A 45,445-nucleotide genomic window follows, 5' to 3' on the forward strand; every position below is an offset into this window, starting at 1 on the left:
GGTCTGAAGAAGGCTCGTAAGGCTTCACAATTCTCCAAGCGTTAATATTTTGCCTTCGTGGCTTAATATCAACACTTTTGAGATTTGGTGCGATTGCAGGCGGTTAACTAATCATTTGCGATCCAAAAAATCAAGCATCAGCATCCAGCTGGTGCTTTTTTTATATTTTTGCAAATTTATCGTTTCGCGGTTTTTTTAATGATTTTAGTCTGGTAAAATGCAGAATAGAACTTTAAAAATACGAGATAAAAATAGGGGGAATCATCTGTGGCAAAGAAACGCCGCGCTAAGACTCGGCACTCCAAAAAGCTTTATCAGCATCGCTGGCTGATTGGTATTCTAACGATCATGGTCGTCTTTTTGGGCGTCTATGTCGGCCATCATTTCTACCAACGTTATCAGCAACAGCAAATCATTGAGCAACAGCAAAATGCCAAGCGTCTCTTTATCAAGCAGGTTGCACCCGAAGCCCAGGCTATGCAAAAGAAATACAACGTTCCGGCATCGATTACGATTGCCCAGGCCATTCTTGAGTCAGACTGGGGCAGCAGCAAGCTGGCAGCCAAGTATCATAATCTGTTTGGCATTAAAGGAACGGGCAAGGACTCACAGGTTTTGACGACTAAGGAATATGTCAATGGCAAGTGGATTACCACTAAGGGACGCTTTAAGGTCTATTCCAGCTGGAGCGAGTCAATTAAGGATCATACCAAGCTGATGATCAACGGAACGGACTACAACAGTCAAAACTATCAGGCAGTTACCCAGGCCACAGACTACAAAGAGGCAGCCAAGGCGCTCCAAGAAGCTCATTATGCAACAGATCCGGATTATGCACAGAAATTAATCTCAGTAATTCAGACCTACAAGTTGTACAATTATGATAAATAAGCTGTTAAGGAGAATCTCATGAAAGAACTTCAGGAAAAAATTGAGGAATATGGTACGGTTCTGCCCGGTAACGTCTTAAAGGTGGATGCTTTCTTGAATCATCAAGTTGACCCGGTTCTGATGAAGCACATGGGTGAAGAATTTGCCAAGCTTTTTGCCGATGCAGGTATCACCAAGATCTGGACGGTAGAGTCATCAGGCATCGCCCCAGCCGTTATGACGGGGCTGGCAATGAACGTACCGGTGATTTTTGCGCGCAAACATAAGAGTCTGACCTTAAAAGACGACCTGTACACGGCTAGCGTTTATTCTTACACCAAGCAGACTACCAATCAGATTTCAATCTCTAAAAAATACGTCAGTCCTGATGACAAGGTTTTGTTGATTGACGACTTTTTAGCAAATGGTCAGGCACTGGAAGGCATGCTGCAGATTGCACAAGCAGCCGGTGTTGATGTTGCTGGTGCCGGAATCGTGATTGAAAAGACCTTCCAGCCGGGTGGCCAAAAGCTTCGTGAACAGGGCCTTAGAATCGAATCATTGGCCAAGGTCAGCTCGTTGGCCAATGGCAAGGCTGAATTTGAAGATTAAATACTAATGGGGGTGGGCTGATGAGCAGTACAAATACTTTATATCCAGGATCAACGCTGGGCATTATCGGCTTGAACCGCAACGGCAGCACCCTGATTACTGCTGCCAAGCGGGCTGGCTTCAATGTTGGCGTCTATGTCGATCGTTCAAAGCCAAGTTTGACCAAACAGGCAGATTTTACTATCAGTGGGGCCTACAATAATCAAGAAAAGCTGACAATGTTTGCTCAGACTTGTGATGCTGTCATCTATGCCAACGACTTGATCGACTCTAGCGTGCTGCGCTATCTGAGTCGCAGTGTTTATCTGCCACAAGGGATCAACGCTTTAGAAATCGTCCAGGATCGTTTGATGGAGCGGGCCTTCTTGGATCAGATCAATGTTAATGTGGCACCATACGTTACGGTAATCAGTCTGGATGATGTCTATCAAGCAATTGATTCAATTGGCTATCCAGCGATTTTAAAGCCGATCCAGCGCGGCATTGGCGAGCATTCAATGAAAATCACCAAGCAGTCCGATATTACGCGGGCAGCTGACTTTATCAATGCCGGAACCTATCTTTTGGAATCATGGATTGATCACACGGCTGAATACACAATGCTGGCAGCCACTAATGGTCAAGACACTCAAGTATTTCCTGCGGTTGAATTGATGCTCAACGCTGATGAAAAATTAATGGGTGTTAAGGCCCCAGCCAATCTGAATGCTGACATTTCCCAGGAAATGGAACGCATCGTTACCAGTGTGGCCGAAAATCTCCAGTATCGTGGCGTCTTTAGAGTTGATTTCTATGTTACGGCAACCGGTAATCTGTACGTGCATGGCATTGAGCCGGGTTTGTCGATTTATGGCAACGCCTTTGATTATGGCGCCAATGTTTCGCAATCTGAGCAGCTTTTGCGGGCAATTGCGGGTATGCCTTTGTTTGATGTCCAGATGCTGCAGCCGGCAGTCATGATGTTGGCGCGGGTTGCTCAGCGTCCTGCACTACAGCGACAATGGCTGTTAAAAGCCAATTGGCATTACCAGTTCTTCAGTGAGGTAAAAGATGATCCTCAAGCCATAGCCGGATTTGTCTGGGTGGTTGGCAAGCCAAGTCTGGAAGAGCTGCAGCATCAGATTGAAGATACCGAGGTCTGGAAAAATAAGCAGCCGGTTAATGCGGATCTAACGTCTGATCAGCAATAGATTTTCTGCGAGCAGCGTCGAGTGGTCGTTGCTCGTTTTTTATTTACCAAACGAAATTTGCTATAATGGAGTCCGCGATAATTTTAAGAGAGGATGGAAATAAGGCGTGACAAGTCAATTACTGCAAGGAATGAATGATAAGCAGGCAGAGGCCGTCTTGACTACGGAAGGGCCGCTTTTGGTCATGGCTGGGGCTGGTTCGGGTAAAACTCGGGTGCTGACGCATCGAGTGGCGTACTTGATTGAAGAACAGGGGGTCAACCCTTGGAATATTCTAGCCATTACCTTTACCAACAAAGCCGCACGTGAAATGCAAGAGCGGGTCGGTAAATTGTTGGGAGAAAGTGCTCGCGACATTTGGGTATCAACTTTCCACGCGCTGTGTGTCCGTATTCTGCGTCGTGACATCGACAAGCTGGGTTACAACCGAGCCTTTACGATTGCCGATACCAGTGAGCAGCGTACTTTGATGAAGCGCATCTGCAACGAATTGAACGTGGACACCAAAAAGTATGATCCACGGGCGATTTTAAGTGCCATCTCAAATGCTAAAAATGCAATGCAGACGGCCGAAGACTATGCTGAGCTCAACAGTCATGCCAATAATCCGCTCAATCAGATCGTCGCCAAGGCTTACGTGCTTTATCAAAAAGAGCTTGAAAACAGCCAGGCCTTAGACTTTGACGATCTGATCATGAAGACCATCGAGCTGTTTAAAAAAGATTCGGAGACTCTGGAATACTACCAAAACAAGTTCCACTACATTCACGTTGATGAGTATCAAGATACCAACGATGCTCAGTATCAGCTGGTCACGCTTTTAGCTGCTAAATATAAGAATCTCTGTGTGGTTGGCGATGCTGATCAGTCAATCTATGGCTGGCGAGGCGCCAATATGAACAATATTCTTAATTTTGAGCGTGACTATCCAGAAGCACATACAGTCATGCTGGAGCAAAATTACCGCTCGACACAGACAATTTTAAAGGCGGCTAACGAAGTAATCGCCAATAACCTTGTGCGTAAAGAAAAGAACCTGTGGACCGAAAACGGTACTGGTGAAAAGATTTCTTATTACCGAGCACAAAACGAGCATGATGAGTCACAGTTTGTTGTCAGCAAGATCCAGGCCGAGATGCGCGAACATGGCTATCATTATAATGACTTTGCCGTTTTGTATCGAACCAATGCGCAGTCACGGATGATCGAAGAAACGTTTATGAAGTCGACCGTACCATATACGATGGTCGGTGGCCATAAATTCTATGATCGCAAGGAGATTCGTGATATTCTGGCCTATCTTACTTTGATCGTCAATCCACGAGATGCGATGAGCTTTGAACGTGTCGTTAATACGCCAAAACGCGGCATCGGCCCGGGCAGTGTCGACAAGCTGCGGCAGTTTGCCAATGAAAACGGCTGGTCGCTTTTGGAAGCAGCTCAAAACGTTACGCTGGCTAATGCAATCAGTGCACGAATTCGAGCTAAGATTGAAGACTTTGGTCGCTTGATGGCTGATCTGACCAAAGAGGCCGACTATCTGACCATCACTGAGCTGACTGATGAGATTTTGACCAAGAGCGGTTATCTCCAGATGCTGCAAGCCGAAAACGATCTGCAGGCGCAGTCACGTCAGGAAAACCTTGAAGAGTTCAAATCGGTAACCCAAGAATACGATCAAAAGCATGCTGAAGATGACGTTGACAATCGACAAAAACTCATGAACTTCCTGTCTGATCTGGCACTGGTTTCCGATCAGGATGACGTTGATGAAGAAGCGCCTAAGGTAACCTTGATGACCCTGCATGCTGCCAAGGGTCTGGAATTTCCGGTGATCTTTTTGGTTGGGATGGAAGAAGGAATCTTCCCGCTTTATCGCTCCTTGAGTAATGAAAAGGAACTGGAAGAAGAGCGACGGCTAGCCTATGTCGGTATCACGCGGGCCAAGCGCAAACTGTATCTGACTAATGCCTATTCACGGATGCTCTATGGCCGCGTTCAGCGCAATCAGCCTTCCCAATTCGTCGATGAGATTAATGACGATCTAATCAAATTTGAAAATGCGGACGGCTCCGGTAAGGCCAAGGCAATGAATACGCCATTTGCCAAAGCTGCCTCTCAGGCCACCACGTTTGCTTCACAAAGACGTGCTCATGGTCTGACCCACTCGGCTAAGCAGGAGAGCACGGGAACTGGTGCTGATAAGCAGTCCTGGAAAGTCGGCGATAAGGTTCAGCATAAGAAGTGGGGGCAAGGCATGGTCGTTTCCGTCAATGGTTCAGGTAACGATATGGAATTGGACATTGCCTTTCCAAATGAGGGCGTCAAACGGCTGTTGGCCCAGTTTGCCCCAATCACCAAGGTTAATTAAAAGCGAGGCCTGTGATGACAGAACAAAAATCGGTTAATAATCTGACCCAAGAAGAAGCTACCAAAGAGATTGGTCCGCTAAAAGAGCGCTTGATCAAGTGGGGAAAAGAATACTACGAGCAAGATGCTCCCAGCGTTGAAGACTATGTGTATGACCGTGAGTATCAGCGCCTGGTCGAGATTGAGCAACGCTTCCCTGAACTGGTAACGCCAGATTCACCCACCCAAAGAGTCGGTGGCGAAACGGAAATGAATCTGACCAAAGTTGAACATGATATTCCAATGCTTTCGATGGGGGATGTTTTTTCGGTTGAAGAGCTGATGGACTTTAATGCTCGCCAACAAGACAATCCTAATTTTACCGGTGATGTTGAATATAATCTGGAATTAAAGATTGATGGCCTCTCGTTGTCGCTGGTCTATGAAAATGGTCGCTTGATTCAAGGATCAACGCGGGGTAACGGTACGATTGGCGAGGACGTCACTGAAAACGTCAAGACCATCAAGTCGATTCCCCAAAAACTTGCCGAGCCACTGTCATTGGAATTTCGCGGTGAGTGCTTCATGCCTAAAGCCGCGTTTGCCAAATTAAATGAAGAACGCGAAGCCAATGGCCTGCCAACGTTTGCCAACCCAAGAAACGCGGCGGCCGGCAGTTTGCGGCAGCTGGATGCCAAAGTCACGGCTAAACGAGAATTGGATACTTTTATGTATTACATTCCAGAATATGAAAAGCTGGGCGTTAAGACTCAGGACCAGGCTTTGGACAAAATGCGGCAGTTAGGATTTCATGTCAATGAATTCAATCGCGTCGTGCATAATGAAGCAGAAATCAAAGCCTATATTGATGAATACACGACCAAGCGTGATGATTTGCCATATGGGATCGACGGCATCGTAGAAAAGGTTAATGCATTGGACGTTGAAGCAGCCTTGGGGGCGACGGTCAAGGTCCCACGCTGGGAAATTGCCTACAAGTTTCCACCTGAAGAGCAGGCAACCGTAGTCAGAGACATCGAGTGGACGGTTGGTCGAACCGGCAATGTTACGCCGACTGCGGTCATGGATCCGGTTCAATTGGCCGGGACCACGGTTAGCCGAGCTTCGCTGCATAATCCTGACTATCTAAAAGACAAGGATATTCGCCTAGGTGACACGGTATTGCTGCACAAGGCCGGCGACATTATTCCCGAGATTTCACGCGTGATCTTGGATAAGCGCCCTACTGACAGCAAGCCTTATGAAATTCCTCAGAATTGTCCGGTTTGCCAGGCCAAGCTGGTACATTTGGATGATGAGGTAGCACTGCGCTGCATCAATCCAATGTGTCCGGCCCAGGTTAAAGAGGGGCTGGTTCACTTTGCCTCGCGCAATGCCATGAACATTGATCATTTAGGACCAAGAGTGATTGAGCAGCTCTGGGATCGTCATTTGGTTCATGATGTTGCCGATTTGTATCGTCTGACTTACGATCAATTATTAACATTAGATAAATTTGGACCTAAATCAGCATCCAACCTATTGACATCGATTGACAACAGTCGCAATAATTCTGTTGAGCGTCTTTTGTTTGGCCTGGGCATTCGTCATGTCGGAGCCAAGGCAGCCCGGATTCTGGCACAGCATTTTGGTTCAATGGCGGCTTTGATGGCTGCTGATGAGGAGTCAATTGCTCAAATCAATACGATTGGACCAACGATTGCTGACAGCCTAAAGAACTACTTTGCCAATGATCAAGTCCAAGAATTGATCAAAGAACTGGAAACTGCTGGTGTCAACATGGCATATCATGGTCCGGCACCGATTGATCAAAACAGCGCAGCCGCTAAGGAATGGCAAAATAAGCGCGTGGTTTTGACTGGCAAGCTCAATGAGATGACGCGCGATCAGGCCAAACAATGGCTGGAAGAACGCGGTGCCAGCGTAACTGGCAGCGTGTCTAAAAAAACAGATTTGGTCATCGCCGGAGAAAAGGCTGGCTCTAAACTCACCAAGGCCCAGGATCTGGGAATTGAGGTTTGGAATGAGAGTCGGTTTGCTCAAGCGATGAAGGAGGACTAAAGTGAAACTACAGAAGCTAAAAAAGCTGACGTTGACGACAGTCGTGCTGCTGAGTACGGTGCTGTTGGCATCATGCAGCATTGGTAAGAAATCTTCTTCGTCATCCAGCAAGATTACGACGACAGGAACCTCCAGTGGTCAGTACCAAGGGGTCATTCAAAATGGTCACTACAAGGTCAGCAAGGCGCGCGGGGTCAATATTAATCAAAATGACAACAGTTATAATCTGAAGAGTTTTGAAACCGGCCTGACGGAAGTCTCCAAAAAGGTTTTCTCGACCAAGAACTATATCTTCCAAGAAGGTCAGTATCTGAGTACCGATACGATTGAAAACTGGCTGGGCCGCAAAACCAAAAGCAATCCAACCGGCTTGAATGCCGCACAAGGCAAGAAAAGCAATCCAAATCCTGAATACATTCAGCAGATTGAAGAACAGGACTTCATGGTACAAAACGGCAATTCTCTGACCTTAAAGGGAATGACGATTGGGATCGGGATTAATTCAGTCTACTACTACCAAAAGACAACGGATGGTCCAACCTACCAAAAGAAGCTTTCGGATGCTGAAATTCAGCGTCAAGGCAAGATCGCAGCCCAAAAGATTCTCAAGCGGCTGCGCAAAAAGTCCGCGCTGAAAGATATTCCAATCGTGATTGCTCTGTACAAACAGGCACCAAACGACAGCCTGGTTGGGGGCAGCTTCTTTGCTTACTCCAAGAGCAGCGGCAGCACGATCGGCAGCTGGAAGAAGCTGAACTACTCAACCAAGGTATTGCCAAAGGCCAGTGACGCTACTTCAACCAACAGCGATAACGAAACCGACAATACCAGCTTTACCAACTTCAAGAGTCAGATTCAAAGCTTCTTCCCGAACCTTAGTGGAGTTACGGCTCAGGCTCAATACAAGAACGGTACGCTGTCAGGGATGCACATCACCGTGACGACGCAGTTCTACAGTCAGTCTGAGGTGCAAAGCTTTACGCAATATATTGCACGCGCGGCCAAGAAGTATCTGCCAAATGGAATTCCAATCGACATTAAGATTCAATCGTCTTCAGAGATGCAGGCGGTTGTCTACCGTGATTCGGGATCCGATACTTTCCGAACGCACGTATTTGAGTCGTATTAATAAAAAATTGAACGTCATCGCGCTTGCGGTGGCGTTTTTGCTAAAAACGACGGGTTTTGTGTGATAAAATAGATGAACGTATGTAATACCTAATTAAAGGAAAAGAGGAGAAAGAATGGCTAGTCAGATCGATCAGCAGCAGGTTAAGCACGTTGCCGAATTGGCCAAACTGGAATTCAATGATGCCGAACTCGCCAAGTTTACCCCACAACTGGGCAGCATCATCGACATGTTTGAGGAACTGCAAGAGCAGAATACCGATGGCGTAGACCCAATGTACTCGCCAACGGATCGTGTCAACGTGATGCGCGAAGACGTTGCAGTCAAAAGCAACGAGCGAGAAGCCCTGCTTAAGAATGCTCCAGACACGGAAGGCGGCTTGATTAAGGTGCCAGCAATCATGGATGATGAAAGTGAGGACGGCGAATAATGAAGTTCAATGATACCGACTTGACTCAGCTGCATGCAGACTTGCAGGCCAAAAAGGTCAGTGCCAAGGAATTGACGCAGGCTGCCTTTGATCGCATCAAGGCAACCGATTCAGACGTCAAGGCCTTTATCACGCTGAATGAGGATGCGGCCTTGATGCGCGCTGAAGAAATCGACAATGCGGGCATTGCAGCTGATAAACTGTTGGCTGGTGTACCATTGGCAATTAAGGACAACATCGTAACCAAGGGGCTTAAGACAACTGCGGCCTCCAAGATGCTGGAAAACTTTACGCCAATTTATGATGCTACGGTTATCGAAAAGCTGAATGACCAAGACTTCATTAACGTTGGTAAGACCAACCTGGATGAGTTTGCCATGGGTGGCTCAACGGAAAACTCGGCCTTCTTTACGACCCATAACCCTTGGGATCTGACGCGCGTTCCCGGCGGTTCTTCTGGTGGCTCGGCAGCAGCCGTGGCAGCCGGTGACGTGATTGGTGCGCTTGGTACCGATACGGGTGGCTCAATTCGAATGCCATCATCATACAACAACGTGGTCGGCTTAAAGCCAACTTACGGCCGGGTATCGCGTTGGGGGGCAATTGCATTTGGCTCCAGCTTTGATCAAATTGGTTGGATCACTAACAGCGTTAAGAACAATGCCTTGCTGACCCAAATCATCAGCGGTCAAGACGATCACGACATGACGTCTTCTGATCGTCAGGTACCAGACTGGGCCGCCAATCTGAATGAAAACACGAGCGTTAAGGGCTTGAAGATTGCCGTACCAAAGGAATACCTGGATGAAGGAATTCAACCTGGCGTGCGGACTGTCATCAACAAGGCCTTGAAGCACTTTGAAGAACTGGGTGCCATCATTGATACGGACGTTTCGATGCCTCATACCAAGTATGGCGTACCAGCCTACTACATTCTGGCCTCATCAGAAGCGTCATCCAATCTGCAGCGCTACGATGGAATTCGCTATGGCTTCCGGGCACCTGATGCTAAGACGCTGGAAGAAGTCTACGTCAAGTCACGGACGCAGGGCTTTGGTGATGAAGTTAAGCGCCGGATCATGCTGGGAACGTTCTCGCTTTCGGCTGGTTTTTACGATGCCTACTTCAACAAAGCTGCCAAGATTCGGACGCTGATTGCCCAAGACTTTGCCAACGTCTTAAAAGACCACGACTTGATCATGGGACCTACTGGCGCCAACCCAGCTTTTGAAATCGGTTCTGAGATTGCAGATCCAAAGACGATGTACATGAACGACATTCTGACCGTTCCCGTTAACATGGCTGGTCTGCCGGCAATGTCGCTGCCAGCTGGCTTTGACAATGGCCTGCCAGTTGGTCTGCACATTATCGGTAAGGCCTTTGATGAACAAACGATCTACAATGCCGGTTATGTTTTTGAACAGACGACCGACTTCCACAAACAAACGCCAAAGTTAGGGGGTCAAGACTAAGATGAACTTTGAAACGACCATTGGGCTTGAAGTCCACGTAGAATTGAAGACCCACTCCAAGATCTACAGTCCAACGCCAGTAGAATTCGGTGATGAACCAAACGCCAACACCAACGTAATTGACTGGGCCTACCCAGGCACCTTGCCAACGCTTAACAAGGGCGTGGTTCGTGATGGGATTATGGCCGGTTTGGCATTGCACGCGCAGATTTCAAAGCACATGCACTTTGACCGGAAAAACTATTTCTATCCTGACAACCCTAAGGCCTATCAGGTAACTCAATCTGAAACGCCAATCGCGCATGACGGCTGGATTGAAATTGAAGTTGATGGCAAAAAGAAGAAGATCGGGATCAAGGAGATGCACATTGAAGAAGATGCCGGTAAAAACACGCACACGAGCAACTACTCCTACGTGGACTTGAACCGGCAAGGCACGCCTTTGATCGAAATTGTCTCCAAGCCAGACATTGCCTCGCCAGAAGAAGCCGTGGCCTACCTGGAAGCCTTGCGTCAACGGATCCAGTTTACCGGGATCTCCGACGTTAAGATGGAAGAAGGTTCAATGCGGGTTGACACCAACATCTCTATTCGTCCAATCGGTTCTGATAAGTTTGGTACCAAGACCGAAATGAAGAACATCAACAGTTTCAATTTCGTGCGCAAGGCATTGAACTTTGAGCAGCAGCGGCATGAAAAGGTGATTATGTCTGGTGGCACGATTGCCCAAGAAACGCGGCGCTTTGACGAGGCAACCGGCGAAACCATCTCCATGCGGACCAAAGAAGGCAGCGATGACTACCGTTACTTCCCAGAACCAGATATTCCACCTTTGGAAGTCAGCGATGAATGGATTCAAGAAATTCAAGACGCCATGCCAGAAATGCCTGGTGAGCGGCGTGCTCGCTACACTAACGATCTGGGTCTGAGTGCATACGACGCTATGGTTTTGACGCAGACCAAGGAAATGTCTGATTTCTTTGAGGCTACGATTGCTTTGGGGGCTGATCCAAAGAAGGCTGCCAACTATCTGATGAACGACGTCAACAGCTACTTAAACGACAAGCAGGTTGATTTACAGGATACCAAGCTGACGCCAGCCAACTTAGCCGGGATGATCAAGCTGATCGATGACGGCACGATCTCATCTAAGATGGCCAAGAAGGTCTTCAAGGGAATTCTGGATGGTGAAGACCCAGCTGCCTATGCTGAAAAGAACGGTCTGGTTCAGTTGTCTGATCCAGCCAAGCTGCAGCCAATCGTTGATGATGTTTTGGCCAACAACGAACAATCCATCGAAGACTACAAGAACGGTAAGGACCGGGCAGTAGGCTTCCTGGTTGGTCAAATCATGAAGCAGACGCGTGGTAAGGCCAACCCTGGTGTGGTCAACAAGCTTTTGATGAAGGCCTTGAACGAAAAGTAAACTGATTTGATGGCGGAGGAAACTATGCGAAAACGAGCACGGATTATTTATAACCCGACGTCGGGGCGTGAAGCCATGCGCAATGACCTGGTCGACATTTTGGCAGTCTATGAAAAGGCCGGCTACGAGACCAGTGCGTTCGCAACGACGCCGGCACCTAATTCGGCTAAGAACGAGGCAACGCGGGCAGCCAAGGAAGGCTTTGATCTGATCGTTGCCGCGGGTGGTGATGGTACGCTCAGCGAGGTTGTCAACGGAATTGCCGGACTGGAGAAACGGCCAGCTTTGGCAATCATTCCAGCGGGGACAACCAATGACTATGCGCGTGCCCTGCGGATTCCGCGTGATGATCCGATCGCAGCGGCCAAGCTGATCTTGCGCAAAAACAAGAAGTTCAAGATCGATATTGGTCAAGCCGGTGACAATTACTTTATGAACATCGCAGCCGGGGGGACCTTGACGGAGCTGACTTATGAGGTGCCTTCTCAGATGAAGTCGCTGTTTGGCTATCTGGCCTACCTGGCAAAAGGGGCTGAACTGCTTCCTAGAATCAAGCCGGTTGAAATGGACATCAAATACGATGGTCATGAATATCGTGGGCAGGCTTCAACGATTCTGATTGCCTTGACCAATTCGGTGGGCGGTTTTGAACAGATCGTACCAGATGCTGCGCTTGATGATGGCAAGTTTACCATGATCATCGTTAAGGAAAGCAATTTAATCGGCATGATGCGATTGATGGCCAAGGCTTTGCAAGGTAAGCACATTGGCGATCCTGGTATCATCTACGCCAAGGCCAGCGAGATTGACGTTACGCCCGTTGATCCAAAAGATCGCGTGATGATCAATCTGGATGGCGAGTATGGTGGCGATGCGCCGATGCATTTCCGCAATCTCAAGCAGCACTTGGAAGTCGTCGCCAACCTAGATGAGATTCCAGATGATGCAATCACTATGTCACCAGATATGAAGCGGGTAGAAGACGACTTTGTACGCGAAGTCGACAATATCCACGACGACGATTCATCACAAAAATAATAGAAACCAAACAGGGGCTGCGGGCAATCTTGTCAGCAGTCCCTGTGTTTGCTAAAGGAGAGAAACATGGCAAAAATCAATGTACCGGTTCATAAAGGCGAGGTACTGACGGCAACGGTGGCGGACCTGACTTATGAAGGCAACGGCGTCATTAAGGTTGAAGGTTACCCGATCTTTGTTCCATACGTCTTGCCAGGTGAGCAGGTCGAAATCAAGGTAGTTAAGGTGACGACCAAGTTTGCCTGGGGCGAGCTGCAAGAATTAAAGACCAAGAGTCCCGACCGTGTGGAAATTAAGGACGCTCGCTACTTAAAGACGGGGATCGCACCATTGGGGATTTTAAGTTATCCGGCGCAGCTGAAATTCAAGCAGCATCAGATTGAAGAACTGCTCAAAAAAGCTCATTTGGATGAAATAAAAGTCATGCCAACGATGGGGATGGATCACCCATACCAGTACCGCAATAAGGCTCAGGTACCGGTTAAGTACATGAAAGGTCAGCTGCAGACTGGCTTTTATAAACGAGGCAGTCATGATTTGGTACCAATTGAAGATTTCTACATTCAAGATCCTAAAATCGACGCTGCTATTTTGGTGGTACGTGATCTGCTACGTAAATACAACATTCGTGCCTATGATGAAAGAACTGGTCGTGGCTGCATTCGAACGGTCATGGTCCGCCGCGGCTACTATAGTCATGAGATCATGGTGGTTCTGGTTACCAATACCAAACAGCTGCCGCATGCCGAAGAAATCGCAGCCGGGATCGTCAGCGGGGTGCCAGAGGTTAAGAGCATCGTGCAAAACATCAACACCAAGCGGACGAACAAACTTTTAGGCTTGGAAAATCATACGCTTTGGGGCAGTGATACGATTCATGATCAGCTCCTTGGTATTGACTTTACGATTTCACCGCTGTCGTTTTACCAGGTCAACCCCCAGCAGACCGAAAAGCTGTATCAAACGGCAATTGAAGCAGCCGGACTGGATGGTACGCAGACCGTGATCGATGCTTATTGTGGCATTGGCACGATTTCTTTGGCGGTGGCCAAGCATGCCAAGAAGGTCTATGGGGTTGAGATCGTCCCAGCCGCGATTGAAGATGCCAAGCAAAATGCCAAGGTCAACCAGATCGAGAATGCCGAGTTTGTAGTGGGCAAGGCCGAAGAACAGATGGCAAAATGGCAAAAAGAAGGGTTGAAGCCCGATGTCTTGATCGTTGACCCGCCGCGTAAAGGTCTTGATGAAACCTTGATCGATGCTGCCGGCAAGATGGCGCCAGCTAAGATTATCTATATCAGCTGCAACCAAGCAACGCTGGTTCGTGACCTCCAACGTTTTGATCAGGCAGGCTATCATGTAGCTAAGCCAATCCAGCCAGTAGACCAGTTTCCTCAGACACCGCATGTTGAGTCTGTTACTGTCCTGGAACGTACAGAAAAATAGCTGATAACCGCCGGTGTAACGGCATTTACGGATGATTAAAAGTGTACTTTTTTCTTTCAGAATGATTGGAATTAGTACACTTTTTCTATTTGAAGCTGGCGGGTCGAGTGTTCTATGTCCTATTTCGATAGTCGAGTAGACAAAGGTCCAGTTTGGCAGGTCGTGTCGATTAGGGTAGTGAAAGTAGAGGTGAGCGTTGATATGATGGTGTTGAGAAGAAATGCAATTATGGTCGAATTATAATTGAATGTTGAGTTGACAAAGTTACTGAAGCAAAACTCAGAACTTATCATATTGGACAGCTATAATTCAGGAGAATTGTACACTCAACTATGTTCAGATAAAAAAGCATGATCATCACTAAATGACAATCATGCAGTGTATTAATGACCACGATGTTTTTTGCGACGCTTTGCTACTCTCTTTTGATAACGAAATTTGTTTGTCAGTCGTTTTTTAGCAGAGCGCTCGGCCTTTCGTAATTTTTTCTTTTATTCAAATTGTTTTTGCAAGGTACTTTGAGCTTTAGTGCTAATACCTTGATGCTTCATTACCTTGTTAGCCAATCGTTGGGCACGTTTGGGATTAACATGCTTAGAAATCTTTATTGTTTTATCTGTTACGTGGTGAAAGTGGAACCGCTGATAATCGTTATTAACTAGCTTTAGAATTAGTGATGTCTTTGGTTCAGAGCTACCAAGTATAACAGATGCTACTGAGTAATCTTTGCCATTGTGACACTCCAAAATCGCCTTATAAAAGCTACCATCAAAAACAATTGCTAGACAAGATCGAATAACCATCATGTCCCCTCCTTAAGTTAAATTACGAAAGAGGGACATCCCGGAGGGGAAGGATACTGATCAACGTGTGCTGACGTCCGGACTACCAACCGAACTGTGTTTTTACTTTCTAAGATTAATAGTATCATAATTCTGTATAATATTAGGTTTAAGATCACCGCAAATTTTTAAGGAGATGCACATCTTGAAAATCCCTCATACTTTATCTGGATTTACCCAAACTTATTACTATAGAGTTAATCTAACTCGCTTAATATTCCTTGATATTTCACGATCTAGTATAATTAAGGATGAGGAATAAGGGGGACGGTCACAATGGAACCTAGTAAAAATATTAAGCGTTGCTGTCTTTTACAAGTGATGATATTAGTTGGAATTCAGGTCATCAACCTTTTTACCCGACCGGCGAAATTTGCTATGGGTATCGTTTCAATAATTATTTTGGGAGCATATTTAGCTGGTGAATATCTCAGTCTGCCAGAAACAATTCGGAAAGTGAATACAATTGTTCAAATACTATTCCAGCCATTTGCTTTTTCGTATACGGCGGGAACTTTATTGACACTTGTCACTCCTTTTAAGTTTGCGCCACTAGTTGCTTTCTGTATTTTAATTTGGTATGCGGTCTCATTTTTGCTATATGTTCAGCAATTTATTGCCCCAATTACAAATAACTGGTTAAGACTATTTTGGTTGATTTACTTTTTCCAGATAGCAATTGCACCGTCAGCTTATTTTGGAATAATTGCTTCAACCAATCCCTGGTTTGGGGCATTCTTTTCAACCGGTTTGATTGGAGCAGTTGCGTATACAATCAGTTTGATAAGAGCAATGCGAGTATGGCACTTTGGTGATCCAATTTCATTAATTAAAAGTCATTCCAAGGGCAATGTTTTAGTGGACTCAGTATTTGCCATACTGGTTGTCTTGTTCATATACAGCAATCTAATGAATACCACCAGTTGGGGAAAATTGAGTTTTTTGCGCTTTTGGCGGTTGCTATTGGGAGCAATGGAAGCAGGGATTGGGGAAGAAGTGCTGTGCCGCTTTGGCATTCTAACCTTGTTATTGTCTTTTGCTAAGAAGCTAAGGCTAAGAATACCGATTGCCATTATTTGCAGCTCACTTCTTTTTGGTCTGTTTCATTTCCTCAATCTGACAGAACAAAGCTTGCCTTTAACAATCTATCAATTCTGTTTCACTGCAGTATCAGGGATTTTCTTTTCGTTGCTGTTCTTATATTCGGGCCACTTAGAACTTGTTGTCTTCATTCATTTTGTAATGGACTTGCTTTCGTATAGTGCTACTGGAAACTCGTCATTGAGTGGGAACATTACCTTAGGTGATTACCAGTCAGTAATTAACTTAGCCGTTTTAATGTTAGCGCTCCTCGTCTGGATGATGTTTGGCAAGAAACGCCAAGTAATGGAAAATCATGTTGATTTATTAGTATCTAAAGGAAATATTAAAAAATGACACCCAGCCAAAATGACCGAGTGCCGTATATCCTGAATATTTACAACTTAACTTTAACCACTTCACCATCTTTGAACGTGAACCCCATGTAGCGTTGAAAGATGGTGATTTTTTCGATTAGGCGGCGAACTAGTTGTTCATCAAAATCTACCAAGCCATATTTGTGGAATTCGATCAGTTTATTGATTTCATCAGTGCTGTGTAGTTTTGCTTGCTGGTTAGTTTCCCTGCTTTGCACCTTTGCTCTTTGCTTTCGTAAGTCCATGATTTGCTGGGTGAGGGCATCGCAATTTTGATGCTGGTTGGCGGCCTGGATGAGCTGCATTTGGACCTCTTCCAGTTGCTTATCGAGCTGATCAAGGGTAGGTCCTTTAGAGTTTTTTATGACCTTCATAATGTTAGCCTTGATCTGTTTGCCAGCTAACTCGTGTCCTTCAATGAGCTGGTTAAAGGCTTCTACGGTGGCTTCCTTTAGCAGTGGTTCTTTGACATTTCTAATCATGCATCGCCTTCCGGTTTTGCTTCGCTTTATTCGACTAGCACAACGCCAGACTGCTACCTTTTCTGGTCGGTACCACATATTCCGTTGAAAAATGTCGCCGCATTTTCCACAAAAGACTATTTGGGAGAAACAATATTTGCCGTTAAGTCGCCGGTGCTTACCATTCTTAGTAGTGATCCCGTTTTGTCGTTGTTTGATGAGCTGCTGGACTTGCATGAATACCGGCTTGGGAATAATCGCGGGATGGTCGTTTTCTACATAGTATTGAGGCATGATACCGTTATTCTTGACGCGTTTCTTGCTCAGAAAATCAACAGTGTAAGTCTTTTGCAATAGAGCATCACCCATGTATTTCTCATTCTTTAGAATTTTTGAAACACCGCTGGATTGCCAGTTCTTTGTTTTACCACCAGTTAAAATACCATCAGCTTTGAGTGAGTCCGCGATTTGCTTCATACTCATCCCGTTTAGATAACTATAGAAGATCCGTTTGATGACTTTAGCTTCTTCCGGTTCAATTACCAGATTACCCTGAGCGTCCTTGGTATAGCCGAGAAAATGATTATGGTTGACGAAGACCTTACCTTGTTGGTAGCGGTACTGGATTCCCATTTTAACGTTTTGCGATAGGGATTCACTTTCTTGTTGGGCAAGAGAAGCCATGATGGTAATCAGCACCTCCCCTTTGGCATCCATGGTGTTGATGTTCTCTTTTTCAAAGAAGATGGCCACATTGATGGCTTTTAAGTCTCGGATATACTTCAAACAATCAATGGTATTTCGAGCAAACCGGCTAATTGATTTAGTGACGATCAGGTCAATTTTACCGGCTTTGCAGTCTGCAATCATCTGATTAAATTGTTCCCGCTTCTTAGTGTTAGTCCCTGAGATTCCATCATCGGCGTAGATACCTGCAAACTCCCAGGTTGGTTCTTTTTGAATTAATTCTTTATAGTGAGCCACCTGAGTTTCATATGAACTGGCTTGTTCATCATAATCAGTCGAAACCCGGCAGTAGGCGGCCACTCGGAGCTGTTCAAATGGTAGTCTATTTTTTTGCGGTTGAACGCTATTGCCTTTTTGCTGATGAGCGGGGATAATCCTCACTTTACCCAATTAAATCACCTTCACTTTCGATAATACTGTACAAATATTCTGTTTGTTTGATTGGATCGTTGTAACGTTGTTTGATGATGTCACGATAAAAGTGTCCATCGATAGTGGCATTTTTGTTTAGCTTTTCAGGTAGCTTTAATCCACATTTCAAGATGAACGTTGCTTTGTTTGAACTGTTAACCACAATCTGTTGAACAAATTCTTGAAATACACCTTCATCAAACTCAGTAAGCTGTTTCCCTTGATGGCACCAACGTAATAAGGTACGAACATCCTCAAAGTCATTTGCTGAATCAGTATTTTGGCCATTAAGCTGTTTAATCTTTTCCTGACATTGGTAAGTGTCTTGCTCGAGTCTAGCGGTTTGGTTGACGTAGATCGCTTTATCTAATAAACCGGCATGCATCAATTCGGTGAGCGTTTCAGCTTTGTGGTCATTTGCTTTGATTTGCTTAGTTAAAGAAATCAGTTGACCATCGCTGTTGACATTAGCTTCTTCTTTCAGGCCTTCTAACAATGGCTGAAGTAAGAACTTCTTACTGTAAACTAGCTTATTTATCATATTGCAGAAGGCAGCTTTCAGACTGGCTTCAGACACTGCCTTAGTTGGACATTGCTGAGCAGATCTTAAATGTTGCTGGCAGGCCCAGTAGATTTTATGTGGCCGCGTTTGTCGTTTGAAAATCGTCCCACATTGACCACAGATGATTTTGCTAGAAAATAGGTAGTGCTGTTGATACTTATGGCTGCCAGTTTCGATATGGCGTTTTTTGACGGCTTCTTTAAGCAGAACTTGCACTCTGTTAAAGTTTTCATGGTTAATCAAACTAGGGTGATGATCTTCAATTAGATATTGAGCGAGTTCACCTTGGTTAAAATGACGATGATATTGATCGTCACGGTAGGTTTTCTGGCAGAGCATATCACCGGTGTAATTACTGTTTCGCAAGATATTAATTACAGTGTTACTACGCCATTGGCCACCACGTTTTGTTGATACCTGCTTTTGATTTAATTCTTTAGCAATTTGACTGGCTGATGTTCCACTTAGAAATCGTTGAAAGATTTGTCGTACAGTCTTTGCTTCAGTATGGTTGATAACTAAGTTGCCATCCTCAATTGAATATCCATAGGGTGCTGAGGATACATGGAATTTGCCACTAGCAAAACGTTTCCTGATTGCCCAGCGTAGATTTCCGGCAGTTGAGTGGGATTCATCCTGGGCAATACTGCTAAGAATCGATAGAAATAACTCACTGGCCATTGCTCCAGTATTGATATGCTCTTTCTCAAAGATAATTGGAATATTCAATTGCTGTAATTCCCGGACAATCTGCAAACAATCAGTTGTATTTCGTGACAAACGGCTAATTGATTTGGTCACCACGAGGTCAATCCGGTGATTATGACAATCAGTTAGTAATTCTTTTAAGGCGTTCCGCTTGGTCATCTTGGTGCCTGAGATTCCTTCATCATAGTAGATCTTAGCCAGCTCCCAATTAGGGTGGTTGTTAATGTACTTTTGATAATGGGCACGTTGATTTTCAAGACTTTCTAGTTGTTCAAAATTATCGGTTGAAACTCGACAGTAGGCTGCCACACGGAGTTGCTTGACATCATGTTGGCAACCTTGAATTTTGGTAATGGTTGACATGACAAACCTCCTTTCGTCAGTGTGGTATGTTAGCTCTAGAACCTTGATGTATCAACACTTCCTGGTCCTAATAAGGGCGGAAATGATTGTTTATTTAAGTCATCAATTTCCTTAAATTCAGTGGTTGAGATTAGACCCTTGTTGAGTAGAACTTGAATGATTTGTTTTGATTGTTGATAATGCAAATCATTCAATAATTGTTCTGAACTAATATTATTCTTTATTGATTGCAGTGGTTGATGAGTTACCGCTTGAACTTTCTTTATCATTTTTAATTACCTCCACTAATAAGCCAGCGGAAGTAGAAAAGTAAACCCTCAAATCAACTTGCTAATTGAAACAGATTCTTTAATATATAGTAAGAGGGCGAGGTCGCTACTCTGACCCTCAAGCGTGATCTGAGATACGTGTTTTATTTGAGAAGAAGTCTTGTTTGACTCCAACCACAGTTTAGGAAGAGCTAACCATCTTATATGGTTGGCTTTTTGTTATGGTAAAAGAAAAAAGCCTGCAGACCGGAGTCCACAGGCAAAAGTTACAATAATTGATTAACTCGTTTTTGAATTTGGGTGGGGTCATAGCCGGCTTGCTTCAAGCGGTTGATTCGTTCATTACCATTTCCCCAGAATCCTCGGATAACTTCGCGTGCAATTTGGTCAACTGACTTACGGTTCAAGAGACGGTTAACCTTTTCTTGGACCACCGCATAGTCATAACCAGCAGCGGTTAAGAGCTGTTGACGATCGGTACCATTACCCCATTGACCATTTAAGACTTCAACAGCTAGCTCATCAGGGTTCTTCCTGGTAACTGGCTGCTTTTTGTTAATGACAGCTGCATAGTCAATGTAGGCATAATCTAGATCACAGTTGCCATTGACACCTGGAACAGAACCAGTAGAGGAATGTTGCCAGATTCCGTAATTACCATTGTAGTTACAACACGGACCATATTCAGCCACCCAGACAGCATAGCGTTGAGCGACGGAAGGTGAAATGTAATTTTGCAGTGGTGATCGCGAAATATACAGTCCGGCATAGCAACCGTTTTGTTCCAAAACACTACAAAAGCTTTTCACTAAGCTATCACAGAAGTTACGACCATTGGCAAACTGCCACTTTTCTTCTAAGTCAAAGTAGATTGGAAAATCAAAATGACGATTACCAAGGACGGTTAAACAGGCCCGGGCTTCATTGGCTGCATCAGCGGGAGAAACGGCATAGGAATACCAGTAGGCACCCACTTGTAAACCAGCTGCTTTGGCTTGGGTATAATGTTCTGCAAAGTAACGGTCTTCTTGGCTTGCTGACCGACCATAACCAGCTCGGATTAGAACGAATTTAACACCACTTGCTTTGACTGCATTGAAATCCACATGGCCTTGCCATTCAGAAACATCAATTCCAGAAATCATTGATGATCACCATCCTTATCATGTAATTGTTGGAGGACACTCTTTAACTTATCGGGCACAGGTAGACCTAAGCGACTGGTATTTTCTAGTAATGAAATGCCCTCATTAGAGATATAGAAGAAAATCGTAGCAGTACGGATCGCTGAACCATTCTTTAATAGGTAAATATCAAGGCAATGTGCAATACCGACCAATAATAGAATTAACACTTTGCGCGTAAGCCCACGAAAGCCAATTTCACTGGAGAGTTTATGTTCGTTAATGGCACAAAGCACTCCGGTGATATAGTCCACTACCATGAAAATGAGTAGAACATATAGAAAACCATCCAGTCCGCCTAAGAACCAGCCGAGGAAAGCCCCAATTGCACCAAAGCATGAATTAATTACTGTTAAACTAGTTGTCTTCATTCGGATCATCAACTCCTCTCGAATATTCAGCCTTAATTTCCAGATACTCATGGTTGTACTTAACGTCATCAATAAAGCCAATATTGTAGCCACGACCTTCAAACCAAATGTTGGTTTCTTCGTCAACATCATCACGGTATCGGATGATGAATGACAGTTGTTTTTCCAATTTCACCGTGACCGCTGTGTAGTATTCCTGACCGTGTAGGGCAGAAACTTTTGCCCACACATCGCCTAAGCGAACATCCTTGTACATCGACATTCCGGTATTAGGATTTTCGCCGACATATTTCTTTTTCATCAGCGTAATGCGGCGATCTAGTTCACCAATATCAGCAATCTTACTGACCCGTTTATTTTGCTGTTGCATTAAAATTCCTCCTTCCGGTAAGGGGACAAGATAGCCCGAAGAAACTTGATCATGGCATCAAAATCAGCCGTTTCCCGATATTCGTAAAGGTAAGCTACGGTATAGAGAATCGCGGTATGAATATCATCAGGGAGAGAATCAAATGCTGATAGAGGCTGACGAAGGACATTTTCGACGGTAGCAGTCGCCGATCCAATCAACTTTGTGATGAGGTCATCTTCAACAGTGTTATCAACTCTTAGGTAGGCTTTTGCTTCGGCCAAAGTAATAGCAGCCACATTTCATCAGTCCTTTCTACTTAGCAGCCATGGCAAGAGTTTTAATGGCTTCTGGGAGGATGACTTTGCCATCTACTCGTTGCGAGCCCAAGAAACCGACTTGACCAGTTACAGCATAAAGTTCATTAAGTCGTTTAAAGGTTCGACCTTGACGATCAGCAATCCAATAGTAATTGAAATCACCAAAGAGCACTGGTTTATTAGATGCGGCCATGGATGGCATGAACGGACTAGTATAAACTGGGCAATTGAGGATTCGATCTGGTTGGCCAGCTTGAACAGAAGGCTGCCAGATATATTGACCATTGTTATCCTTCATTTTGCGAATGGTTTTCACGGTATCATCATTCATTAAGAAAACAGCATTTTGACGATATGGTGCTCTTAAGGAATAGAAAAGTTCGATCAAATCATCAAAAGTCAATGTATCGGCCTTAGCAGCTGTGGATCCCGCAGACGCACCATTAGTGTCGGTTAAGATACCAGTTGGTTGGCCAGTGCCGGTACCCGTTAGGAAGGCTTGTTCTTCAGCATTACCAAGTCGACGACCAAATTCATCAGATAAATAGGACATCAAGTCGAAGGCGGAGTCATTCAGTAGTTCTTCCGATACCTTGATCAGAGTCCCCAATTTGTGAGCACTGAGGGATACTTGACTAAATTGAGTATTAGATTCTGTGTAGGCTGCTTCTTCCTCGAGCCAAGCAGCTGTTCCTTCGCTCGCGACAACCGGAATCTTATGTTCACCGCTATTGGTTTGAATGACATGGCTGATGGTTCGCAGGACGTTTGCTTCTTGAAGCTTTTGAATCAGTTGATTTTCAAACTCATTTGGCACTAGGAAGCCACCATCTGGATCCGTACCTTCTTTTAGTGCATCAACGACCGCATGACCACGCATCATTTGCCAAAAGTTCTGCGCATAAGCATCCTGACCCTTTGGTAATTCTCCAGCAGTCGGGGTATTAGTAAGGGCTTTAGTTGTGGGCTGATTGAGTTCTGCTTCAATTTGGGCTTGCTTATGGAGCCGATCGATTTCCTTACCCAAGTTGACGACGTCTTGTTCCATCTTTTCGTAGGTAGCGTTGTCCTCAGCAGAAAGTACATCAGCTTCTTTTTGTTTAGTGTCTAGGAAATACTTTGCTTGCTTCCAAATACGGGCACGCTTTTCTTGTAATTCAGTAATCTTGTTCATTGGTAAGTTCCTCCTAAATTAGTGTGATAACAAAGAAAGCCGCTTTTGCAGCGACTTTACAGAAATAGTAGATTTTGCTTTAGGCTTGAGTTTATTCAATAACACCAGGTCAGATTGCTTATCGGAATACGAGTAACAATCTGTGACATTCTTATTGTCACCCAGCATGGCATCAGCAAAGCCTAATTCGATAGCTTTATTGACGTTCATCCAAGTTTCGTTATCCATCATTGTTGAAATCTTTTCACGGGGCAGGTTGGTTTTCAGCTCATAGGCATTGATGATCGACTCCTTGGTTTCAGCTAGCATTTGCGCAGCGTGGTCGAGATCTCTTTCTTGACCGCCGACAATAGTCAGTGGATTGTGGATCATTAGCATAGCCGCAGGAGCCATTGAAACAGTAGTTCCAGCCATCGCAATTACCGAAGCAGCAGATGCCGCAATACCTGAGATTTTGACATTGACTTCATTCGGGTAATTCATCAGCATGGTATAAATTTGACTGGCAGCGGTACAATCACCACCAGGGGAGTTCAGCCAGAGATCGATTGGATCCTGACTTTCATTAAGTTCGTCTTGGAATACCTGTGGTGAAACATCGTCATGCACCCAGCTATCAGGAGCAATTACCCCAGAGATAGCTAGTTGCCGCTGATCACCATTTTGTTTCCAGTTCCAGAAACGTTTCATTCTTTTGGTTCCTCACTTTCTTTGGTTGTTTGCGTGTTATAGAAATTACCGGCTTGGTTAAGTGGCAGCATGTTACCGTTAACCAAGTACTGATCACCACCTTCATCAGCAGGGATACGGTTGAGATCCTCTAACTCACGAATGTCATTAGCAGATAACCAGCCATTTTGTCGACCAATGGCATACCCATTCATCCGGCTTTCGTAATCACCACGTAGTAGTCCATCAACATTGAATTTAACGAAAAACTTTCGTTGATCATCAGCGGAAAGTAGCTGTTGATTCATAGCTTGTTCCCAGCGAATACACCAAGGGTTCAGGGTGTACTTTACAAATTCGAGTGATTGTTGCTCGATATTTGAGAAAGTCGAACGATCTAGGTCACCAACCATATGCGGTGGTACACGAAAAATTCTGGCAATTTCGTCGAGTTGGAATTTTCGAGTATCAAGAAATTGCGCTTGGTCGGGTGGAATGGAAAGCTGGTGAAAAGTCATTCCTTCTTCCAAGACAGCAATGCTGTGATTATTAGATCCCGAAAATTGTGACTGCCAACTTTTCCGAAGCCGTTCAGGGTCTTTGACTACATTAGGGTGCTCTAGAACACCACCAGGCGTGGCATCATTTTTGAAGAAAGTGGCTCCGTATTGTTCGGCAGCCATGGATAATCCAATCGCATTCTTAGCCATAGCAATGGGACTGTAACCAATCAAACCATCAAAACCCAATCCGGCGATATGAAGGACTTCATCGGACAAGAGAATTACTTGTTTCGATTTATTTTTTGCCTGGTAATCATCGTAGTTGCGAGTATAGGTATAGTAGATTTCACCGTTGGCAGCTCTGTTAACGTCCATTCGATCAGGCATCAAAGGATAGAGTCCGGTGATCTTGCCTTGACCGTTTCGAATGATTTGTGCATAGGCATTACCCCACAGTAATAAATGGTTCATCATGGTTTCACGAAAGATAAAACTGGTCATTTCTGGATTTGGCGCATCATGAAGCAAAAAATAAAGCGGGTGGTTAATTGCCCGCTGTTTACCACCATCGCTGGTGTATTGATAAATATGAAGTGGTAGTTCAGCTAATCCTTCAGCCAAGACTCGAACACAAGCATAAACTGCAGTATTTTGCATTGCAGTACGTTCGGTCACATTTTGGCCAGCCATCGAACTGCCGAAGAAAAATGACATGGTGCTAGACAAGGTGTTTTTAGGTGAAGCTTTATTGGTATGGAATAATTTATTAAATAAACCCATGGCATCAAATCCTTTCAGTCCTACGCAATTACAACATCAATAGGCCTCGACCATCATAAACAGAATCACCATTATCCTCATTTCGGATAGCACGATCCAGTCCCATAATGGTGGCCACTACGCCATCAATTTTTTCGGTTGACTTAGCCTTATCCGGTTTAATATTTCCGGCTGGGTCAGTGCGGATGTAGATGTTATCCATCATCCAGCGTAAGACCGGATGACCACCATGAGCGATCTTCTTTTCCAGAGTTAATCGCATTAGTTCTTTAGTTGGAGGCGTCATGTCCTTAAATCCCTGGCCAAACGGGACCACGGTGAATCCCATACCTTCAAGATTTTGAACCATTTCGACAGCTCCCCACCGGTCGAAGGCAATTTCACGGATGTGATATTTCTTTCCCAGATCATCAATAAAGTGTTCGATGAATCCGTAGTGAACTACATTACCTTCTGTTGTTTGCAGATAACCTTGTTGTTTCCAAATATCGTATGGAACATGATCACGCCGAACTCGTAAGTCAACATTATCTTCGGGAATCCAGAAATAGGGTAGAAGGGTATAACCTTCAGAATCATCCCTTGGTGGAAACACTAGAACAAAAGCAGTGATATCAGTAGTCGACGACAGGTCGAGTCCACCGTAACAATCTCGTCCCCGTAGTTCATTAGGATCAACTGGGAAAGCACAAGCATCCCATTTATCCATCGGCATCCATCGGACATCTTGTTTAACCCACTGATTTAAACGGAGTTGACGGAAGGTGTTTTCTTCAGCAGGATTTTCTTTGGCTGAATTATAGGCATCTTTTACTTTCTCCATTTTGACTGTAATTCCTAAAGAAGGATTAGCTTTTTTCCAGACTTCGGGGCTCGACCAATCTTCATCCCGACCAGCACCATAAATTACCGGATAAAAGCGGGGATCATGTTTGCGACCTTTCATGATATCAATTGCTTTTTGATGGACTTGATAACAGATTGAATTTTCATCATTACCAGCAGTGGTTATTAGAAAGTAAAGAGGTTGTGTTCTGGCATCCCCTGATCCCTTCGTCATAACGTCATAGAGTTTCCGGTTCGGTTGGGTATGCAGTTCGTCAAAGATAACTCCGGACACATTGAACCCATGTTTAGAATAAGCGTCAGCAGATAGAACCTGATAGAAACTATTAGTGGGTTCATAGATCAGCCGTTTTTGTGAAGCGAGAATTTTGCATCGTTTCTTCAAAGCCGGGTTCATTCGTACCATATCAGCGGCCACGTCGAAAACAATCGCTGCTTGTTGCCGATCAGCGGCACAACCATACACTTCGGCTCGTTCCTCACCATCTGCACAACAAAGCAAAAGAGCGACTGCTGCCGCTAGTTCTGATTTTCCTTGTTTCTTTGGAATCTCAACATAAGCAGTATTGAATTGGCGGTAGCCATCAGGCTTCAGAATACCGAAGATGTCACGAATAATCTTTTCTTGCCAATCAATCAAGTCAAAGGGTTTTCCTGCCCAAGTTCCCTTAGTATGGCAGAGACATTCAATGAAAGAAACTGCAAAATCAGCTGCATCTTTGCTGTAAGTGGAATCCTTAGCCATAAAACGAGTTGGTTTATAATCTTTTAACTTTCTCAAGAAAACATCACTTCCTTTCATTAGTACTAAAAAAGCACTGAGAATGAACTCAATGCTTAATGATTAATTGAATTTACCAGTTAAAATCAAATTGACATAGCCGGCCCGTTCAGTAGTCAGGTAATCGATCAAATCGTGGCAGTTGTAATAGTAGGCCAGTCGTTTAACATTCTCGATATCAAACATGTTTACTTCGCCAGTATTGCGAATTTGTAAGACCTGCTGGCGAATTCGGTCACGTCTAGCTAGTTCATCTTTGATTCCGCTCATGATTAGGCCTCCTGATTCTTAAAAGCAGCTGATCCGGCTAAATTTCGTAACAGTACTTTCCGTTGTGTTTTGTATTCGGGACCGATAAAACCCAGGCGTAGTAGAAAACAACGAAAAGCATATTTCTCATTGCTTTCTTCATGAGGTTCTGACACAATCCGTTGATGATCTTTTGCATATTGCACAAGTTTGTCGATAAATTGTTGATAAGCTGTGGCATCATCAAGCTTTACCTTGTTGAACCAGTTAAATGTCACCTGTTGATCATCAACGTCTAGTTTTAGCGAATCGAGCTGACAAGCATCTTTGATTAGTTGTCCCTTGGCCCAAATTAGGTGACGCAGGTTTTCTAAGGCTTGATCGGTAAAGTCGTCTCGACGGTAAGCAAGATGCAATTTGATAATGTTAGCGGGCCGGAAACCAAGTTCTTTAAGTTTGTCGATTAGGTTGGATGGAATCTCATCAGGGGATGAAAGGTTCCCATCTTTACTGACAGTGTATTTGCCAATCTGGTATGCGTAGGTTGGTGTGTACTGATATTCAGCTTTTTGTTGAGTATAGTTAGCAATCTGTTCGACTAGCTTTTTACGCTGTTGACCATGAACATTAAAATTAATTTCCATATTCTGTACCTCCTTGTTTGATCACTGTATACATCACTCTAAAAGGCACAGATAGCAAGGCTTTCCCGCGCTTTAGGCCGGCTTCTTTAGATTACTGTAAGGAATTATATGACCATCTCTTTCCACACTGATATCTTGATCCGAATCGACTTGTTTGATGTAGCGATTAACAATCACATCACAGTATTTAGGATCCAGTTCCATCATGTAGCAAATCCGGTTGGTTTGCTCACAAGCAATGAGGGTAGATCCAGAGCCACCAAAGGGATCAAGAACCGTACAGTTAGACATTGTCGAATTCATAATTGGGTAAGCAAGTAATGGAATAGGCTTCATTGTTGGATGTTCCTTACTTTGTTTTGGTCGATCAAATTCCCAGATGGTGGATTCCTTGCGACCGGTATACCATTCGTGCTTTCCATCGTGCTTCCAGCCGTAGAGCACGGGTTCATGTTGCCATTGATAAGGGGAGCGACCGAGTACCAGTGATTGCTTTTTCCAGATACAACAACCGGATAGATAAAAACCAGCATCTTGAAAGGCTCGCCGGAAGTTCAGTCCTTCCGTATCGGCATGGAAAACATAGATGCTGGCGTCGTTAGCCATTGCAGTATTCATGTTTTGGAAAGCAGCTAATAAAAATTTATAGAACTTATCATTATCCTGATGATCGTTCTTAATCTTGCCGGCTTTACTTTGGTAATCAACGTTGTATGGTGGATCAGTAAGAACTAAGTTAACCTTATTATCGCTGAGTAATTTATGGAAACTTTCCTTTTTTGTAGCATCACCACATAGCAATGTGTGCTTTCCTAGGTGCCAAAGATCTCCTGCTTTAGAGAAGGTTGGTTTATTCAATTCACTATCAACGTCAAAGTCATCATCATGCGTGTCGTCAGCCGTGCCAAGAAGGTCGGAGATCTCATTCTCGTCAAAGCCCGTTAATGAAACATCTAAATCACTGGCTTGTAAGTCAGTCATTAGGAGGGCTAACTTATCCTTATCCCAATCACCACTGATCTTGTTGAGCGCAATGTTCAGTGTCTTTTCTTTCTCATCATCCAGACTAACGACCACACATTCGGCTTCCTGGATTCCTTCATCTTGGAGGATTTTTAACCGTTGGTGGCCACCAACCACGTGACCAGTTTGTTGGTTCCAAATAATTGGATCGACATAGCCAAATTCATGCATCGAGCGTTTTAATTTTTCATAATCAGGATCACCAGGCTTGAGATCCTTCCTTGGATTGTAATCGGCAGGGATTAAATCGGTAATTTTCTTTTTAACAAATTTCATTAGTTCATTCCTTTCCGGCTTCTTAAGAGCCGTTCCATGACATCATCTTGTGGTGTTGATCCTTGATAAGTTGTGGCGTTATTTTCCTTAACCACTTGAAAAATTTGAAACCATAATTGGCTGGACTGTTTCATATAGTCGCGGCTCATGGAAACATATGGTGAAGCAATTGCGTTACCAGTCGTAGGGTGGCGAGCGAGGAAACCAAACTTAGAGATACATTCTTCACACTGAATCCACCGGCTGACGCTAACGGCATATTGTTCAATCAATTGAGTGTTGACTAGTTTTTCACAACCACGCTCGACCAACCATTCCCAGGTTTCTTTGAAAATATCAGCGGCGTCAAATTCTAAACCATTCTTCTGTTTGGCCTTGAGGTACTTCTTGACTGGCGGCATCACGTGACCTTCCAGATTAGCTGGTTCTGGCAAATCGATGACGGTTGCTTCCTGGCCAGCTTCGAGCTTATCGTGAAGTGATTTAGATTTTCTGCCAGCCCCAACCCGAGCGCCACCACGATTTGTACCATCTTTAGCCAACTCTCTCCCTCCTTCCGGCAGGGGTTAATACCCTGTTTGATTTCGATTTTTTGTACACGAAGGCCCAGGCCCGCTCCCGCGCGAAAAATTTTTAAGGATTTGATGGCCCCCTCCGTGGTTTAGTAATGATATCGACGTGGCTTTTTATGCCAGCGATCATCCATCTGGGCGGTGATGCGGGAGTGGCATGGCTTACATAATGCCATCAGGTTCTTGAACTCGTTGGTGCCGCCGTGTTCCAGAGGCAGAACGTGATGGACCTCGGTGGCTTGGGTATACCTTCCTTGGCTCAGGCACATCTCACAGAAGGGATGGTGGAGCAAGTAGCGTTGACGGATCTTTGGCCAGCCACGATGATAGCGCGGACGACTACGTTTTGGTCGTTGGTAACGATTGTAGTGAGAACTGACTTGCTTAGCATGGACGTCACAATAAGTGTTGTGGGTTAGTCGCGGGCAGCCAGGGTAACGACAGGGTTTCTTGGGTGAGTAGGGCATGACACTCCTCCTTTCTGAGGGTATAAGAAAAGCCCAGCAGTTTTGCACCGCTAGGCTTCAATGTTATAAAGCAAATGCCTTTATCCTAATTTTCTACACTACCATCGTAACATAGATAAGCCGATTGTTTGTTCTGCGTTTTACCTTTCTAATGATGGGATCCATAAAGTAAGAGCGTGAGGTGATCGAGTGCTTTGTTCTTTCGATTGTAAGCAGTGGTTTTCGCAATGAAGTACTTGTCCATCACGATGGTTAGTCCCTCGTTCATTAACTGGTTTGGAGTGCGATAGCAGACATCTAAAACAAAGCGCTCGTCTTCAGATAACTCTTGCCAGGCTGGCTCGAACCACTTGAAGTAAAGTTGGGCTTGTTGGTAGCGTTCATTCAGCTTGGTTGTCTCATCGATGCCATGCAGCAGGCGATGCTCAGTTGGGTTATCTTTTTTACTGCTGCCAGGTACGAAACCGTAGCGTGGCGAACTGACACCAATCATTTGTTCCTTGGCTAGCTTCAGGTCGTCTTGGTAAGAGTCAATGATGAACTTCATACCATCGTAATCTTTCAAGGCTGCGACGGTCGCTCGCCGTTTGTCTAAGTAGTTCCACATGATACTCATGCCATAACACTTCCTTTCAGGTTGGCTTTCACTGCGTTAATTAAAGCTAACTGGGTTTTGTCTTTGCGTTTCAGGGCCGCCAGAATGTTTTCGTCAATGGTGCCTTCAGTGATGATGTGGTGGATAACTACTGGTTGACGTTGCCCTTGCCGCCAGAGCCGAGCGTTAGTTTGCTGGTAGAGTTCCAGACTCCAAGTTAATCCATACCAGATTAAGGTAGCACCACCAGCCTGCAGGTTAAGACCATGACCAGCAGAAGCGGGATGGATCAAAGCTAAAGGAATCTTACCGGCATTCCAGTCCTGAATGTCACGGGGTGTTTTGATCTCACGAACCTTGAAACGACTTTTAATCTGGATTAGATCATGTTTGAACCAGTAAGCTACCAAGACAGGTTTACCATTAGCAGCTTCAACCAAATCTTCAAGGGCATCAAGTTTTCGCTGGTGAATTTGAATAATCTGCTGCTGGTCGTCGTAGACACAACCATTTGCCATCTGGCAAAGTTTATTCGATAGACTGGCTGCGTTGAGGGCATCGATTTGTTTACCCTGGGCTGAAACTACTAGCTGGGCATTAAGCTCATCATAGATTGCCTGCTCACTATTACTCATTTTTACCGGAACGGTGTTCATAGTTAACGGTGGCAGACTCAAGTAATCCTTAGACTTCATAGAAATGGTGATGTCATCAATGGCGCGGTAGATACTTTGTTCAGCACCGGGCTTAGGTTTGTAGGTAAACACTTGATACATGTTTCGCTTGTCAGGGTCAAAGTAGTTCATTCGGTAAGATGAGATAAAACGGCCGAGTCGTTGGCCCATGTCTAGTACGCGGAACTCTGCCCACAAATCCATCAAGCCATTAGACGACGGTGTGCCTGTTAAGCCAACCACGCGCTTAATCAGTGGTCGCACTCGTTTGAGGGCTTTGAAGCGTTGTGAGCGGTAAGACTTAAAACTAGAGAGTTCATCGATCACCAACATGTCGTAGTCAAAGGAATTACCAGAGGATTCAATTAGCCATTTCAAGTTTTCCCGATTAATGATATAAATGTCGACATCTTGCTGCAGTGCTTTGATCCTTTGAAGCTTAGAACCAGTGACGACTGAATAGTTAAGGCCTTTTAAGTGGTCCCATTTTTCAATTTCTTCTGGCCAGGTTTGTTTAGCCACGCGTAGTGGAGCGACAACTAATACCCGTTGAACTTTGCCCTGCTGAATAAGTTGTTTAATAGCAGTTAGGGTAATGACGCTTTTACCTAGTCCCATATCAAGCAAGATGGCTGCTACGGGATGGTCCAAAATAAACCGAGTTGCATATTGTTGATATTCATGCGGTTTGTATTGCATCTAGCATTCCTCCAATCTGTCCAAATTGGTCACAAACAAAGACCTGGTAGCCAAGTTGTTTTAATTGGCTTAGCCTTTGCACTTGGAGTGGTCGGGGGCGTTTACCAGGAGCTTTCATCTCTACAAAGCCCATGTGACCATCAGGCAGGAGGACCAATCGATCAGGTACTCCGGCCATAGATGGCGAGATGAACTTTAGGCAAAGACCTCCACGTTGGTGGGTAGCTTTGACAAAAGCAGTTTCGATTTGTTTTTCTAACATTTGTAAAATCCTTCCTAAACGTTGATATATCGGTGATTTGTCAGGGTTAATGACGGTCGTGACAGTTGTTTTACTACTCTTCTCTATACTCTTTTTTTCTATTTTTATTCCTATATACAAGTAATGTAAAAGAGTGTCACGACTGTCATTAGGGTTGGTAAACACTGATGTATCAAGCTTTTAGAGTTTTAAAGTGTGACAGTCGATGACAGTCAACTGAGGAATTCATCAGCCTCAACTTTTAATCGCAGTCCCTTGATGAAACGACCGTTTTGTTTGTGTTGACGTTGAAAGCCAGCATTTTTGAGGGCCGTGTAAAAGTCAGTTGTGCTGCGGATATATTCACCGATACCTTGGCAGTATTCACGGTACTTTTGATAGAGGTCACCGGACTTTTGCTCATAACTGGGGTCAAGTTCACAATTCTCATTAAGAAAATGTCCGAGCCAATCATTGTCAGCATGGTAAGCATTGACCGCTTTTTCGACTGCCGCCGGAGTAGTTAATCGGTAATTTTGCTGAATGGTTCGCTGTGCGCCTTCAATGATCCACTGCAGGACAGCCGGACCAGCCTTTTCAGTTAGGCGCTGGGCGTAATTCTTAATATCATTGCGTTTGGCAATCTTGGCTTTAAAGGGAATCACAATTAATCGCCGCCAGATTCCTTCATCGTTGCCACCTACGTGGGGCAGGTAGTTGGTATACAGCACGATGGTGTGACTGGGCGTAAAGGAAAAGGGCTTCATGTATTTCTTTTCGGCATAGATTTCATCTGTTGAACAGAGTTGCTTGACGATGGAAGTGTTCAGTCGCTTACCTTCTTCTAGTTCAGCGGAGATGATTAGCCGCTTGCCTTTGACTTCGGCCATCTCTGGTTTGACGTTTCGCCGGACACCAGTGGTCAAGGCATCAGCTGAGAGGTGACCGGTATAAGTGCCGAGTACATTAGCAATGGTGTTCCAGAAGGTTGACTTACCATTCCTCCCGCTGCCGTAAGCAATAATCAGAGCTTCCAGGTACACCTGACCGATCGACACCAGTCCCACAATTTCTTGGACGTAATTAATCAACGCTTGGTCACCACAAAAGAATGTAGTGAGTGCTTCTTGCCAGAGTGAAGCTCCTTGATTACCAGGAACACAGGATGTGGATTTAGTGATTAATTCATCAGCTTGAATTTCCTGTTGACCGTGCATCCCTTTCTTTAAATTGAAAGCTCCGTTGGGCGTGTTCAACAAAAACGGATCAGCATCAAAATCATTAATCTCTTTGACGAGCTTTGGTCGAGAATTAGTTAAGATCCCGTTAATACCACGGGTGCTGCGTTCCTTGAGAATGAAGGCTTCGTAAGCTTTAGCATTTTCGTAATTCTTGAACGCTGCCTGTTGTTCATCGTTAAAAGTCCGACTAGCTTTAGTTTTACCCATTGCTTGCAAAGCGGATGTCACACCATTTTGCTGAATCTTCTTATAACTATTAGTGACACGAAGCTGAGCATCAGTTAATTGTTTATCGGTAAAACGTTGGACTTCGCCGAGAGCTAAAGGTTCCGATTCTTGCCAGACCTTACCGTCGAACCACATAAAACCTGATTGATTGGTGTAGCAGACCCGCTCTTTACAGTTGTTTACAAAGACATAAGATTCCCCAGTGTCCGAGTAGTCAGCTGGCTGTAAGTCATCATTGGGCTGATTGTATTTTTCGGGCGGAATATAATCTTTTTGATTAGCCATGCGTTGACCAAATTTGGTGGCACTATGCCAGATGTTTTTTAATTCCTGCTTGCTTAGTGGTGGATCACATTTAGCAGCTTCTTCCTGAAATGCCTGACGAGCTTCAGCAGTATTGCCAAGACGCATAATGATGCGACCGGCAAAATGCGAAAGGGTAGCATTACGTTTGCCTTCATGGATTGATCCGATGTTTTGCTGAGCAAAGTAACGTTGCACCATCATAAATTTGTCTACGGTTTGTGATCCTTCATGCCAGATGGCTTTAGTACTAGGCACACCAAAGACAAAACGGGCCGCATCAAGCGCATTATCATCAAAATAGGGAAAGTATTCTTGAATTTCGTGTTTTAGTTCAGCATAGGTTTTAGCATCCGTAATCTCAGTAATCGGAAAGTAGACATGAAACTTAGGCCGGGGTACTTTATGATGCTTGGCTTTCATGTTGTTGCGTGACAAGGTAATGGCGTAGGAAACATCATCGAAATAGTTAGCAATGTTTGCGGGCTTGATCCAAGTAGTCGGATCATCAGAATGATCATTATCACAATCCATAATTAGGCAGTCGGCTTTAATGAAGTTGGCAATGGTGCGTTGGTTATTTTTAAATTGACCACAGACATGGTCATAGTGGACAGCCTGTTCTAATTCCTGTGCGTTAGTGATAGTTCGTTGATGAGGATAGATAGTGTTGCTAGCCTGACCGGAATTAACTGCCGTCGATAAAGTAAAATGCATCTTTAGTTGGCCTCCATTTCGTTATTAAAGTAGCGGATATTTTTATTTTTACGTTTGGCTAAGCGGATGAAGTAGCGCATATCATGTGTTGGCTTACCAAATGACCAGGCTTCGGCGCATTTAGTTAGTAGCACAATGTTAATAAAGGCGGCTACTTGAAATTCTCGCGAATGGTGCAGGTTAATAAATTGAGGTAGGTAAAGCTGTGGACAAACGGGGATGCCACCATGTTGATAGACAAAACGGCAGTTGGAGCGCACTGTCCTGATACTTTCGGCATCGCTCTTTACTACTTCTGTAAACGGCGCAATGACAAAGATCATTGGTCGGTAGTGTGGATTCAGTTTATCTTGGCGCAGCTTGGTAATTGCTATGGTTGCTTCTGACATAGATTCAGATCCTTTCATTAAATTAGAGAACTAAAAAAGCCCTCACCAATAAGCCAGATGAGGGCAGAAAGTAAACCATTAAAATTAATCTTTTTTGTAAAAGTCGCTAACAAAACCAGCAGCGTTGAGGATTAAGCCATTGGCCCAGTCTGGAACTTCGGTCATGAGCTGAACCATGGTGTCAAGTGACTGATTGGAAGGGGCGTCAATTACGGCTTCATCGTGAATATGCATTACCACCGTATTCTCAGTAGCTTCTAACCGCCGCATTGCTTCAGCTAGCAGGTCACGACTAGTTGCTTGGACAATGTTTTCTACCAACTTGGCCCCATAGGTTTCAATTCGATCCCATTTTTTCACGGTGTTGATTCCCATGAAGGTAATCGATTCAGAACCAAAGCGATTGGTGCCGATCTTTGGTTTGGGGTAGCAAAGATAACGTCCCGATCGTAAACGAAGAAACATGCAACCACTGCGATAAATAAATTTCATTCCGTGGGTAGTTTGCGGGAGGTGCGTTTTAATGCATTCTTTAGCTGCTTTATCAACGTCCCACCAAAACTGCACAATGTGAGGACTAGCATTACGCCACATTTGAACCAGTGGCGGTAATTCATCATCAGTTAAGCCAAGCTTAGTGGCACCCATGGCTTTGAGCGCACCAATAGAACCGCCATAGCCCAGGGCGAGTTCCGCAATTTTACCCTTTTGACGGAGTTCACCATTGATTCCATGTTTGACCACCGGGACACCAAACATCTGGCTTGCGGATGCACAATAGATATCTTCATTCTTGGCAAAGGATTCTTGTCGCCATTTTTCATTAGATAGCCAAGCAATTACCCGTGCTTCAACCGCTGAGAAGTCAGCCACGTAGAAATGATGATTTTTGCTAGGGATAAAAGCAGTGCGAATCAATTGTGATAAGACGTCTGGCACTGAATCATAAAGCATTGCAAGTGCTGGTACGTTGCCTTGCTTAACTAATTCGCGAGCTTCTTCGAGGTCTGGCATTGAATTACGGGGAAGATTTTGTACTTGTACAAGGCGACCAGCCCACCGACCCGTCCGGTTAGCACCATAAAATTGTAAAAGACCATGGACACGACCATCTTGGCACATAGCTTTCTGCATAGCCTGATACTTTTTGACACTTGATTTAGATAACAACTGGCGGAGAGCTAATACTTGATGGACCGTGCCGGTAGTGGTTTGTAATAGCTGTGCCACTGATACTTTGGATAGTGAATCAGTTTTGATACCTTGCTGTCGGAGCCAGTCTTTCAGTTGTAAGGGAGAATTAGGGTTTGCCAGACCCGTTACTTTTTTAGCTGTTTGTAGGTACTGGTCATGGAAGACGTTTTGACATTTGATCGCATTGTTAACCAGTTGTTGGTCAATCCGGATACCGCGATCATTAATGTCTTGATCCATCCAGTAGTTTTCCCATTCATTCTGCGAAACAGGAAAGCGTTCGAGCTTCTTTGTGATCTCCATTTCTACTTCTACATCGCGTTGGTTGTACTGTTTGAATTGTTGCCACTTGTCGGGCGCATGATAAGGAAAGTTACGAGTACAGTTCTGATTGGCTTTCGTGGGTTTGCAAGGTGTACAAAAGAAGCGAACTAATTCTTTACCAGCAGTGATCTTTTGCCGTGGTAGCCCTAGCACACTTCCGACATCTCGCAGTGATAAAGGCAATCCAAGGGTGGCGGACCAAACGCGTGAACAATGCCAACCAGCTGGTTTTAAACGATGACCCACAAAGTATGACAGACAAACTCGTTCAAATTGAGCATTAAAAGCACTTTTAATAATATTGGGGTTATCTAGGGCTTCAATAATCTGTGATGGGATCTTTTCGCCCTGAGTCAAGTCCACTACCTTGACGGGGCCAAAGTCGATAGCATAACCAAAGAGTAAAAGTTCAAAATCATCGCTATCAGCGTAACGATAGACTCCAGTCTGATTTAGGTTAGTGCCGGAATAAGTTTCAATATCAATTGAGATTTGCTTCATTAGGGATCCTTTCTACAAAAAATGGGTAGTCAAAGTCGACTGCCCATCTTTTAGTTTAAGCTAAGAAATCATCGTCACTACTATCATCAATTGCTGTGAAGTCATCGCTTGCACTAGCATGTCCGCCTAGTGGTTCACCATCACGGATCTTTTGAATGTTACCCAGGCCACAGGCGATTCCACGATTACCGTTGGTGTTAAAAGCATAGAAGTTAATCGAAACCCGAGCATAGCAGCCACTATACACTTCATCACGATCGAGGATGGGCTGAACATGTTTGTCCACAATCTGTGGTGCCGTAATCGAATTAGCGTTGATGAAATAACTATCTTGGTAGGCGGCATCATCACGTTCCACGTCTCCATCGCGAAGAGGTAGCTTGAGATTGGCCTTGTTTGGCTTCTTGCCACCAAACTTACCAATACCTTCCTGGATGGCGGTATCAATTGCCTTCTCAATAGCGCTGATTGTTGGCTTATCCGATTTAGGGATGATCAGACTAACCGAATACTTTTCCTTACCACCATTGATAGACTTTGGTTCCCAGACGTTAGCGTAAGAGAGACGAGTGTTGATACCAGTAACAACTTTAGTTTGTTGTGACATATTATTTTTCCTCCTTAAATTCATCCTTTGGGTTAGATTTGCTAATACTCTGACGCCGATCAGAATTTGGCACCAGGGTTGGCTTACCCGCAGGTTTTACAATTTCTTGACTAAACAGTTCAGTGAATTTCTTCTTACCGAGCTGTTTTTCTAGTTTTGTAATTGGCAGTAGGTTCTTTTGATAAATATCATGGTAGCCGTGTTCTTCAGCAATCTTTGCTACGGCTGCTTCATCTTTGTAATGACGAACGGACCGTCCTTCGACAATCTTGTAGCCGGGCCATTGCTTACCGTGGTTAATGGCTAGGTCAGCAGCATAGTCTTTAACTTCGTGAGCCCAGCGATTCAAATCATCGATGTGCTCTAGTACTTCGGTAACTTCCGCGTCGGTAAGCAAATTGGGGGATCGTAGCTGGAAGCGGGTAAGTTTATTGTGGTAATCGAATCGGGCGCGTAGCACGGCATTGCAGACAGAAAACTGACACCAGGGACCGTAGCGCACCGTGCCTTTGCCGACGAAAGCCAGTTCTGCTTTTTCCTTCAGTTCGGTATTGGCCCAGTGCATCAGTTTTTGCACGTTAATGGTCCAGGTACTGATATTGGCCATACGAGGTTGAAAAATGGTGACTTCAACTTCGTCGACGTTATACAGACTGCCGAACATCTCTAATGCTCCAACGGCATAAAGTTTCATCTGAGGATTGTTCTGCGCTTCCACTTGGACGCCTTTGCCATACTTAAAGTCGATAATGTGGAGTAGGTGATCAGAAACGATCACGCAGTCGCCGGTACCGAAGCCCTCAGGGACGTATTTTGAAAAGTCAAGCTTTTGTTCCACGCTAATGGTGGCATCTTTGGCATACTGCTTAGCTTCCTGATATTGTTCCATGACATAGCTGGCATAATCATCGGTCAGACTTTCCATTTCATCGGATTGATAATCAGAGGTTGGACGCTTGAACTTATCGCCAAGCAGGCGATGAATCTTATACTCTCCCAAGGCATGAGCAGCCGTTCCTTCAGCGGAAGCACTGGAAGTGGAGTGCGGGAAGTATTGTTCCAATCGTGGGAGTGGCGGAGCACTTAGCCAACGGTTGGCACTGGAAGCTGATAGCAAAGCGTGATGTTTTGGTGAACTCATTGTCCCAAGCCCTCCGCACTGTAGTAAAGGTCTTCGTAATCCTTAGGGTCTACGTCAGATAGTTTTTCGGCACCAAACTTTTGAAGTAATGCTTTCACTTGAGCGGTGTAGCCTTCGACACTCTTCTCTGCTAGCATCTTGCGGACCGTTACTTTATCTTCAACTGGATCGCGCTTTGGCTGTCCATCACATGGGGCTGCATCCTGATTGCTTGCTAGCAATTTACGTATGGACTGAATGGTATCCTTGGCTTGATCAAGCTGATTCTCAGCTTCCTTGAGTTGTAAATCGAGGTCATTCATTGCGCTCATAGGAATCCTCCTTTACTTCGTTAATCTCTAGATGTTGAACATCCTTACCGGGTGCAATCACCATCAGATGGTGAGGTTGACCAAGTAGTAAACGCAGCAGCCGTTCACGGATTGTGATTTGACGCATACTGACAACACCATCTTGAGGATGATTAGCTACTGAAATTGAAATCTTATTAGCCATATTGGTTATCCTTTCTTTTTAGATTTAGTAAGGAATAATCGCCTTACACTTACAGGCCATGTGAAGCGCAAAAGTAAACGATTATTTCTGAAGAATTTTTTTGAGGCGTCGCTTGATGGTTTGCAAACGTTTAGTAATTGCCATTTTGCTGACACCTTCTTCTTTGGCAATGTCGATCTGTTTCATACCGTCCCAGAACTTCTTCATGAGTAACTTTCGCTGTGCTGGTGTAAGTTGACTGACACTCTGGTGGAGTTGATCCATTTCTTCCTTATTAATTACCTCTTGCAACGGATCAGCATCATCTTTTACCAGGGCGCCATATGGGTCATAGGCTTCGAGTGAAACGTGACGACGGGTTTCACGGTGGTTATCGTTGTATTCAATACGATTAAGTTCGATGATTTCTTTGCCTTTAGCTTCTGTGACCGTGATTTCTTTGATCCCAGTTGGTTGATGTAGCTTAATGTGCATACTGCCATCTTTAGTGTCTGAGATCTCCATGTTGAGCTGGTGACGGTCGTCGTAGTATTTCTTCATAAGAAATTCCTCCTCTTGGATCTCCCAAGCGAAGGAATCGAAGGCATACTAAAAGCCACTAACAAGGCAATAAGAAACAGACCTAAACGATAAATCGCTTGGGTACTGCAACTTGCCTTACTAGTGGCTTGTTACAGGATGTTATTCAGTTAAGTGCATGCTAGTAAAAGTTGTTGATCGAGCAACACATGCTAATTAATCAGCTAAAAATATACGCGAATGTAAAGATAATTATCCGAAAGGAAATGCTAATCTGGTATAATTATCGTTGTCGAGTACTAATCTCTAACTGATATTTGAATAGTAACAAGATAATTAAGTCATCTCAGTCATTTTAGATACTCAAAGTCACTGAAAGTTATTTTTAGAAGGTGGGGAAATTGGGGATTAACAGGTTTCAGGTACTAGTAGATGCATTAAAACCTCTTAGTGAAATCGATAAGTCAGTACCTATCCAAGATGCAGTACTAGTGATATTTGAGAATTACACAAAAAACTGGAATGCACATAATTATCAAGAATCAAACTATAAAAGGCTGTATTACAAAGGGTTGAATCGTTCGGCTGCTCATAAGCTCGAAAAAAGTGGTATAGCCAAAGATAAATTCAAGGATTATATCAATGAGGCTAGTTATTCCCAAAAAGAATCAATCAGTAAGTATCTTTTGGAAAAATTGCAATTAAAAGAAGAAATTCCGGCAGAAAGTCTTGCATATTATTGCGTTAACCTAATGTCCGAATTAGTAGAAGAAGCAAAGCGTAAAAAGCAATTAAGAAAACAAAAAATCCCCACAAAAAGTGAGGATAAGGATATATTTACAAAAACTGTTTCAGATGAGACGTTCACAACAGTCTTTCGTCAGGTTAATGCTAGTGAGATGGATGCTGTGAAAAATAGAAATATAATTCATGCTTTTGTTTTGAAACCAGAACTGTTGCCTTTTAGCTATACGAATTTAAAGGATCTAGTGACATCCAATATTACTAGCTATGCAATAGCCCGTGGAGTTAGCAAAACGGATGTTATAGGTTTGCAAGCAGCAAATTTACTAAGAAAATATGCTAAAAGTGGTATTCCAAATAATTTACTAGGTGAATTGCTAGCATATATTTTTTTAGAGCATGAGGATAACGCACTTAAACTCTATACCAGGGCGGAAATTTTAAAAGTCAAGCGAACAATCGATAGTGAAGGCATATATCTTAAAAGAGACCAGGATAAAACTCAACTAATCCTTGGGGCATCACAATTAAACAATAATCTTAAGGATGCAATTAATAATGTAGTGAAGAAGATAGCAACTTTTGATAATAATCGGTCCAATGAGATGGTACTGGCTACCGACATAGTTGACCGTTCTATTCTTCGGACACAATTTGGTGAAGATAAGAGTAATGCCATTATTAAGTTAATGGCACCAACTGAAACAGGCTTTGAAGATATTGCATCATATGGGATCTTTATTGGCTATAAGTTTAGAACCCAATTAGATTTAGACGATTGCACGCAAGAAGAAGCAAAAGAGAAGTGTCGTCAAGCTATTAATTGTGATTTGGAACAAGCGATTAGGCAATTGAATATAGTTATTCAGCAGCATCATTGGCAAAAATCGTCGTTTTATGTGTACTTGTTACCTTTTACTAATGCTGAAGAGGATACTCATGCGATAATGAAGGATTTGATAGGAGAATAAGAGTATGCCACAACAAGGAAAAAGATTGGGCGAATATCTTTACGAGTATTTAGAAAATGATGATTACTTACGCAAGCTGATGAGTATTTTGTCTAAGCAGTATGGTTGTTGGTTATTTCATCTAGATTGGAAGTTAACAGGAAAGCAGAAACATGATCTTCTACGCTTCGCCGATTTGCTATCAAAATCAATCAATAAAAAGGGAGATAGTAGGCAAAAAAATAGTGCCTTGAAAATTGTTGCTACTCTATCCAAAATGTATCCTAACGATCCTGAGGTTTCACTGATTACTAATGAGGTTTTGACCAGCTTTAACAACTTTTTGCCTCGTCAAGGACAAAGCTATACGCTAGTTCCAACAATTGAGCAGTTATGGAACGAAGCCTTGGTAAACTATCAAAAAGAGAAACGCCAGATTCCTGGAGAAGAAAGTAAGTCGTTTATCGGTAAGCAAGATATAATTTTTAAGTCTTTGAGCAATGAACTTACTAGTTTTTCAGCTCCAACATCGATGGGGAAGACCTTTTTAATTGAAAAGTATATTGAGCTTCAAGTGAAGGAGGGTGTCGTAGGCAACTTTGCGATCACTGTACCAAGCAAGGCACTCATTACCGAAGTAAAGGTTCAGCTCATTAAGGATTTAGGGACAAAATTAGGCGAAAAACAATATCGAGTCATTTCTCATCCTGAAGAGTACAGGGTAGATTACGAGGGAAGCTATATTTGCGTAATGACTCCTGAACGCCTATTAGCCCTTTTAACACAATATTCAGCAGCACGGTTAATACACCTGTTTATTGATGAGTCTCAAAAAGTTACAGAAGCAAGTTCGCGTAGTGCCTTTTACTATGAAATATTTGACAGGGTTAGTGCATGGGAAAATCGACCGAAGGTAACCTTTGCCTCACCATTGATTCCAAATCCAGGAATATTTAAAAAGTTAGTACAAACAGCCGCATCGAATGATGGCCTTCGCATTGTCGAATCCCCAGTAACCCAGGTGGAAATTATCTTTGATCGCTATGCTAATAAAGCGGAAGTATATGATGATTTGAATCAAAATACTATTCCGATAGGTAAATTTAAAGAAACGCTATCAGTACCAGATATTATTCGGAAGATGATAAGCATTTTAGGGAATAGTAATTGCAACTTGGTTTATTATGGTTCAAAAGTCAATGCCATTTCAGATGCTTTGGTTGTTAGTCGTTCAATGGAAGAAAGTAACGATCCAAGGTTGATAGAGTTAGCTGATTATATTTCACGTAAAATTCACCCTAAATACATCTTGGTAAAACTAGTTAGAAAAGGAATAGCCTTCCACACTGGAGAATTGCCAGTTGACGTTCGCATTAGAATCGAGGAAGCCTGTCGGCAAGGAATCCTAAAGCTGGTTTTCTGCACCAGTACCCTACTGGAGGGAGTAAATTTGCCGGCTGATAATATTTTCGTTACTACGCTGCAAAATGGAAAAAGGACGCTCAGTCAATTAGACTTCTTGAACTTAATTGGTCGAGTGGGTAGGTTAGGTCACTCCATGCTAGGAAATGTCTTTCTAATTACTGGCGATACAGCGAATTCGCATAGTAACCGTGCTGCTTATTTATCTAGGATGAATAACAGACTAAAAAAAGCTAAGTTATCTGTTGATGTTATTAAGCCTAAGCAAGCGGCAGCAATTAAGAAGAGCCTAGAGAAAGGCGATGTGCGTTTAGATAACATTGAAAAAGATAAAAACTATGATTTAATTCGTAAATTATCATTACTTTATGTCAAGGAATTACGGAATGATCATCATGGAGTAGTTAGAACCCATTTAGCAAAACATATAACCTACAAAGAAGAACGAAAAATTTTACAATCCTTACAAGAACGATATGTTGACGAATTAGAGGATGATATTAACTTCTCTTCTGATCAGTCTGAAAGTCTTAGAAACAAGATTAGTCAGGAAAATATTAAAGGATATCCTAATATTCATGATGGGGAAAAATTGAGGTGGCCGGAAGCCAAAGCTTTTTTACTCAAACTATCAGAAATATTTAACTGGGCTATTTATGAATCCGACTTTGTTAAGTCAAAACAAGACAAGGAAACTCAAGATAAGGTCATCGAGGATGACGCTAAAATAGCCTTACTTTGGATGAGTGGGTACAGCCTGCAACGGATTTGCGACTTTGCAATTCAAATCCGTGATCCTGAGCGTGGAGATACAAGATTTCTTAATAGGGTAAGGCAATACCATGAGAATACCCCTAATATTGACTGGGAGACTATAACCATTAATTTAGTGATGAAAAGATTGCAAAATCTTCAGTTTGTATTAGGTAAATATTTCTTGAAAGTTACCCAGGAGTTAACTAAGAGTGGAATGCCGCCTCAGAATGACTGGTATCGTTTCATGGAGTATGGAACAGATAGTGACTTACGGATTTGGTTACAGCAGAATGGTTATTCCAGAGAATCCTCAGAATATATAGAAGACAATAAAGATGAATTTATCATTAAAACCGATAATAATTACTTTGTCTCCAAGAATATTTTAAAAGCGAACGATCTTGATGCTGTTAGTGAGACTAAGGAAATTGAAATAAACGTTCCAGAAATTTTTATTTAGAGGAAGTAATCATGAATAACGAAAACTTAAGCATTAGTTATAACAAATTATGGAAGCTGTTAATTGATCGTGGCATGAAAAAGAAAGATCTACAACAGGCTAGTGGAGTTAGCGCCGCTTCGATTGCTAAGTTAGGTAGGAATGGTAATGTTACGACTGAGGTATTACTAAGGGTTTGTAAGGCCTTAGGCTGTGATATTAGTGACATTATGGAGATCGTACGAAAGTAACAGAAGAAATAATAGGAGGATAGGGGTGACATTTATTTAAAATGAGCAAGGAAGAAATAAGCCTTTTCGATGATCAAAAATTTGAAACCGATCATAAAAAATTTGAATTAAAAGCAATAGGTGATGATGGTCACCTAATTAAATCTAAGGAACGAGTTCAACATCATGGTGAAGTTTTTACCCCTAAATGGATGGTGAAAAAGATGCTGTCTGAACCGGCTATTCAAGAAAAGCTTCATGATCTGCATGCCACTTTTTTTGAACCTAGTGCAGGCGAGGGTGCCTTCTTGAAAGAAATCCTACATCAGAAGCTGAACTATGTAGACCAAATTTCTAATAAAACAACTTGGAAAAGCAATGCATTATGGTCATTAATGAGCATTTACGCTATTGAATTGTTGAAAGATAATTTAGCTCGATCAAAAGAAGCAATGATGAATATTTTTGTCAATCATTATCAAGCCTTTATGCAGAAAAGTTTGAGTTCAAAAACTGATATTTATAAATCAGCAAAATATGTAATCAATTTAAATATCGTCCAGGGTAATACACTTACCTATAGAAATGATGATGGAAAGTTAATTACTTTTAGCAACTGGATTCCATCTGGATCAAAAGTTGAACGAGAGATTTTTACTTTTAAATCATTGTTCAATAATAGTGATGCAAATGATATAGGCGCTAATGAAGGTCAATTAAGTCTATTTGATGACTTAGAAAATAGTGATGATACGAGTAAGCAGAAAATTATTATTACTAAAGTATTTAGGATGGGATAGAAAATGAGTAAAGAATTTAAATTTGATGTTGTAATTGGTAATCCACCATATCAAGAAGAAGTTGAGGGAACTAGTGATAAACAGATTTGTCAACACCGATTTTAAAATGTAGGATTTCACCGGTTTAAAAATGTAGTTTTTCACCGATTTGTTTCTGTTGTCTG

At 43.5% G+C, this 45,445-nt stretch carries 46 protein-coding genes (1 of these 46 only partly in view); 18 read left to right on the forward strand and 28 right to left on the reverse strand.

What is annotated here, in order from left to right:
- From rpsI to rlmD, 12 genes are all read left to right on the forward strand, one after another.
- On the forward strand, positions 1 to 45 hold the final stretch of the coding sequence (gene rpsI / locus QOS03_RS02300; protein WP_283575203.1) for a 30S ribosomal protein S9. The gene continues 351 nt to the left of window position 1, outside the view; 45 of the gene's 396 nt are visible here — the last part of the coding sequence; its start codon lies off the left edge, out of view; the stop codon is at positions 43 to 45.
- 222 nt (positions 46 to 267) lie between these two features.
- Positions 268 to 891: a glycoside hydrolase family 73 protein gene (locus tag QOS03_RS02305; protein ID WP_169462113.1), complete on the forward strand. Its 624-nt coding sequence runs from the start codon at positions 268 to 270 to the stop codon at positions 889 to 891.
- Positions 892 to 909: 18 nt separating this feature from the next.
- On the forward strand, positions 910 to 1,482 hold the full coding sequence (locus QOS03_RS02310; RefSeq protein ID WP_283575204.1) for a xanthine phosphoribosyltransferase: 573 nt from the start codon (positions 910 to 912) through the stop codon (positions 1,480 to 1,482).
- Between the two features lie 20 nt (positions 1,483 to 1,502).
- Positions 1,503 to 2,672 (forward strand): ATP-grasp domain-containing protein, encoded by a 1,170-nt coding sequence (locus tag QOS03_RS02315; RefSeq protein WP_283575205.1) that lies wholly within the window; start codon positions 1,503 to 1,505, stop codon positions 2,670 to 2,672.
- A 130-nt stretch (positions 2,673 to 2,802) separates the two neighbouring features.
- Positions 2,803 to 5,043, forward strand: a complete 2,241-nt coding sequence (gene pcrA / locus QOS03_RS02320; protein ID WP_283575230.1) for a DNA helicase PcrA — start codon at positions 2,803 to 2,805, stop codon at positions 5,041 to 5,043.
- A 14-nt stretch (positions 5,044 to 5,057) separates the two neighbouring features.
- The gene (gene ligA / locus QOS03_RS02325) at positions 5,058 to 7,103 is read left to right on the forward strand and encodes an NAD-dependent DNA ligase LigA (RefSeq protein WP_283575206.1); all 2,046 of its coding nucleotides are present in this window, start codon (positions 5,058 to 5,060) and stop codon (positions 7,101 to 7,103) included.
- Between the two features lies 1 nt (position 7,104).
- Positions 7,105 to 8,232, forward strand: coding sequence for a CamS family sex pheromone protein (locus tag QOS03_RS02330; RefSeq protein WP_272215280.1), 1,128 nt, complete (start codon positions 7,105 to 7,107; stop codon positions 8,230 to 8,232).
- Positions 8,233 to 8,347: 115 nt separating this feature from the next.
- The gene (gene gatC / locus QOS03_RS02335; protein WP_074504983.1) at positions 8,348 to 8,662 is read left to right on the forward strand and encodes an Asp-tRNA(Asn)/Glu-tRNA(Gln) amidotransferase subunit GatC; all 315 of its coding nucleotides are present in this window, start codon (positions 8,348 to 8,350) and stop codon (positions 8,660 to 8,662) included.
- Positions 8,662 to 10,134 carry an Asp-tRNA(Asn)/Glu-tRNA(Gln) amidotransferase subunit GatA gene (gene gatA / locus QOS03_RS02340; protein WP_283575207.1) on the forward strand — a complete coding sequence of 491 codons (1,473 nt, stop codon included), beginning with the start codon at positions 8,662 to 8,664 and terminating at the stop codon, positions 10,132 to 10,134. The genes gatC and gatA overlap by 1 nt, the downstream gene beginning before the upstream one ends.
- Position 10,135: 1 nt before the next feature.
- Positions 10,136 to 11,560, forward strand: coding sequence for an Asp-tRNA(Asn)/Glu-tRNA(Gln) amidotransferase subunit GatB (gene gatB, locus QOS03_RS02345; RefSeq protein ID WP_283575208.1), 1,425 nt, complete (start codon positions 10,136 to 10,138; stop codon positions 11,558 to 11,560).
- 24 nt (positions 11,561 to 11,584) lie between these two features.
- Positions 11,585 to 12,598: a diacylglycerol kinase gene (locus QOS03_RS02350; RefSeq protein WP_283575209.1), complete on the forward strand. Its 1,014-nt coding sequence runs from the start codon at positions 11,585 to 11,587 to the stop codon at positions 12,596 to 12,598.
- Positions 12,599 to 12,664: 66 nt separating this feature from the next.
- The gene (rlmD, locus tag QOS03_RS02355) at positions 12,665 to 14,044 is read left to right on the forward strand and encodes a 23S rRNA (uracil(1939)-C(5))-methyltransferase RlmD (protein WP_283575210.1); all 1,380 of its coding nucleotides are present in this window, start codon (positions 12,665 to 12,667) and stop codon (positions 14,042 to 14,044) included.
- A gap of 491 nt (positions 14,045 to 14,535) precedes the next feature.
- Here rlmD and QOS03_RS02360 read toward each other — a convergent pair whose 3' ends face one another.
- On the reverse strand, positions 14,536 to 14,850 hold the full coding sequence (locus tag QOS03_RS02360) for a YjdF family protein (protein WP_235021412.1): 315 nt from the start codon (positions 14,848 to 14,850) through the stop codon (positions 14,536 to 14,538).
- A 312-nt stretch (positions 14,851 to 15,162) separates the two neighbouring features.
- Here QOS03_RS02360 and QOS03_RS02365 point away from each other — a divergent pair, with 312 nt between their 5' ends.
- Positions 15,163 to 16,323, forward strand: a complete 1,161-nt coding sequence (locus tag QOS03_RS02365) for a CPBP family intramembrane glutamic endopeptidase (protein WP_283575211.1) — start codon at positions 15,163 to 15,165, stop codon at positions 16,321 to 16,323.
- Positions 16,324 to 16,363: 40 nt separating this feature from the next.
- Here QOS03_RS02365 and QOS03_RS02370 read toward each other — a convergent pair whose 3' ends face one another.
- The 27 genes from QOS03_RS02370 to QOS03_RS02500 form a co-directional block, all read right to left on the reverse strand.
- Positions 16,364 to 17,941, reverse strand: a complete 1,578-nt coding sequence (locus tag QOS03_RS02370; RefSeq protein ID WP_283575212.1) for a recombinase family protein — start codon at positions 17,939 to 17,941, stop codon at positions 16,364 to 16,366.
- Complete coding sequence (locus QOS03_RS02375) at positions 17,934 to 19,595, reverse strand: recombinase family protein (protein WP_283575213.1); 1,662 nt, start codon at positions 19,593 to 19,595, stop codon at positions 17,934 to 17,936. Before QOS03_RS02375 ends, QOS03_RS02370 begins: the two co-directional genes overlap by 8 nt.
- 35 nt (positions 19,596 to 19,630) lie before the next feature.
- Positions 19,631 to 19,864: an SHOCT domain-containing protein gene (locus QOS03_RS02380; protein WP_047767200.1), complete on the reverse strand. Its 234-nt coding sequence runs from the start codon at positions 19,862 to 19,864 to the stop codon at positions 19,631 to 19,633.
- Between the two features lie 266 nt (positions 19,865 to 20,130).
- The gene (locus QOS03_RS02385; RefSeq protein ID WP_283575214.1) at positions 20,131 to 21,009 is read right to left on the reverse strand and encodes a GH25 family lysozyme; all 879 of its coding nucleotides are present in this window, start codon (positions 21,007 to 21,009) and stop codon (positions 20,131 to 20,133) included.
- Positions 21,006 to 21,419 (reverse strand): phage holin family protein, encoded by a 414-nt coding sequence (locus tag QOS03_RS02390; protein ID WP_003671994.1) that lies wholly within the window; start codon positions 21,417 to 21,419, stop codon positions 21,006 to 21,008. Before QOS03_RS02390 ends, QOS03_RS02385 begins: the two co-directional genes overlap by 4 nt.
- On the reverse strand, positions 21,406 to 21,789 hold the full coding sequence (locus QOS03_RS02395; protein WP_003671993.1) for a phage head closure protein: 384 nt from the start codon (positions 21,787 to 21,789) through the stop codon (positions 21,406 to 21,408). Before QOS03_RS02395 ends, QOS03_RS02390 begins: the two co-directional genes overlap by 14 nt.
- Entirely contained in the window at positions 21,789 to 22,067 is a 279-nt protein-coding gene (locus QOS03_RS02400) for a head-tail connector protein (RefSeq protein WP_007124173.1), read from the reverse strand. Before QOS03_RS02400 ends, QOS03_RS02395 begins: the two co-directional genes overlap by 1 nt.
- A gap of 16 nt (positions 22,068 to 22,083) precedes the next feature.
- Positions 22,084 to 23,262: a phage major capsid protein gene (locus QOS03_RS02405; RefSeq protein ID WP_003671989.1), complete on the reverse strand. Its 1,179-nt coding sequence runs from the start codon at positions 23,260 to 23,262 to the stop codon at positions 22,084 to 22,086.
- An 18-nt stretch (positions 23,263 to 23,280) separates the two neighbouring features.
- Complete coding sequence (locus QOS03_RS02410; protein ID WP_003671987.1) at positions 23,281 to 23,952, reverse strand: head maturation protease, ClpP-related; 672 nt, start codon at positions 23,950 to 23,952, stop codon at positions 23,281 to 23,283.
- On the reverse strand, positions 23,949 to 25,214 hold the full coding sequence (locus QOS03_RS02415; protein ID WP_013923824.1) for a phage portal protein: 1,266 nt from the start codon (positions 25,212 to 25,214) through the stop codon (positions 23,949 to 23,951). Before QOS03_RS02415 ends, QOS03_RS02410 begins: the two co-directional genes overlap by 4 nt.
- Before the next feature lie 28 nt (positions 25,215 to 25,242).
- Positions 25,243 to 26,862 (reverse strand): terminase large subunit, encoded by a 1,620-nt coding sequence (locus tag QOS03_RS02420; RefSeq protein WP_006916671.1) that lies wholly within the window; start codon positions 26,860 to 26,862, stop codon positions 25,243 to 25,245.
- Positions 26,863 to 26,904: 42 nt separating this feature from the next.
- Positions 26,905 to 27,111 (reverse strand): DUF5049 domain-containing protein, encoded by a 207-nt coding sequence (locus QOS03_RS02425; protein ID WP_283575215.1) that lies wholly within the window; start codon positions 27,109 to 27,111, stop codon positions 26,905 to 26,907.
- Between the two features lie 2 nt (positions 27,112 to 27,113).
- A complete protein-coding gene (locus tag QOS03_RS02430) occupies positions 27,114 to 27,734 on the reverse strand; it encodes a hypothetical protein (RefSeq protein ID WP_075140147.1) in 621 nt (206 codons plus the stop codon).
- A 72-nt stretch (positions 27,735 to 27,806) separates the two neighbouring features.
- Positions 27,807 to 29,033 carry a site-specific DNA-methyltransferase gene (locus QOS03_RS02435; protein ID WP_003671982.1) on the reverse strand — a complete coding sequence of 409 codons (1,227 nt, stop codon included), beginning with the start codon at positions 29,031 to 29,033 and terminating at the stop codon, positions 27,807 to 27,809.
- Positions 29,033 to 29,575 carry a P27 family phage terminase small subunit gene (locus tag QOS03_RS02440; protein WP_003671981.1) on the reverse strand — a complete coding sequence of 181 codons (543 nt, stop codon included), beginning with the start codon at positions 29,573 to 29,575 and terminating at the stop codon, positions 29,033 to 29,035. The genes QOS03_RS02435 and QOS03_RS02440 overlap by 1 nt, the downstream gene beginning before the upstream one ends.
- Before the next feature lie 119 nt (positions 29,576 to 29,694).
- Positions 29,695 to 30,072 (reverse strand): HNH endonuclease, encoded by a 378-nt coding sequence (locus tag QOS03_RS09645; RefSeq protein WP_003671980.1) that lies wholly within the window; start codon positions 30,070 to 30,072, stop codon positions 29,695 to 29,697.
- A 148-nt stretch (positions 30,073 to 30,220) separates the two neighbouring features.
- Positions 30,221 to 30,688, reverse strand: a complete 468-nt coding sequence (locus QOS03_RS02450; protein WP_283575216.1) for a restriction endonuclease — start codon at positions 30,686 to 30,688, stop codon at positions 30,221 to 30,223.
- On the reverse strand, positions 30,685 to 32,040 hold the full coding sequence (locus tag QOS03_RS02455) for a DEAD/DEAH box helicase (protein WP_013923822.1): 1,356 nt from the start codon (positions 32,038 to 32,040) through the stop codon (positions 30,685 to 30,687). Before QOS03_RS02455 ends, QOS03_RS02450 begins: the two co-directional genes overlap by 4 nt.
- Positions 32,021 to 32,302, reverse strand: a complete 282-nt coding sequence (locus QOS03_RS02460) for a VRR-NUC domain-containing protein (protein ID WP_035160419.1) — start codon at positions 32,300 to 32,302, stop codon at positions 32,021 to 32,023. Before QOS03_RS02460 ends, QOS03_RS02455 begins: the two co-directional genes overlap by 20 nt.
- A gap of 212 nt (positions 32,303 to 32,514) precedes the next feature.
- Positions 32,515 to 34,770 carry a phage/plasmid primase, P4 family gene (locus tag QOS03_RS02465; RefSeq protein ID WP_283575217.1) on the reverse strand — a complete coding sequence of 752 codons (2,256 nt, stop codon included), beginning with the start codon at positions 34,768 to 34,770 and terminating at the stop codon, positions 32,515 to 32,517.
- A gap of 2 nt (positions 34,771 to 34,772) precedes the next feature.
- Entirely contained in the window at positions 34,773 to 35,159 is a 387-nt protein-coding gene (locus QOS03_RS02470; protein ID WP_225356887.1) for a DUF7768 domain-containing protein, read from the reverse strand.
- Positions 35,160 to 35,243: 84 nt separating this feature from the next.
- Positions 35,244 to 37,178: a DNA polymerase gene (locus tag QOS03_RS02475; RefSeq protein WP_283575218.1), complete on the reverse strand. Its 1,935-nt coding sequence runs from the start codon at positions 37,176 to 37,178 to the stop codon at positions 35,244 to 35,246.
- A gap of 55 nt (positions 37,179 to 37,233) precedes the next feature.
- Positions 37,234 to 37,785, reverse strand: a complete 552-nt coding sequence (locus tag QOS03_RS02480; protein ID WP_427831634.1) for a DUF2815 family protein — start codon at positions 37,783 to 37,785, stop codon at positions 37,234 to 37,236.
- A gap of 1 nt (position 37,786) precedes the next feature.
- A complete protein-coding gene (locus QOS03_RS02485; protein WP_283575219.1) occupies positions 37,787 to 38,926 on the reverse strand; it encodes a DUF2800 domain-containing protein in 1,140 nt (379 codons plus the stop codon).
- Entirely contained in the window at positions 38,923 to 39,237 is a 315-nt protein-coding gene (locus QOS03_RS02490) for a hypothetical protein (protein WP_283575220.1), read from the reverse strand. Before QOS03_RS02490 ends, QOS03_RS02485 begins: the two co-directional genes overlap by 4 nt.
- Entirely contained in the window at positions 39,221 to 39,421 is a 201-nt protein-coding gene (locus QOS03_RS02495; protein ID WP_283575221.1) for a hypothetical protein, read from the reverse strand. Before QOS03_RS02495 ends, QOS03_RS02490 begins: the two co-directional genes overlap by 17 nt.
- Before the next feature lie 81 nt (positions 39,422 to 39,502).
- Complete coding sequence (locus QOS03_RS02500; RefSeq protein ID WP_283575222.1) at positions 39,503 to 39,961, reverse strand: RNA polymerase sigma factor; 459 nt, start codon at positions 39,959 to 39,961, stop codon at positions 39,503 to 39,505.
- Positions 39,962 to 40,341: 380 nt separating this feature from the next.
- Between QOS03_RS02500 and QOS03_RS02505 the strand changes: the two genes are divergently transcribed.
- From QOS03_RS02505 to QOS03_RS02525, 5 genes are read left to right on the forward strand one after another with little or no spacing between them, the layout of a single operon-like run.
- The gene (locus tag QOS03_RS02505; RefSeq protein ID WP_283575223.1) at positions 40,342 to 41,655 is read left to right on the forward strand and encodes a HamA C-terminal domain-containing protein; all 1,314 of its coding nucleotides are present in this window, start codon (positions 40,342 to 40,344) and stop codon (positions 41,653 to 41,655) included.
- Between the two features lie 4 nt (positions 41,656 to 41,659).
- On the forward strand, positions 41,660 to 44,272 hold the full coding sequence (locus QOS03_RS02510; protein ID WP_283575224.1) for a DEAD/DEAH box helicase: 2,613 nt from the start codon (positions 41,660 to 41,662) through the stop codon (positions 44,270 to 44,272).
- Between the two features lie 11 nt (positions 44,273 to 44,283).
- Positions 44,284 to 44,502, forward strand: a complete 219-nt coding sequence (locus QOS03_RS02515) for a helix-turn-helix domain-containing protein (RefSeq protein ID WP_283575225.1) — start codon at positions 44,284 to 44,286, stop codon at positions 44,500 to 44,502.
- 41 nt (positions 44,503 to 44,543) lie between these two features.
- Complete coding sequence (locus QOS03_RS02520; protein ID WP_283575226.1) at positions 44,544 to 45,281, forward strand: methylase; 738 nt, start codon at positions 44,544 to 44,546, stop codon at positions 45,279 to 45,281.
- Between the two features lie 3 nt (positions 45,282 to 45,284).
- The gene (locus tag QOS03_RS02525) at positions 45,285 to 45,386 is read left to right on the forward strand and encodes an Eco57I restriction-modification methylase domain-containing protein (protein ID WP_283575227.1); all 102 of its coding nucleotides are present in this window, start codon (positions 45,285 to 45,287) and stop codon (positions 45,384 to 45,386) included.
- Positions 45,387 to 45,445 lie beyond the last annotated feature (59 nt).

It is taken from the genome of Limosilactobacillus pulli (genome assembly GCF_947381555.1).
Taxonomy (GTDB): domain Bacteria; phylum Bacillota; class Bacilli; order Lactobacillales; family Lactobacillaceae; genus Limosilactobacillus; species Limosilactobacillus pulli.

Excerpts from the sequence above, each read along its gene's own strand:
- gatC (WP_074504983.1), top strand. The coding sequence starts at position 8,348 with ATGGCTAGTCAGATCGATCAGCAGCAGGTTAAGCACGTTGCCGAATTG.
- QOS03_RS02510 (WP_283575224.1), top strand. The coding sequence starts at position 41,660 with ATGCCACAACAAGGAAAAAGATTGGGCGAATATCTTTACGAGTATTTA.
- QOS03_RS02375 (WP_283575213.1), bottom strand. The coding sequence starts at position 19,595 with ATGTCAACCATTACCAAAATTCAAGGTTGCCAACATGATGTCAAGCAA.
- QOS03_RS02310 (WP_283575204.1), top strand. The coding sequence starts at position 910 with ATGAAAGAACTTCAGGAAAAAATTGAGGAATATGGTACGGTTCTGCCC.
- ligA (WP_283575206.1), top strand. The coding sequence starts at position 5,058 with ATGACAGAACAAAAATCGGTTAATAATCTGACCCAAGAAGAAGCTACC.
- QOS03_RS02465 (WP_283575217.1), bottom strand. The coding sequence starts at position 34,770 with ATGCATTTTACTTTATCGACGGCAGTTAATTCCGGTCAGGCTAGCAAC.
- QOS03_RS02500 (WP_283575222.1), bottom strand. The coding sequence starts at position 39,961 with ATGAAGAAATACTACGACGACCGTCACCAGCTCAACATGGAGATCTCA.
- QOS03_RS02385 (WP_283575214.1), bottom strand. The coding sequence starts at position 21,009 with ATGATTTCTGGAATTGATGTTTCTGAATGGCAAGGCCATGTGGATTTC.
- QOS03_RS02525 (WP_283575227.1), top strand. The coding sequence starts at position 45,285 with ATGAGTAAAGAATTTAAATTTGATGTTGTAATTGGTAATCCACCATAT.
- QOS03_RS02485 (WP_283575219.1), bottom strand. The coding sequence starts at position 38,926 with ATGAGTTCACCAAAACATCACGCTTTGCTATCAGCTTCCAGTGCCAAC.
- QOS03_RS02315 (WP_283575205.1), top strand. The coding sequence starts at position 1,503 with ATGAGCAGTACAAATACTTTATATCCAGGATCAACGCTGGGCATTATC.
- QOS03_RS02495 (WP_283575221.1), bottom strand. The coding sequence starts at position 39,421 with ATGGCTAATAAGATTTCAATTTCAGTAGCTAATCATCCTCAAGATGGT.
- gatA (WP_283575207.1), top strand. The coding sequence starts at position 8,662 with ATGAAGTTCAATGATACCGACTTGACTCAGCTGCATGCAGACTTGCAG.
- QOS03_RS02410 (WP_003671987.1), bottom strand. The coding sequence starts at position 23,952 with ATGAAACGTTTCTGGAACTGGAAACAAAATGGTGATCAGCGGCAACTA.
- QOS03_RS02430 (WP_075140147.1), bottom strand. The coding sequence starts at position 27,734 with ATGGAAATTAATTTTAATGTTCATGGTCAACAGCGTAAAAAGCTAGTC.
- QOS03_RS02360 (WP_235021412.1), bottom strand. The coding sequence starts at position 14,850 with ATGATGGTTATTCGATCTTGTCTAGCAATTGTTTTTGATGGTAGCTTT.
- QOS03_RS02450 (WP_283575216.1), bottom strand. The coding sequence starts at position 30,688 with ATGAGTATCATGTGGAACTACTTAGACAAACGGCGAGCGACCGTCGCA.
- QOS03_RS02380 (WP_047767200.1), bottom strand. The coding sequence starts at position 19,864 with ATGATAAAGAAAGTTCAAGCGGTAACTCATCAACCACTGCAATCAATA.
- rlmD (WP_283575210.1), top strand. The coding sequence starts at position 12,665 with ATGGCAAAAATCAATGTACCGGTTCATAAAGGCGAGGTACTGACGGCA.
- QOS03_RS02390 (WP_003671994.1), bottom strand. The coding sequence starts at position 21,419 with ATGAAGACAACTAGTTTAACAGTAATTAATTCATGCTTTGGTGCAATT.
- QOS03_RS02490 (WP_283575220.1), bottom strand. The coding sequence starts at position 39,237 with ATGAGCGCAATGAATGACCTCGATTTACAACTCAAGGAAGCTGAGAAT.
- QOS03_RS02475 (WP_283575218.1), bottom strand. The coding sequence starts at position 37,178 with ATGAAGCAAATCTCAATTGATATTGAAACTTATTCCGGCACTAACCTA.
- gatB (WP_283575208.1), top strand. The coding sequence starts at position 10,136 with ATGAACTTTGAAACGACCATTGGGCTTGAAGTCCACGTAGAATTGAAG.
- QOS03_RS02470 (WP_225356887.1), bottom strand. The coding sequence starts at position 35,159 with ATGTCAGAAGCAACCATAGCAATTACCAAGCTGCGCCAAGATAAACTG.
- QOS03_RS09645 (WP_003671980.1), bottom strand. The coding sequence starts at position 30,072 with ATGCCCTACTCACCCAAGAAACCCTGTCGTTACCCTGGCTGCCCGCGA.
- QOS03_RS02515 (WP_283575225.1), top strand. The coding sequence starts at position 44,284 with ATGAATAACGAAAACTTAAGCATTAGTTATAACAAATTATGGAAGCTG.
- QOS03_RS02415 (WP_013923824.1), bottom strand. The coding sequence starts at position 25,214 with ATGGGTTTATTTAATAAATTATTCCATACCAATAAAGCTTCACCTAAA.
- QOS03_RS02480 (WP_427831634.1), bottom strand. The coding sequence starts at position 37,785 with ATGTCACAACAAACTAAAGTTGTTACTGGTATCAACACTCGTCTCTCT.
- QOS03_RS02520 (WP_283575226.1), top strand. The coding sequence starts at position 44,544 with ATGAGCAAGGAAGAAATAAGCCTTTTCGATGATCAAAAATTTGAAACC.
- QOS03_RS02455 (WP_013923822.1), bottom strand. The coding sequence starts at position 32,040 with ATGCAATACAAACCGCATGAATATCAACAATATGCAACTCGGTTTATT.
- pcrA (WP_283575230.1), top strand. The coding sequence starts at position 2,803 with ATGAATGATAAGCAGGCAGAGGCCGTCTTGACTACGGAAGGGCCGCTT.
- QOS03_RS02365 (WP_283575211.1), top strand. The coding sequence starts at position 15,163 with ATGGAACCTAGTAAAAATATTAAGCGTTGCTGTCTTTTACAAGTGATG.
- QOS03_RS02460 (WP_035160419.1), bottom strand. The coding sequence starts at position 32,302 with ATGTTAGAAAAACAAATCGAAACTGCTTTTGTCAAAGCTACCCACCAA.
- QOS03_RS02350 (WP_283575209.1), top strand. The coding sequence starts at position 11,585 with ATGCGAAAACGAGCACGGATTATTTATAACCCGACGTCGGGGCGTGAA.
- QOS03_RS02395 (WP_003671993.1), bottom strand. The coding sequence starts at position 21,789 with ATGCAACAGCAAAATAAACGGGTCAGTAAGATTGCTGATATTGGTGAA.
- QOS03_RS02405 (WP_003671989.1), bottom strand. The coding sequence starts at position 23,262 with ATGAACAAGATTACTGAATTACAAGAAAAGCGTGCCCGTATTTGGAAG.
- QOS03_RS02420 (WP_006916671.1), bottom strand. The coding sequence starts at position 26,862 with ATGAAAGGAAGTGATGTTTTCTTGAGAAAGTTAAAAGATTATAAACCA.
- QOS03_RS02435 (WP_003671982.1), bottom strand. The coding sequence starts at position 29,033 with ATGAAATTTGTTAAAAAGAAAATTACCGATTTAATCCCTGCCGATTAC.
- QOS03_RS02425 (WP_283575215.1), bottom strand. The coding sequence starts at position 27,111 with ATGAGCGGAATCAAAGATGAACTAGCTAGACGTGACCGAATTCGCCAG.